Below are 57,671 nucleotides of genomic sequence, written 5' to 3' on the forward strand. Positions count from 1 at the left end.
ATTATTGAGGCATATGATAAAATGGAATGATCCTATTTGTCAGGGTCATTTCTTTTTGTATTAAGGTTGGCGAACGGCATATTTTTTACTATCATAAAAGATAAGAGAAATAAACTATAGGTACTGGTGTATAAAAATGTTACCTAAAAGTATCGTTAGCTAGAAGAAATGAAAGCTATAAATAGTTTCACTTTATTTCTGGAGAGGAGAAGGTATTGAAATCATGTTAAGATCTCAAGAAATTTCTAAGTGGTTTCGTAATTTACAACATTCGAAAAAACTAAGTTGGATTTCTTACGTTTTATTAGGAGCAGTGCTGTTTTTTGCACTTATGAATAATGTGAAACCAGAGCAATTAGATGTTGATATGTATTCTATTGCGAAAAAAACAATTCACTCTCCTATTAAAATTGAAGATAAGGTTATAACGGACAGAAAAAAACAAGAGGCCGCTCAAAAAGTCGGGGATCAATATACATATAGAAGTGAATATAAACAAAATAGAGTAGATATTGTAAATGATGTTTTTGCCAAGGTAAATGAAGTAATTCAGGAGATGAAAGCTGCTGGACCTGAAGAGCAAAAAAAGATGACCGATGCTAATAAATTAGAAAAGTTGAAGAAGAAGTTGCCATCTAATTTAACAAAGGAATTATCTGATGAGATTTTACTGTACTTTATTAATTCAGAACCGGATCAACTAGAATTAGCAAAGAACGCGGCTTTAACGTCTGTTAGTGTTATTATGGGTGGAAATATTAAAATGTCCGAAGAAATAGCAGCAAAAGAGCGATTTGTTAATGAAATGAAAAGCCTTAATGTGAATAGCGGATTGAAGGAAGCTGTTAATGCGCTAGGATCATATGCGATTACAGCAAATTATTTTTATGATCCGGTTGTAACGAAAGAGAAGAAGAAAGCGGAAGAGGATTTAGTCCCACCTGTTTATATTCTTCAAGGACAAGTTATTGTTAGAGAAGGCGAAACAATTTCAAGTGATATGTATAATCAGTTGAAATTAGTCGGTTTATTAGAGAAAGGTAATAGTTTTCAACCTTATGTTGGATTAGCGGTGCTCATTGGTGTGTTATTATACTTTATGCATAAGCAGTTTGAAGTATTTTTACAGCGGAAAAGAGAAGATAGACCGTATATTTTAGCGTATATTACAATTTTGTCTATCACGATTGTTTTAATGAAAATTATTAGTTTGTTTCAAAAGCTTGAATATGCAGGAATTGCGTATGTTGTCCCGGTTGCGATGGGAACAATACTTGTAAAACTAATGATTGGCGATCGATTTGTATTTTTAACAAGTATGATTTTTTCTGTGTGCGGAAGTATTATGTTTAATGAAGGGGTAACAAGTACACTGAATTATAGTGTAGGTATTTATGTGTTATTAAGTTCATTATCAGTGAGTATTTTCTTAAGAGAAAAAAATCGTCGTACGATGATTTTGCAAGCTGGTATACTTGTTTCTATCTTAAATGTAGTCGTCTTGGCGGCGTTATTATTATTACGTAATGGGAATTTTTCACCTCTTGAAATTGGTACGCAATTATTAATGGCTTCACTTTCAGGGATTATCTCTTCCGTTTTAGCCATGGGGATATTACCTTATTTAGAAAGTGGACTTGGAATTGTGTCAAGCATGAAGCTTATGGAACTATCAAGTCCGAATCATCCGCTTTTGCGTAGAATTTTGTTAGAAGCACCAGGAACATATCATCATAGTGTAATGGTAGCGAATCTTTCTGAAGCGGCTTGTGAAGCAGTTGGAGCAAATGGTGTATTAGCACGTGTAGGGGCATATTATCATGATGTAGGAAAAACAGTACAACCGCAATTCTTTATTGAAAACCAGATGGGAATTGAAAACCCACATGATAAATTAGATCCTGTGACGAGTAAAGAGATTATCATTGCTCATGTAACTGATGGAGTAAGGATGCTCGAAGAATACCATATTCCGCAAGAAATTATTGATATTGCTGGACAACATCACGGTACAACGCTCCTTAAATATTTTTATTATAAGGCGATTAAAGAAGATAAAGAAAAATATACAGAAGAGATGTTCCGTTATCCGGGATCAAAAGCAACTTCTAAAGAATCGGCAATCGTTGGTATCGCTGATAGTGTTGAGGCGGCGGTACGTTCTATGAATCACCCAACACCAGATCAAATTAATAATTTAGTACAAAGTATTATTAAAGATCGCCTGCAAGATGGGCAATTTAGTGAATGTGATTTGACATTTAAGGAACTACAAATCGTTGGAAGAACGTTATGTGAAACGTTAAATGGTATTTTCCATTCGCGTATTACATATCCGGAACCACCGGAAGAGAAGGAGAAAGAATGAGTTTATTAATTGATTTCATTGATGAAACAGAAGAAGTGAAAGAAGAATATGTGAATTTAATTCGTGAAATATTAGGAAAAGCAGCTCAAATGGAAAAAATAGAGGATGGTGCGGAGTTATCAGTGACATTTGTAGATAACGAACGCATTCGCGAGATTAATCGTGATTACCGAGATAAGGATCAGCCTACTGATGTCATTTCCTTTGCTATGGAAGAAATGGGAGAAGGGGAAATGGAAATTGTAGGTGTAGAGATGCCGCGTATGTTAGGTGACCTTATTATTTCTATTCCGAGAGCGAAAGAACAAGCTGAAGAGTATGGACATTCTTTTGATCGTGAACTTGGCTTTTTAGCGTTACATGGCTTTTTACATTTACTTGGTTATGACCACATGACAGAAGAGGATGAAAAAGAAATGTTTGGAAGACAGAAAGAAATTTTAGATGCATTTGGATTAGGGCGATGAAAAAAGGAAAACTTATAGATAGTTTTGGGTATGCTATAGCAGGTGTATTCTTTTGCCTTCGTCATGAACGAAATATGAAAATTCATTATTTAGCCGCAGTCATTGTTATATGCTGCGGCTTTTATTTCCATATTACGAAAGTAGAGTGGATGGTATTACTTATTGTAATAGGAATTGTAATGAGTTTAGAGATGGTAAATACAGCTGTGGAAAAAACCGTAGATTTAGCGACTACCGATATACATCCGTTTGCGAAAATTGCAAAGGATGTCGCAGCGGGAGCAGTTTTATTGTTTGCTATAATAGCTGTTATAATTGGTGCTATTATCTTTTTACCGTATGTGGTATAGTTGCATTCCAAAGTTTTTATTAAGCTTTGGAAGTGCCGTAAAGGCCTTTAATAAGAGAGTGTATCTATTCACAGCTGTGAACAGGAAGGATGCGGGAATATGAATAGTAAACAATTAATTCAAGAAGCAATCGAAGCGCGTAAACAAGCGTACGTACCATATTCTAAATTTCAAGTAGGTGCAGCATTATTAACACAGGATGGAAAAGTGTATCGTGGATGTAATGTTGAGAATGCATCATATGGCCTATGTAACTGTGCAGAAAGAACAGCTTTATTTAAGGCGGTTTCTGAAGGAGATAAAGAGTTTGTAGCTATCGCGATTGTGGCGGATACAAAGCGTCCAGTACCTCCTTGTGGAGCATGTCGACAAGTTATGGTAGAATTATGTAAACAGGATACGAAAGTATACCTGTCAAATTTACATGGTGACGTTCAAGAGACAACGGTCGGAGAATTGTTACCAGGAGCATTTTTAGCGGAGGATTTACATGAATAGAAAAGGTTATAAATCAGGTTTTGTCTCTATTATTGGCAGACCGAATGTTGGGAAATCTACATTTTTAAATCGTATTATCGGCCAAAAAATTGCTATTATGAGTGACAAGCCACAAACAACTCGTAATAAAATTCAAGGCGTATATACAGAAAATGATTCACAAGTAATTTTCATTGATACACCAGGAATACATAAACCTAAACATAAACTAGGTGACTTCATGGTGAAGATGGCTCAAACGACATTAAAAGAAGTTGATATCGTTCTGTTTATGGTCAATGCAGTCGAAGGATTTGGTCGTGGTGAGGAATTCATCATTGAGAAGTTAAAAGAAACGAAGCAACCAGTATTTTTAGTCATTAATAAAATTGACCAACTTCATCCAGAACAATTATTAGAGTTAATTGATCAATATCGCAAACTACATGAATTTGCAGAGATTGTACCGATTTCTGCATTAGATGGTAATAATGTGGACGCTTTAATTGGAACGATTAAAAAGTATTTACCAGAAGGACCACAATACTATCCAGATAATCAAGTAACGGACCATCCGGAGAGATTTATTATTGCAGAGCTTATTCGTGAGAAAGTACTACATTTAACACGTGAAGAAGTGCCGCATTCTGTGGCTGTTGTTATCGATGCAATTCAAAAACGCGAAGGCGGGGCAGTTTATATCAATGCAACGATTGTTGTTGAACGTCCATCGCAAAAAGGGATTATTATCGGTAAACAAGGGAAGATGTTAAAAGAAGTTGGTAAGAGAGCTCGTTTTGATATTGAAGCATTACTTGGTTCTAAAGTATTTTTAGAAGTATGGGTAAAAGTGCAAAAAGATTGGCGCAATAAAATGTCTCAGCTTCGTGACCTTGGTTTCCGCGAAGACGAGTACTAAAATAGAGTAAAGCTGTAATCAGCGGATGTTTTGTTCATCCGCTGATTATTGGTTTTATGAGTTTTGATAAATTAGGAAAAATTTTTCTCACATGAAAATGGACAAAATGGGTCAATTTAATAACAACAAAGGAAATTGGTTTATAGGCTACGCTTATTGAGAAAGGTGGATTCTTATGCTAGATTTTACCTGGAAGTTTTTCTCCAAAACAGGAAGCATTGAAACGTATTTGCTTTTGAAAGAAATGGAAAAAGACGTAAACGATGAGATGGATCAACATGAAGAGGAGCTAGCGCATCTAGACTCTCCAATTTCTTGACCCGTTTTGTTCAAACCTTGGATGGTGACGAACATGTTTCAAAAAGTTGAGGGCATCGTTATCCGTACGACAGATTACGGAGAAACGAACAAGATTGTTACAATATTCTCAAGAGAACTTGGTAAGGTAAGTGCAATGGCAAGAGGAGCGAAAAAACCGAAAAGCCGGTTAGCATCTGTTTCGCAACTTATGACACATGGTCATTTCCTTATACAAATGGGATCTGGACTTGGAACTTTGCAACAAGGCGAGATTATTTCAACTATGAAAGAAATTCGCGAGGATATATTTTTAACTGCTTATGCATCATTTATTGTTGAGTTAACTGATAAAGCAACAGAAGATAAAAAACATAATCCATATTTATTTGAAATGTTATATCAAACGTTGCATTACATGTGTGAGGGTGTTGATTCAGAAGTATTATCATTAATTTATCAAACGAAAATGCTTCCGGTATTAGGGATGCGCCCGTACTTTGATACATGTGCGATTTGTCATCAAGAAACAGATTTTGTCGCCTTCTCTGTCCGGGAAGGCGGTTTTCTGTGCTCGCGTCATGCTGAGCAAGATCAGTATCGTATACCAGTGGGGGAAGCCGTTCATAAATTATTACGTCTTTTCTACCACTTCGATTTACATAGACTTGGCAATGTATCAGTGAAGGATAGCACAAAAAAACAAATGCGTTTAGTGTTGAATACATATTATGATGAATATTGCGGGATTTATTTGAAATCAAGACGTTTCTTAGAACAACTTGATAAGTTTCAAATATAATTTGGGGCCGTATATGGTCCTTTTTACATCCTATCTTTTTCGAATAGCATATTTAGTATATAATATTTAAGAGATAGTATAACTTTTTTCGTTGTGCATTAAAGGTGGTGATTATCATAGAGCTGAATAAACGGCAGGAACATATCATTCAGATTGTAAAAGATCACGGTCCTATTACAGGGGAGTCAATTGCTGCGCAATTGGGATTAACACGTGCAACGCTAAGGCCAGACTTAGCAATTTTAACGATGGCTGGTTATTTAGAAGCGCGCCCACGCGTAGGTTATTTTTATACGGGAAAAACTGGGGGACAGCTATTATCTGAAGCTGTTAAGAAAATTAAAGTACAAGATTATCAATCTAGACCAGTTGTAATTGATAAAAATGTATCAGTATACGATGCAATTTGTACGATGTTTTTAGAGGATGTAGGTACATTATTCGTTGTAGATCAATCGACTCTATTAGTTGGTGTTGTATCTCGTAAAGATTTATTACGAGCTAGCTTAGGAAAGCAGGATTTAACCTCTCTTCCGGTTAATATTATCATGACAAGGATGCCAAACATTGCGATGTGTCGTAGAGAAGATTCTTTATATGATATTGCGATGGAATTAATAGAAAGACAGATTGATGCGATGCCAGTTGTAAAAGATACGAAACAAGGTTTAGAAGTGATTGGACGAATTACAAAAACAAATATTACACGTGCGTTTGTAAACTTAGTAAATAACGAATAAGTGTAATTTGTTTAAAGTGAGGTAATGTAATGGATAATAAAATCGTATATGTCGTATCTGACTCTGTCGGAGAAACGGCTGATTTGGTTGTTCGAGCAGCAATGGGGCAATTCCCATTTGCTCCTGATATTAGACGTGTGCCGTATGTAGAAGATACAGGGACATTAAAAGAAGTGATTTCGATTGCTAAGAGCAATCAAGCGCTTATTTGTTTTACGTTAGTAAAACCTGACATGCGTCAGTATTTAGTAACAGAGGCTGCAAAAGAAGGCGTAGAGGCATATGATATTATCGGGCCTCTAATCGATCAAATTGAAGAAATTACAGGGCAAGTACCGAGATATGAGCCGGGTGTTGTTCGTAGATTAGATGAAGAATATTTCAAAAAGATTGAAGCGATTGAGTTTGCTGTAAAGTATGATGATGGTAGAGATGCGCGCGGTATTTTAAAAGCGGATATCGTGTTGATTGGGATTTCGCGTACATCAAAAACACCACTTTCTCAATATTTAGCGCATAACAAACGTTTGAAAGTTGCCAATGTACCACTTGTACCAGAAGTGGATCCACCTGAGGAATTATATCAAGTGGCAAAAGAAAAATGTTTCGGTTTGAAAATTACGCCAGATAAGTTGAATCATATTCGAAAAGAGCGATTGAAATCACTTGGACTAAGTGACGGTGCAACATATGCCAATATTAATCGTATTAAAGAAGAAATTGATCACTTTGAGAATGTAGTTGGTAAAATAAATTGTCAAGTAATTGATGTATCGAATAAGGCGATTGAAGAAACAGCTAACATTATTGTGAATGCAGTGCAAAACCAAAAAATGTTTTAGCACATTTACCAAAGGTGAATGTGCTTTTTTCGCTCGTGAGAAACACAATGCTTGCTGATTTCGTAATAGATTATACCGGAGTGGTTATACTTATATTCTTCTGTCCTTTTATTATGTTAAAGGTAGGGTTTCGTTATCCTGAAATAGAGGATGAAAAAATAAAGGGATATGTAGCGTAGCTGAAGAAAATATATTATAATAAAAAATTGTGATAAAAACCTATATTTTACGTTTAGACTTTAATTTTTCAGAATAAACTAGGGATAGGATTTACGAAAAGACATGTAATTACGTTAAATCGACAAAATCTATACAAGAAAACGCACATTATGGAAGGATTCGCAGAAGGGATGTAGAATACAGAAATATGCAAAACATCAATATGGTATTAGTTGATGCAGATGCATATCCTGTGAAGGCTGAAAATTGTGCAAGTTGGAACGAAATTTCATGTCGAAATTTTGTTTGTCACATCGTATGCTCATCGTTTAAGGAAACAGCAAGGGAAATTGGATCTATGTAGATGCTGAATGAGCTAAAGTTGATTTCTTTATATGTATCAACATGCAAAAGAAACAGATCTCGTGATCACATAGGATATGATACTTGCTAGTCTTCTTGTAAAAAAGTGCATATGTATTGTCTCCAGGAGGTACATTTGTAACAGATGAGTAAATGGATACAATTTTATATAGTAGGTACGTGTCTGCGAAGTTACGCAGAAAAGGGTCTGCAAAATCGTTTGATAACGTAATCGACAACACTTTCTAATAAGTTTAGAAAAAATATTGTCGAATTATAAAGGAATTTTTTAATTTATATCGAATACAAAATACGACACGGAGATGGAGTTATGGGGAACAGAATTCCCGAAGAAGTTGTTGAACAGATTCGGGCGTCATCCGACATAGTAGAAGTGATTGGTGAATACGTTCAACTTAGAAAACAGGGGCGTAACTATTTCGGCCTTTGTCCATTTCATGGTGAGAATTCTCCTTCATTCTCTGTTTCATCTGATAAGCAAATTTTTCATTGCTTCGGATGTGGAGAAGGTGGAAATGTATTTTCCTTTCTAATGAAAATGGAAGGACTGGCTTTTACCGAGGCTGTTCAAAAGCTAGGTGAAAGAAATGGAATTGCGGTTGCAGAGTATACATCAGGGCAAGGACAACAAGAAGACATATCTGATGACACTGTCATCATGCAACAAGCTCATGAACTTTTGAAAAAGTATTATCATCATTTATTAGTAAATACAGAAGAAGGAAACGAAGCACTTTCGTATTTGTTAAAACGTGGTATTACAAAAGAGATGATTGAGAAGTTTGAAATTGGTTATGCGTCACCTGCTTGGGATGCAGCAACAAAAATTTTGCAAAAAAGAGGTTTATCGCTGTCTAGTATGGAACAAGCTGGTCTTCTCATAAGAAGCGAGAAGGATGGTAGTCATTATGATCGCTTCCGTGGAAGGGTCATGTTTCCAATCTATACGTTGCAAGGTAAAGTGATAGCATTTAGTGGAAGGGCATTAGGAGATGACACTCCGAAATATTTAAATAGCCCTGAAACACCGATTTTTCACAAAAGTAAATTGTTGTATAACTTCCACCAAGCGAGGCCGTTTATTAGAAAACGTGGGCAAGTGGTCCTTTTGGAAGGATATGCTGACGTACTAGCTGCGGTAAAAAGTGGTGTGGAAGAAGCTGTTGCGACAATGGGAACAGCTTTAACTGAAGAACAAGCAAAACTTCTGCGACGTAACGTTGAAACTGTTGTTCTTTGCTATGATGGTGATAAAGCAGGGCGAGAAGCGACGATGAAAGCAGGGCAATTATTGTTGCAAGTTGGTTGCCAAGTGAAAGTTACATCCTTGCCAGATAAGCTTGATCCTGATGAATATGTGCAACAATATGGGACAACTGCTTTTGAAAATCTTGTGAAATCAAGTATAAGTTTTGTTGGTTTTAAAATAAATTATTTGCGTTTAGGGAAAAATTTGCAAGATGAGTCTGGCAAAGAAGAGTATGTGAAAAGTGTTTTAAAAGAGTTATCGTTGTTACAGGATGCGATGCAGGCAGAATCATATTTGAAGTCATTATCGCAAGAATTTTCGTATTCAATGGAAACACTTTTGAATCAATTGCACCAATATCGCAAAGAACAAAAGGTACAGCAAAAACAAGTAAAGCAGGTTTCTAAGCCGTCTCAAATTGTTCAAACAAAACCGAAGTTAACAGGTTTTGAAAGGGCAGAAAGAGAAATTATTTACCATATGTTGCAAAGTCCAGAAGTGGCTGTTCGTATGGAATCCCACATAGAAGATTTTCATACAGAAGAACATAAAGGGATTTTATATGAACTATACGCATATTATGAAAAGGGAAATGAACCTTCAGTCGGAACATTTTTAAGTTGGCTCTCTGATGAAAAGTTGAAAAATATTATCACTGATATTTCGACGGATGAATTTATTAATCCAGAATACACAGAAGAAGTGCTAGAAGGCCATTTGGAGACGCTTAGACGTCATCAAGAAAAACTTGAAAAGATGGAAATCATCTTTAAGGTAAAACAGATGGAAAAAACGGATCCTGTAGAGGCTGCTAAATATTATGTAGCATATTTACAAAATCAAAAAGCGAGAAAATAGCTTTTTTGAGAAGTTTTTAGTATAATGAATGTTTGTATCTCGCGTAAGGAGGGGAACAGATGGCTGATAAACCAGCTCGTTCTAAACAAATTGAAACTGAAATGACCCTTGAGCAGGTGAAAGAACAACTCACTGAGCTCGGAAAAAAACGTGGCGTTCTTACATATGAAGAGATTGCAGAACGCATGAATGGATTTGAAATTGAATCCGATCAAATGGATGAATACTATGAATATTTAGGTGAACAAGGGATTGACTTAGTTGGCGACAATGACAACGACGAAGGCCCTAATAATCGCCAAATAGCAAAATCGGAAGAAGAATTCGACCTCAATGATTTAAGTGTACCACCTGGGGTTAAAATCAACGATCCTGTTCGTATGTATTTAAAAGAAATTGGTCGTGTAGATTTACTATCTGCAGAAGAAGAAATTCGACTTGCAACGCGTATTGAAGAAGGCGATGAAGAAGCGAAGCGTCGTCTTGCAGAAGCAAACTTACGTCTTGTAGTAAGTATTGCAAAGCGCTACGTGGGCCGTGGTATGCTTTTCTTAGACTTAATCCAAGAAGGGAATATGGGTCTAATTAAAGCGGTTGAAAAGTTCGATTATCGTAAAGGTTTCAAATTTAGTACGTATGCAACTTGGTGGATTCGCCAAGCAATTACACGTGCGATTGCAGACCAAGCAAGAACAATTCGTATCCCAGTTCATATGGTTGAAACAATTAATAAGTTAATTCGTGTACAACGTCAGTTATTACAAGATTTAGGACGTGAACCATCTCCTGAAGAGATTGGTGAAGAAATGGATCTTGCTCCAGAAAAAGTACGTGAAATCTTAAAAATTGCACAGGAGCCAGTTTCCCTTGAAACACCGATTGGTGAAGAAGATGACTCCCATTTAGGTGATTTTATTGAAGACCAAGAAGCAACATCGCCTGCGGACCATGCAGCGTATGAATTGCTAAAAGAACAATTAGAAGATGTGTTAGATACACTAACAGATCGTGAAGAAAATGTTCTACGTCTTCGTTTTGGTTTAGATGATGGACGAACTCGTACGCTTGAAGAAGTTGGGAAAGTATTCGGCGTAACAAGAGAACGTATCCGTCAAATTGAAGCAAAAGCACTTCGTAAACTAAGACATCCAAGCCGTAGTAAGCGTCTTAAGGATTTCTTAGAATAGGCTACCTTTAAGTTTACTTCACCTTTGTGAAGTAAACTTTTTTGTTTTGTTAATTTTTGTTAAACTTTATCTGTCGGCAACGATTACAATTTCTTGTAATTTATTTTACAGAATTGTCTTTTGATTTGCAAATGCTCATTTTTCGATTTTTCGATTAATTTTGTTTATTCTATACAAAAATATATGTAGAAAAGTGAAAAATATGATGAGAAACGTTAATAATTATCGAAATAATAAGTGATATAACAATAAAAAGCAATAAACTGAATTTATGGAATATTTTTAACAAGTAGTAGTTTACTCTTTTCTGATAGAGTGTTTTCAAGTACAATGGAAATGACTGAATCATCTAACTATTTAGGGGTATAGAGGGGGGAGAAGAGATATGAAACGTAATCCGCTGATTCCGTTCGCTCTTATTGCAGCATTAGGTATTATCGTTATGTTTGTATTTTCATTTCAGGGGCTAAATAAATCTAAAGAGTTAGCTGATGCAAAAAATGGCGGGAAGCCAGCACAAACAGCATCAAAGCCAGAGGATATTGTAAAGCAAAGCTGTACGAGCTGCCACGGCGATCAGTTACAAGGGGCAGTAGGACCTAATTTACAAAAAATTGGTGGGAAACTTTCGAAAGAAGAGATTCAAGAAGTTATTTCGAAAGGAAAAGGAAATATGCCGCCAAATTTAGTTCCAGCTGATCAAGCCGCTAAAGTAGCTGATTGGTTATCGAAGAAAAAATAAAGTTTTGTGTTACAAGCCTTTTGCTTATGCAAAGGGCTTGTTTTTCTATATTTTCTAAAATACGATGAGTTATAGAGAATGGAATTGTTGCTATGGGCTTGCAACAACTACTATAAATTCATTATCATGGAGACAGACTGACAAGAGAAGGAGTAATGGAAATACATGAATGAAGTAAAGCTTTCAAAACGATTAGAAGAAGTTGTGCGTGAGATACCAGTAGGATCTACAGTTGCTGATATTGGATCGGATCATGCGTATTTACCGTGTTATACAATTATAAATAATATTGCTACTAAAGCAGTTGCTGGAGAGGTTGTAGATGGGCCATTTCGTTCTGCACAAGCAACTGTAGCTGAAAGTGGCTTACAAGATAAAGTAGATGTGCGTAAAGGGAATGGATTAGCTGTTATCGCGCCAGGAGAAGTAGATGTAATTACAGTTGCCGGAATGGGCGGAGCGTTAATTCGTGACATTTTAGAAAGTGGTAAAGAAAAATTAGAAGGTGTATCGCGTTTAATTTTACAGCCGAATATTGCAGCGCATCACATTCGTGAATGGTTTATTGAGAATGGATGGGAGCTTATCCATGAAAAAATCGTAAAAGAAGATGGGAAAATTTACGAAATTCTAGTAGGGGAGCGAGGAAACACTGCGGTGCCTTATTCTGAGAATAAACAAGCTGAATTGTTTATGGGACCATTTTTAGTAAAAGAAAAAAGTGAAGCTTTCGTTGAAAAATGGGAAGGAGAATTGAAAAACTTCCAAAATATTTTAAAGCAGTTAGAACGTGCGGCTGATTCTGAAGAAACAAAGGTGAAGCGTGAGGAAGTAGAGGCGAAAATGAAAATGATAGGGGAGGTTTTATCATGAGTAAAATTCCAAACGGCCATGAAATTATTTCTGTATTTGAAAGTATGTATCCGAAGCATTTGGCGATGGAAGGAGATAAGATTGGTCTGCAGATTGGAGCGCTTAACAAACCTGTACAGCACGTATTGATTGCGTTAGATGTAACGGAGGAAGTTGTAGATGAAGCAATTCAATTAGGAGCGAATGTCATTATTGCACATCACCCTTTAATTTTTAACCCGCTAAAAGCGATTCATACAGATAAGGCGTATGGGAAAATTATTGAAAAGTGTATTAAAAATGATATTGCCATTTATGCAGCGCATACGAATGTGGATGTTGCTAAGGGCGGAGTAAATGATTTACTTGCTGAGGCGTTAGGATTGCAAAATACAGAAGTTTTGGCACCGACATACGCAGAAGAAATGAAAAAAATTGTTGTGTTTGTGCCAGTAACTCACGCGGAAGAAGTACGAAAAGCATTAGGAGACGCAGGTGCTGGTCATATCGGCAATTATAGCCACTGTACGTTTAATAGCGAGGGTACAGGTACGTTTGTACCTCAAGAGGGAACAAATCCTTATATCGGGGAAACTGGGCAGTTAGAACGCGTAGAAGAAGTGCGAATCGAAACGATTATTCCAGCTTCATTACAGCGAAAAGTGACTAAAGCAATGGTAACGGCACATCCATATGAAGAAGTAGCATATGATGTGTATCCACTTGATAATAAAGGTGAAACGTTAGGGCTTGGAAAAATAGGCTATTTACAAGAAGAAATGACACTCGGACAGTTTGCAGAACATGTAAAGCAATCATTAGACGTAAAGGGTGCACGAGTTGTTGGGAAATTAGATGATAAAGTGCGCAAAGTAGCTGTACTTGGTGGCGATGGTAACAAATACATCAATCAAGCTAAATTTAAAGGAGCGGATGTATATGTAACAGGTGACATGTATTATCATGTTGCTCATGATGCGATGATGCTCGGTTTAAACATAGTTGACCCAGGACATAACGTTGAAAAAGTAATGAAGCAAGGTGTGCAAAAGCAATTGCAAGAAAAAGTGGATGCAAAGAAACTCAACGTACACATTCATGCTTCGCAGTTACATACAGATCCATTTACATTTGTATAAGAAAAATAAAAACCGTTGCTCATATAGGCAACGGTTTTTATTATTGTTCTTTTTTCACTTTTACACGAGGTAATATTTTTTGTAACGGTACTTTTCGAACTCTTTCCCATGTAGCGGGATTCATTGGGTCATATTGATCTAAGAAAGCGATAACTTCTTTCGTAATTGGCGTTGGAGTAGAAGCACCTGCTGTAACAGCTACGTTTTCTACACCTTGTAGCCATTCTAATTTGATTTCACTTACGTCTGCAACGCGGTATGCTTTCGTACCAGCGATTTCTTGTGATACTTGTGCTAAACGGTTTGAATTGTTACTTTTCGGATCACCAACAACAATTGTTAAGTCTGCAACATCAGCTTGTTTAGCAACGGCTTCTTGGCGAACTTGAGTTGCTAAACAAATTTCCTTATGGAATTCTGCTGTTGGGAATTTCTTCTGAATGTCCTCCATTAAATGTTGAACATCCCATTGGCTCATCGTTGTTTGATTTGTAACTAAAATTTTATCCGTTGGAATTTCTAATGTTTTTAAATCATCAGCTCTTTCGATAAGATGAACGATGTCAGGTGCAATACCAACTGCGCCTTCTGGTTCTGGATGATTTTTTTTGCCGATATAAATGACATGGTAACCTTCAGCTTTCTTTGCTTCAATAAGGTCATGTGTTTTTGTAACATCTGGGCAAGTGGCATCGATTGTTGTTAAACCTTTTTCTTTTGCACGTTGTTTAACTTCTGGAGAAACACCGTGTGCAGTGAAAATAACAGTACCAGAATCGATTTTATCTAAAATTTCTAATCGACTTGGACCGTCTAATGTAATGATACCGTCGTCTTCGAATGCATCTGTTACATGTTTGTTGTGAACAATCATACCTAAAATATAAATAGGTCTTGGTAATGTTGTATCTAATGCGGCGTTACGTGCAATAACCATCGCATCCACAACACCGTAGCAATAACCACGAGGGGAAATTTTAACAATTTTCATATGAGTAATCCTCTCCTTCTAAACAAGGGATACTTTTGTGCATAGTCTTTTACATTATAAAGGAGGAGTGGATAGAAAACAAAGGATTGTTACACATACAGTTTTGGTTTTGTTGCTATTTTTTGAACGGGCTCCTCTCGTACTTCTTTTTCTATGGCTGGCTCAATCGCTATTTTTTTTCTTTTTCTTTTTTTTTGTGGAGGAGGTGGAGTTGCTACCTCAACCTTTTCTGTTAAATCTTCAGTTTGATCTTCGGCTGGATCTTCTTCCGTACTTTTTCCAGAGGTGAGGATTTTAACAATGCTTGGGAGGTTACGCATAATGGGACCGTACTGTTCGACGACAGGACTTACAGATTGAACGACTTGGGATACTTTTTCGATATTGTTTATCATATTAGTTGGATTCGAAATTAAATTTGCAAAAAAACTGCCGATACCGCTGCTTGATGCTGCTGTAGTTGCTGCACCGCCGCGCGTTTCATTTGATTCATACATTTGAGGGGGGATCATTTGCTCGGGATGCTGCTGCATGTATGGTTGATATTGCTGTTGATATTGCTGTTGGTATTGTTGTTGATATCGCTGTGGGTATTGTTGTTGATATTGCTGTGGGTATTGCTGTTGATATTGGGGTGGCGGTTGCTGGTGTTGGTGCATCATTGGTGTCTGCCCTTCTATTTGTCGATAAGGCGGAACCATTTGCATGAAAGGTTCGGTTGGATCGTGTTTTTTAAAGAGTTTAGCAAGGAACCCTTTCTTTTTTTGTGCCATCGGTGGTAGTTGTGGAATTGGATATGGTGTATAAAGTTGTTGGCCTGGATTCGGATACATTTGCCTTGCGGGAGATTTTGGAAACATGTGAGAAATCCTCCTTTCTTCAGTTAGGTATATACACATACAATATGCAATAAGAGGGAAGAAGGTTAGTTTTTGAAGTAAAAACCTAAACTAAAGATGGATTTTACTTGTAGATTTCGATATAATGTAGACTTGACTGATTTGTGCGCGCAGTAGAAATTTAGAAAGAAGGTGTAACTTATGACACAACAAACTTTTACACAGTATGATTTTAAACCATTTTTAATAGATGCAGTTCGTGAACTACGCTTTACAGAGCCGACAGGAATTCAACAGAAAATTTTCCCGGTCGTGAAAAAAGGTGTAAGTGTAATTGGACAATCCCAAACAGGTTCTGGGAAAACACATGCATACTTACTTCCTACATTAAACAGAATTAACCCAAGTCGTGAAGAAGTACAACTTGTTATTACAGCGCCTACTCGTGAGTTAGCACAACAAATTTACGAAGAAATCGTGAAATTAACAAAGTTCTGTGCGGAAGATCAAATAATTACAGCACGTTGTTTAATTGGTGGAACTGATAAACAACGATCAATTGAAAAGTTGAAAAAACAACCTCATATTGTAGTTGGAACACCAGGACGTATTAAAGACTTAGTAGAAGCACAAGCGCTATTTGTTCATAAAGCAAATACTATTATTGTCGATGAAGCAGACTTAATGCTTGATATGGGATTCATTCATGATGTAGACAAAATTGCAGCACGCATGCCTAAAAACTTGCAAATGCTAGTTTTCTCTGCAACAATTCCTCAAAAACTAAAACCGTTTCTGAAGAAATATATGGAGAATCCAGAGCATATTCATATCAATCCAAAACAAGTTGCAGCTGGAAATATTGAGCATTATTTAGTACCTTCTAAACATCGTAACAAAATCGATTTAGTGAATAAAATGTTGCTACAATTTAAACCGTATTTAGCAGTTGTTTTCACGAATACGAAGAAGATGGCGGATCAGGTTGCTGACGGATTAATGGAACGTGGTCTAAAAGTTGGACGAATTCACGGAGATTTATCACCGCGTGATCGTAAAAAAATGATGAAACAAATTCGTGATCTAGAATTCCAATATATCGTTGCAACTGATTTAGCAGCACGTGGTATTGATATTGAAGGAATTAGTCATGTTATTAACTACGAACTTCCATCAGATTTAGATTTCTTCGTTCACCGCGTTGGAAGAACAGCACGTGCAGGCCATTCAGGTATTGCAGTGACAATTTATGATCCGGCAAACGAAGAAGCGTTAGATAGTTTAGAAAAGCAACGTAATATTGAGTTTAAGCATGTAGATTTACGCGGAGATGAGTGGGCGGATTTAGGTGAGCGTCGTCGTCGTAAGAGCCGTAAAAAACCAAATGATGAACTTGACGTTATGGCAACAAAAGTTATTAAAAAGCCGAAAAAAGTAAAACCAAACTATAAACGTAAACTTGCAACGGAACGTGACAAAGTGAAGAAAAAATATAGCAATAAAAAAAGATAAGGGATTTCCCTTATCTTTTTTTTACCCAGCTATTTGCGAGAGTCGTAATCAATATGGATAGAAAATATTGATTACAGTTTCACTTAATCCAGCTAATTTAAATGAAGAGTATAGTCTGTTTAAATAGTCATATGGATTTGTGTAGTGCATTTTTTGTGAACAAACAATTCACTACATATTTCTACAAATTATGCTATCATTATATCTATTGTATATTGAAGAGGTGATTGTATGTTAAAGATTGGATCTCATGTTTCTATGAGTGGTAAGAAAATGTTATTAGCAGCAAGTGAAGAGGCTGTTTCATACGGTGCAACGACGTTTATGATTTATACAGGTGCACCGCAAAATACAAGAAGAAAACCAATTGAAGAATTGAATATAGAAGCAGGAAGAAAACATATGGAACTAAACGGCATTGAGGAAATTATCGTACATGCGCCATATATTATTAATGTCGGGAATACGACGAAGCCAGAAACCTTCCAATTAGGTGTGGACTTCCTTCGCATGGAAATTGAAAGAACATCGGCATTAGGTGTGGCGAAACAAATCGTGCTTCACCCAGGTGCGCACGTTGGTGCAGGAGCGGATGCTGGTATTCAACAAATTATTAAAGGGCTTAATGAAGTATTAACGCCAGAGCAGACGGTTAATATTGCGTTAGAAACGATGGCAGGAAAAGGAACAGAATGCGGTCGTAGCTTTGAAGAAATTGCAAAGATTATTGATGGTGTGAAATATAATGAGAAGCTATCTGTATGCTTTGATACGTGTCATACGCACGATGCAGGATATGACATTGTAAATGACTTTGACGGTGTATTAAACGAATTTGATAAGATTGTCGGTATTGATCGTTTGCAAGTACTGCATATTAATGATAGTAAAAATGTACGCGGCGCAGGAAAGGACCGTCATGAAAATATCGGTTTTGGTCATATCGGTTATAAAGCGTTGCATCATATTGTGCATCATCCGCAGTTAATGCACGTACCGAAAATTCTTGAAACGCCATATGTAGGTGAGGATAAAAAAGATAAGAAGCCGCCATATAAATTAGAAATCGAAATGCTGAAAAATGGTACTTTTGATGAAGGGCTTCTTGAGAAAATTAAAGCGCAATAAGCAATAAGGAGGGGATTTTCCCCTCCTTATTTTAGTAGTTGCTGAAATAAAGTATTTACTTGTTGGGCAGTAGCAGGGGAGGTTACTTTTGCAATTTGTTTTAAGAGCTCTAGTCGTTCGTCATTATCGTAAATATTAATATTCTTTCCTTTCATAAGTACAACAATTTGATCAGCTTGTGCAGTCGTAATGGAAACTTCATATTCTTTACTATATTTCAATAACTCTTTTGTAGAAATATGATTTAATTTTTTATTTACAAGTTGTTTAATGAGGTTCATTGAGTTATCCTCCTTCACACGTTCTTCTATCGAAATATATGAGTACGTAGCTTGTACATATTCGTATAGAGTTTCTTTTTTCATGAGAAAAAGAAGCGTATGTTATAATAAAAGGACAAAACTATAGAAAAAGATTATAGGGAGGACTTATGGAGCAAAAGCAACATCGAAAAGAAAGTGTTATCCATCTTATGTATCGTTTAGTTATGATTATTTTCGGGGCAGCATGCGCGGCGGTAGCAATTGAACTATTTTTAATGCCAAATAAAATTATTGATGGTGGAATTATTGGTATTTCTCTTATATTAGATTATCTTACTCCTAATATTTGGTGGTTAAGTTTTTCTACTTTAGTCGTTATTCTCAATATCCCCTTTATGTATTCAGGTTATAAGCAAATCGGAAAAACGTTCATGCTATCTTCGGCGTTCGGTATTGTAGCTTTAGCGTTTATTGAATCAACTTTACATGCTGTTCCGCCATTTACAACAGAGCCAATTTTAGCGACAGTGTTTGGTGGTCTTATTTTAGGTCTTGGTGTAGGGCTCGTTATTCGTCACGGTGGATCAATGGACGGAACAGAAATTATGGGTATTTTATTAACGAAGAAATTACCTTTCTCCGTTGGCGAATTTGTAATGTTTGTGAACTTATTCATTTTTGCGTGGGCAGCATTTGTATTTGGTGTTGAACAAGCTATGTATTCTGTTATGACGTACTATATCGCATTCAAAACAATTGATACAGTCATTCAAGGTTTAGATGAAACGAAAGCAGTTTTAATTGTATCAGATCAATATGAGGAAGTATCAAATGCGATTTTACATCGTCTTGGCCGTGGAACTACAAAGCTTGTAGCGAAAGGTGGTTACACGGATAAAGAAAAAGAAGTTATATATGCCGTTGTAACGCGTCTGGAAGTGACAAAGTTAAAATCGATTGTGTATGAAATTGATGCGAATGCATTTGTTACGATTATGAGTACACAAGAGACAAATGGTGGTAAGTTTAAATCGGCTATTCACTAAAAGATTAATTGTAATATTTTTCGAAAGCAGAGAATTTTTCTCTGCTTTTTGTTATAATAGTAAGGTTTCTTGAAAAAATAGATATATTTTATGCAGATTGGTTTACAACTATAATAAGCTGTACTATAATTCAAATAGATATAAATCGGAATCATTCTGAATTAAAATAGGTGAGATGCTATGAATAATGTATTAGAAATAGAAGGATTGTCATTTCGATATGAAGATCGAAATGTGTTAGAAGATATTAATTTGCAAGTTCCGAAGGGAGCTTTTTTAGGTTTAGTTGGGCCAAATGGTTCTGGGAAATCAACCTTGTTAAAATGTTTATTAGGCGTTTTAAAGCCGAAACAGGGAAGTATTCGTTTGTTTGGTGTTGATAGTAAGAAGTTTAAAGAATGGAACAAAGTTGGTTATGTATCCCAAAAGGCAAATAGCTTTAATTCTGGTTTTCCGGCAACTGTTTTTGAAGTTGTGTCAATGGGACTCGTTTCCAAAAAAGGGCTGTTTCGCTTTTTCACGAAAAGCGATAAGGAAAAGGTAGAAAAAGCGATTGCTGATGTAGGGATGAGTGAGTTTCAGGGGCGTAATATCGGAGAACTTTCTGGTGGACAACAACAGCGTGTATTTATTGCTCGTGCGCTCGTTAGTAATCCTGAATTACTTATTTTGGACGAGCCTACTGTTGGTATCGATGTGAAGAATGTAGAAAGTTTTTATGAGATATTAGAGGATTTAAACAAAAGGTTAGGAATCACATTAATTCTCGTTACGCATGATATGGGAGCTGTTACCGAGAAAGTAACGCATGTTGCATGCTTAAACCAACATCTACATTTCCATGGAAATGTAGAAAAGTTCCGAGAGTTAGAAGATGCAGAAATGTCCGTTTTATATGGACATCATGTTCATCGTTTAGAACACGAGCATGAGCATCACGGGAGGATATAATGATACAAGATTTTTTACAATATGACTTTTTACGTAACTCTTTATATGCAGGGATTTTAATAGGACTTGTTGCACCGCTTATCGGTGTATTTGTTGTCATTCGCCGTATGTCACTTATTGCAGATGCATTAAGTCACGTGACATTATCGGGTATTGCTGCAAGTTTACTACTAGAAAAAACAATTTTCACAGGGGGATTTTTAAATCCGTTATATATGGGGATGATTTTTTCTATTGGTGGGGCGTTACTTATTGAAAAATTACGTACTGTATATAAACATTATCAAGAATTAGCAATTCCGATTATTCTTTCAGCAGGAATGGGGATTGGTGTTATTTTTATTTCACTTGCAAATGGATTTAACACAGATTTATTTAGTTATTTATTTGGTAGTGTAAGTGCTGTAACAAGTACGGATTTAATAATCATCGGCATTGTAGCAATTGTTGTTATTGTAACGATTACTCTATTATACAAAGAGTTATTTTTACTATCGTTTGATGAGGAATACGCTGTATCAACCGGTTTGAGTGCAAAGTGGATTCACTTTATTTTCATTATATTGGTTGCGCTTGTTATTGCAGTATCAATGCGTGTAGTAGGGGTTCTTCTCGTATCATCATTAATGACGTTACCAGTTGCAGCGAGTATTCGTATTGCTAATGGATTTAAACAAACAATTTTCTTTTCCATTTTATTTGGTGAAATTGCAGTAATTGGTGGAATGTTTGCTTCGTATCAACTTGATCTAGCACCAGGTGGTACAATTGTTATGATAGCAGTTCTTATTTTAATTGGTGCGATTTTATGGAAGAAGAAAAAAACTGCATAAAGTAGGGATAGATATGAATCTAACAGAAGCTTTACGCCTAATGAAAGATAAAGGATACAAACATACTGGAAAAAGGGAAGAAATGCTCAGGTTATTTGCAGCTCACAATCGTTATTTAACGGCGAAAGACGTTTTAGAGCATATGAAGGATGATTATCCGGGTCTTAGCTTTGATACAATTTATCGTAACTTAACGGTGTTTGCTGAAATTGGTGTTTTAGAACAAACAGAATTAAATGGTGAGAAACATTTTCGTTTTACATGCTCTATTATGGAACATCATCATCATTTTATTTGTTTAGATTGCGGGGGAACGAAAGAAATCACTTCCTGCCCGATGGATTTTATGAATAAAGATTTTAACGGTTATGAAGTAACAGGTCATAAGTTTGAAATATACGGCCGTTGTCCAAAATGTGCAAAGTAAAAGCTCGTCAGTTATATAACTGACGAGCTTTTTTACGTAGAAAAAAGGTTGCTCACCAATATTGTGAGCAACCTTCTTTTTATTGTTCTTGTGCTTCTTTTTCTTTTTCTCGTTCAGCAGCCATTTCAGCAGCAATTACGTCGATTTCTTTTTTCAGTTCTTCTACCATTATTTCTTCTGGTACTTTACGAACAACTTGCCCTTTGCGGAATAATAGACCTTCTCCGCGTGCACCAGCAATACCGATATCAGCTTCACGAGCTTCACCAGGACCATTTACAGCGCAGCCAAGTACTGCAACTTTAATTGGTACTTGCAGTGTAGAGATGTATTCTTCCACCTCGTTGGCAATGCTAATTAAATCAATTTCAATACGACCACAAGTTGGACAAGAAATAAGTGTTGCTGCATTAGATGCAAGGCCGAATGACTTTAATAGTTCACGCGCAACTTTTACTTCTTCAACTGGGTCAGCACTTAATGAAATACGTAATGTATTTCCGATACCCTTATTTAAGATTGCTCCAAGACCAGCGGCACTTTTTACAGTTCCAGCAAATAAAGTTCCAGATTCTGTAATACCTAAATGTAATGGATAATCAAAAGCACGTGCAGCTTTTTCGTATGCTTCAATTGCTAAGTTAACATCAGAGGCTTTCATAGATACGATAATATCGTGGAAATCTAAGTCCTCTAAAATTTTAATATGATGTAAGGCGCTCTCAACCATACCATCTGCAGTTGGGTATCCGTATTTTTCTAAAATGTGACGCTCTAATGAACCTGCGTTTACACCGATACGGATTGGAATACCGCGTTCTTTTGCTGCATTTACAACAGCTTCTACTTTATGGCGACGACCAATGTTACCTGGATTGATACGTACTTTATCAATGCCGCCTTCAATTGCTTTTAAAGCAAGGCGATAATCAAAATGAATATCAGCAACAAGTGGAATGTTGATTTGTTTTTTAATATCAGCAATAGCATTTGCTGCGCGTTCGTCTGGAACAGCAACACGCACGACTTGACAGCCAGCTTCTTCTAAACGTTTAATTTCAGCAACTGTTGCTTCAACATCATGTGTTTTTGTTGTTGTCATACTTTGTATAATTAATTCATTATTACCGCCAATTGTTAAATTACCGACTTTAACTGGACGTGTTTTTGTACGATGAGTCATTTCATTCACGAATAGATCGCTCTCCTTATAAAAGAAGTTTCTTATTTAGTCCCTTATATCAATGATAGTATACGTGATACAGGGCTACAGAAACCGAAGTGCTCGGTTTCACTTTTACTATTGTATCAGCGCCTTTATGTAATTGACAAGGATTAAGTGATTGCTTATTGATATAAAGGGAATTTATAAGACTTTCCAATTTGTATTTTTGTAGCAGATGTACTTTTGTTTAGTTCTTTAAAGTCATCAATTACCTTTTCAATAGAAGGGATTTTTTTCTTGTTAATTTGTTCGGTTATAGAAAGAACTGTTTCACCTGTTTTGACTTCAATTGTTTTATAAGTTACATTTGTTTCTTTTTCTGCTTTGTTCTCTTTATTTTGTTTTGTATCTGTATTTTCTTGTTTTATCGTTTGGGCTGCATTTGTTTTTTTATATGAACTTAACATCGGTAAAGTGCCGATTTTTATATCGTAATAAAATATATAACCAAGAACAAGCACGAATAAGAATATACCTAATCTCTTCATATTCTTCACTCCTTTGCTAGGAATATATGCTTGTCCAAAAAAAAAATGCCTATTTAGGCATTTTTTCGGTCTTATTTTTCTTTCGGTTTTGGAACTTCTTTAATCGTTAAGTATAGAACAATTAAAACAACTGCGATATAAATGAATGTTGAACCAGGTACAACGATTTTGAATAAATCCATAATCATAAAGAAGATTGTTGGAATTGTGTAGCTGTAAGCAGTTAACGTCCATACTTGCTTATAAGATAATTTACGTTGACCACTCATAGCAGAACCTATAAACGCAAGTAAAGTAATTCCTAAGAAAGTAATAAACAATTGGAATAGGTATACTAACACGCCGATAACGGCTAGTAAAATTGGATAAATACTATCGAATACAGAAATGAAATCTTGCAAATCCTTTTTCTCAAGAGATGTCCCTAATAAATCATTATAGGAGTATGTTTGTGTTTGACCATTTCCTATAGAAACTACTTTATCTTTTAAAATAAATAAACCAGTTTTATTTTGATATTTTTCGATATCTGTTGTATTTGGATCAAATACGAAAAGAGCATCTCCCTCTTCTTTTTGAATAGGTTGTTCAATATCAGCTTTTAGTTCACCATTTTCGATTTTAAAATCAGGTAAATCTTTTTCAATTGCTTGATTTACCATGGTCACACTATCTTGGATAAAGCTACCGTAAAAGAATGTTCTTGGGATAGTAGTGATTAGACAAAGTAGCATAATATACAAAATGGTTTTTCCGATTTTTTGAAAACGGAATAGCGCCATATCTTTAGGCGAATATACGCTTTTGGCTAATTGGGTAAATATGGACATAGATTCACTTCCTTTATGTATGTATAAAATCATTGTAACGTAGGAATCTAGGGAATCTCAAGATATATTATATTTACATATAGTGGAGATAACTAAATTTCTTTTATTAATTTTCTTCTTTTAAATGAGAAAAATACAATTGACACTTTTCTTTTCTATATGGTAAATTTATCTTACATTTCTTAAAGGATATATCCGATAGGAATTCCTTTATTTGAAGTATTGTTACATACATAATTGTGGACCCTTAGCTCAGCTGGTTAGAGCAGACGGCTCATAACCGTCCGGTCGTAGGTTCGAGTCCTACAGGGTCCATATCCATTTCACATGTTTATTATGTCAGCAGGAAGCTTCCTTGTAGAAGGGAGCTTTTTTTATGAAATATATGAGCATTTTAATTGAAAAGAAGTGGGAATTTTGCTACTTTAATGATAGCAAGACAATGTGATTTATTTGTTTGCACCCTATGGCAATTAGGGTAGAATGAAGTTGTATGTCACTTAAGTGGCAATACATAAACTGGGAGGAATATAACAATGGCAAAACACGAATTACCAAATTTACCTTATGCGTATGATGCTTTAGAGCCTCACTTTGACAAAGAAACAATGAACATCCATCATACTAAACACCATAACACGTACATCACAAACTTAAACGCTGCTTTAGAAGGTCATGCAGAATTAGCTGACAAAAGCGTAGAAGAATTAGTTGCAAACTTAAACGAAGTACCAGAAGCAATCCGTACAGCAGTACGTAACAATGGTGGTGGACATGCTAACCACACATTCTTCTGGACAATCTTATCTCCAAACGGCGGCGGACAACCAGTAGGTGAACTTGCAACTGCAATTGAAGCGAAATTCGGTAGCTTCGATGCATTCAAAGAAGAATTCGCAAAAGCTGGCGCAACTCGCTTCGGTTCTGGTTGGGCTTGGTTAGTAGTAAATAATGGTGAGTTAGAAGTAACAAGCACGCCAAACCAAGATTCTCCTCTAACTGAAGGTAAAACTCCAGTTATCGGTTTAGATGTTTGGGAACATGCTTACTACTTAAATTACCAAAACCGTCGTCCAGACTACATCGGTGCATTCTGGAACGTTGTAGATTGGAACGCTGCTGAAAAACGTTACCAAGAAGCAAAATAATTGTAATAATGATAGAAAAAGCTAGGAGAGTGCTCCTAGCTTTTTTCTATGCTTTCCTTTTACATAATTGGGCTTGTCTTTGGAAGACTAGAACATGAAGTAAAGGAGAGTTGTGTATGAAGTGGAAACATATAATTGGTGACGTTGAAGTGAATCGGGATTTAGTGTTATTGCTCCTTATTGGAGGTTTATACACGCTCGCAATTTCTTTATCGAATACGTTTGTTAACATTTATTTATGGAAACAAACACAAAATTATGTGAATCTTGGCTTGTATAATTTGGCCAGCGTTGTATTACAGCCTCTCACATTTCTTATAGGTGGGAAATTAGCGAAGCGTATTGATCGCTCAATCTTGTTAAGAATAGGCGTAGGAACGTTAGCGATTTTTTTTATCGTTGTTTTAGTAGCCGGAAAAAGCGCTTCTCACTATATTTTATTAATGGGGGCTCTTTTAGGAGTTGGATATGGTTTTTACTGGCTCGCGTTTAACTTATTAACATTTGAGATTACAGAACCAGAAACAAGAGATTTCTTTAACGGGTTTCTTGGACTTCTTACATCCTTCTCTGGCATGATTGGACCGATAGCAGCTGGATACACAATTTCGCGTATGGAAAAATGGAGTGGCTATACGGTCATATTCTTTCTTTCATTAGTGCTATTTGCAATCGCTGTTGTTTTAAGCTTTTTTTTATCTAAGAGAGAATGTGAAGGTAGCTATGAGATCACGCAAGTTTTGAAAGAGCGACGAATTGATAAAAATTGGGGAAGAATTACACGTGCTCATTTTTTCCAAGGATTGAGAGAGGGAACATTTATTTTTGTTATTTCAGTATACGTGTACTTAGCGACCGATAGTGAGCTCGCATTAGGAAAATATAGCTTAGTAAATTCTGCTGTATCATTTGTATGTTATTACTTAGTCGCTCGTATGTTAAAGAAAGAGTGGCGAAAAAAAGCAATTTTACTTGGAGGCATTATTTTATATGCGGTTGTATTTTTAGTTATATTTAATGTTACATACACAAAATTACTTATTTATGCAGCATGCATTGCGATTGCATACCCTATTTTACTCGTTCCGTATGGATCGATGACATATGATGTAATTGGTAGAGCGAAAAATGCGAGAGAGTGGCGTGTAGAGTATGTAGTTGTCCGAGAATTATGGTTAAATGCTGGAAGAATTTGTTCAGTATTAAGTTTTTTATGTGCTGTATTATTCTTTCCGCCTGAAAAGAGTTTACCTTTTTTACTATGTATTTTAGGTGCTGGACATTTTCTTATTTATTTTGCAGTTAAAAATGTCAAATATGATGAGGGAAATGCGGGGAAAACAAGTGTTGTAGCGCAAGGAACCACGCAGAACCAAACTGAACCAGAAGGTTAACTTCTGGTTTGTTTTATGCTAGAATAGAAAAAGATGTAAGACAGCAGTGAGGACACCTGTACGAGGGTGTCCCTTTCACATTACATAGCTGTTGGTAGAGGGGGTTTGTATGAGCAAGAAGCAGAAACAACAAAAGAAAAAGACTCACGTTCCTTTTCGGTTAAACGTGCTGTTTTTCTGCGTGTTTTTAATGTTCTCCGCGGTTATTGTAAGGCTTGGATATGTACAAATTGTTCGCGGTGAAGAATACAAGAATGAAGTGGAGAGGAAAGAGAACTCGACGATAAGTAATCCTGTACCACGTGGAAAAATATTTGACCGTTATGGGCGAGCTGTAGTAGATAATGCAGCTGTTCGTACGATTACATTTACAAAAATGAAAGGATCAACTGCAGAGGCTCGGTTAGAAACAGCGAAGAAGCTAGCAGATTTGATTGAAGTACCGACAGATAAATTAACAGATCGCGATAAAAAAGATTATTGGCTTGCTATTCATAAAGAGGAAGCCAAAGAAAAAATTACGAATAAAGATCGTCAAGAGTTGAAAGATAAGAAAATTGACGATAAAGAATTAGATGAGCGTCAACGAAATCGCGTGACAGAAGAAGAAGTGAATCAATTATCCGCAAAAGATTTAGAAATATTAGCGATTAAAAGCAAAATGGACGGCGGATATGCAATGACACCACAAGTCATTAAGAAGGATGCAACAGATAAAGAATATGCGATTATTAGTGAAAAGTTAGCGGAATTGCCAGGAGTAGATACAAGTGTCGATTGGGAACGAAAATATGCATATGATGGTGATTTGTTCCGAAGTGTACTTGGTGGTGTAACAACTTCTGATGAAGGCTTACCGAAAGAGCGTTTAGATTACTATCTTGTTCGTGATTATAATCGAAATGACCGCGTAGGGAAAAGTTATCTTGAGCAGCAATATGAAGATAGCCTGCACGGTACGAAAGCAGAAGTGAAAAATATTACAGATAAAAACGGTAATATTTTAGAAACGATTAATGTATCAAAAGGGCAAAGTGGTAATGACTTGAGCTTAACAATCGATATGGAATTACAAAAGCGTGTAGAAGAAATTATCACGAAAAATTTATTGAGATATAAAGGCGGACAACCTCTTTTAGATCGTGCATTCGTTGTAATGATGAATCCGAAAAATGGTGAAGTTTTATCTATGGCTGGGAAACAGTTAGTGAATGAAAATGGCGAAACGAAAGTACAAGATTTCGCATTAGGAACGATGACAAGTTCATATCCGATGGGATCGACTGTAAAAGGTGCGACAGTACTTACGGGGTATCAAACAGGTGCGATTAAACCAGGTTCCTCTCAACTCGATGAACCAATCGTATTGAAAGGAACACCGAAGAAATCTTCTTGGAAGACGATGGGATATATTAATGATCTGACAGCATTAAAAATGTCTTCTAACGTATATATGTTTAAAACAGCGATGAATATCGCAGGTGTTCAATATGTGAGAGGTGGTACGTTAGATATACCACAAAAAGCATTTGATACGATGCGTTATTATTTCGGACAGTTTGGACTTGGTGTGAAAACAGGTATTGATTTACCGAATGAATCAGCCGGCCAAACAGGTAGAGGAAATCAGCCAGGTTTCCTATTAGATTTATCAATTGGACAGTATGATACGTATACACCGCTTCAATTAGCACAATATGTTTCAACAATTGCAAATGGTGGTTACCGTATGCAGCCGCAAGTTGTGAAAGAAATTCGTCAACCTTCAGTGAAACCAGACGAAGTTGGAAAAGTTGTTCATTCAATGGAACCGAAAGTACTAAACCGTATTGATATGCCTGAATCACAAATTAAACGTGTTCAGGAAGGATTTAGACAAGTATTTAACGAATCTGGTGGTACAGCTGCGAAATACTTTACAGGTGCACCATATAAAGCTGCTGGTAAAACAGGTACAGCTCAAACTGTGTATGGCGGAGATCAAGAGATTGGTAGAAAGGCAAACGGTGAGCGTAAAGAGACATATAACTTAACTTTAGTAGGTTATGCGCCACTTGAAGATCCTGAAGTAGCATTTTCTGTTGTTGTACCTTGGGTAGATGATAAATCAGGTATTAACGGTTATATTAGTCGTGACATTATGGACGCGTACTTTGATTTGAAAAAGGAAGAAAATGGTGAAGCTTCAACAGATGAAAAAGACAATAAAAATAAAAATGTAGATCAAGACGATGAATAAAAAGATTGTAAAAAAAGCACACTAACTGAAAAGTTAGTGTGCTTTTTTTTATGGTTCATGCATACGTTTTAATAAAGTGGACAAGCATATAATAATATCGAAAAATTAAGAGGCTTCACAAATGATACGTATGCATCTCCTCTAGAGGATAACTGTTTTATAGACCAATCATCAATGAAGATGCACAGTGGCTACGGATTAAAATTTTACTTAATGTTGATTCTTGTGGAACTTTACAAAACTTTTACAAACAATTAAAACCGAATTAATAGTTTAGCAGTATTCTTATATCTGTAATCCTGTTATTTCCGGTTACTTCTAGGAGGAAGAACACGTGAAATGGATAAGTGCATCGATTAAAGTTTTCATGCTGTCGACATGTTTCCTTTATGTTGGCACGGCTACTGCATTTGCTGTGAATGAAATGGGAGAAGTGAGAGTTGATGGATCCTCAACAGTTTTTCCTATTATAGAAGCAGTAGCGGAGGAATATACAAAGGTGCATCCGAACGTGAAAATTTCCATCAGTGTTTCTGGAACAGGAGGAGGATTTAATCGTTTCAGTAAAGGAGAAGTGGATATAAATAATGCTTCGAGAGTAATGAAACAAGTGGAAGAAAATGAAATGAAGAAAAACTCCATTCAGTTTACACCGTTCGAAGTCGCTTACGATGGTCTTACGATCGTTGTGAACCGCCAAAATACTTGGGTAGACAATATGACGGTAGACGAGTTACGTCTATTGTGGAGTGAAGATGAAAGCGAAAAGCGATGGTCACAAATTCATTCATCATGGCCACGTGAACAGGTGAAGTTTTATGCGCCAGGTGTAGACTCTGGTACGTATGATTATTTTCAAAATGTCATCTTACAAAAAAGTCGCATTGTAAAAAAAGTCTCTTTGTCTGAAGATGATCAAGTTATTATGCAAGGGGTAATGAATGATAAAAATGCCATTGCTTTTGTAGGATATGCTTATTATATGGCCAATCGAGATAAGGTGAGAGCAATCAAGGTGAATGGTGTACTTCCGACGAAAGATACCATTCAATCAGGTAAGTATCAGCCATTATCTAGGTCGCTATTTGCTTATGTGAATGATGCATCTATCCGAAATAAAATGAATGTAGCAAATTATATTGAGTTTATGATTCAGCATGTTGGTAATCTCGCCGAAGAGGTTGGATATGTAAAATTACCAAAAGAAAAATACAATGAACAGCTGCGGATGTTAACAGAAATAAAAAGGTAATGTCAGGGTGGAAAGGGGTTTTCATCTTTGGCTTATAATGACAAAAGTCAAATTACATTTTCTGTACAACATTTGATTGAAAGAAATACAAAACAAAGAAAAAAAACGCAGCGAATCAATCGAATAGTTCCGTTATTACTAAAAATAATTGCTAGCGTGTCTATTGTGACGACACTTGGAATTATTTTTACGTTAGCAAATGAAACAATGATGTTTTTTCAAAAAATACCATTACACTCCTTTTTGACGGAGAAAGAATGGTTACCTTTTTTTGAAGATCCTAAATTCGGTATATTACCACTTATATGTGGAACGGTCCTTGTAACCGCAATCGCCATGTTCGTAGCAATTCCTATCGGTTTAGCGTGTGCTGTATTTTTAAGTGAATATGCTTCAAACAGTGCAAGGAAATTATTAAAACCGATGTTAGAACTATTAGCAGGTATCCCGACAATTGTATATGGTTTTTTTGCATTAACAGTTGTCACACCGCTTTTACAACGGATTATACCAGATTTACAGTTTTTTAATGCGATTAGTCCAGGTATTGTTATTGGGTTTATGATGATACCTACAATTGCATCTCTGTCTGAAGACGCAATGAGAGCTGTAGCGAAAGGAACGAAAGAAGCTTCGTTAGCACTTGGAGCAACTCGGTTTGAGATGGTAAAACAAGTCGTGTTTCCTTCGGCTTTTACAGGGATTATGTCAGCGATTATATTAGCCGCTTCCAGGGCAATCGGTGAAACAATGATCGTTGTAATTGCAGCGGGATCCACACCGAATGTATCGCTCGATCCGACACACTCTATTCAAACGCTAACAGCCTATATTGTGCAAGTGAGTTTAGGTGATGCTCCACATGGAACAATTACTTATTACAGCATGTATGCTGTAGGCGCAACGTTATTCTTTTTTACTTTTATAATGAACATCATTTCGCAGTCTATTATGCGCCACTTTAGGAGGCTGACATAATATGCGAATGTTGAATCATAAAAAAATACAAGAAAATATGGCATCACGTTTTTTAAAAGATCGAGTTTACAAATTGTTATTTTATATAGCAATTTTGTTTTCAATAGTAATACTACTTATTTTGCTTTTTCAAATTTTTGAAAAAGGTATAAGTTACCTTTCGTTAGATTTCTTTACAAACTTCGCTTCGCGTAATCCGAAAGAAGCTGGGATTGCTGCAGCTTTGTCAGGAACAATATTATTTATGAGTATTGTTATACCGGTCTCCTTTATATTTGGAGTCGGAACTGCTCTTTATTTAGAGCAATATGCGAAGGAATCTATATTTAAAAAGGTAATAGAAATTAATAATCAAACGTTAGCAGGAGTACCTTCCGTTGTATTTGGATTACTCGGCTTAACTATTTTTGTATATGCTCTTCATTTAGGTGAGAGTATCATTGCGGCGGCACTGACGATGAGTTTACTCGTCTTACCGACAGTTGTTGTAGCGAGTCAAGAAGCGATACGATCTGTACCAAGTTCATTATTAGAAGCTTCTTACGGATTAGGTGCTACGAAGTGGCAAACGATGTATCAAATTGTATTGCCATATGCTTTCCCAGGAATTATAACGGGTTGTACGTTAGCGATATCGAGGGCGATTGGAGAAGCGGCACCGTTATTAGTTATCGGGGCACTTGCATTTGCAAATTATGTTCCATTTAGTATGTTTGATAGATTTACAGTTTTACCAATTCAAATTTTTAATTGGATGAGTAGACCGCAAGAAGAATTTCAGTATGTAGCAGCTGCTGGGATGATTGTTTTGTTAGGTTTGTTGCTCTTTATCAATATATTTGTCCTATGGTTACGAAATCGAAAATAAGTTGGAAATGGATGAAAGGGGAATTCAAATGGTAGCAACAGTAGTAAATGTACAGGTGAAAAACGAGGAGAAAATCGAGACTGCGCCAAAGAAAGTAGTATTTGATACGAAAAACTTAAATTTATGGTACGGAGAAGACCATGCTCTAAAAGATATTAACTTAAGCATTCATGAGAATGAAGTTACAGCAATTATCGGGCCAAGTGGTTGTGGTAAATCAACGTACTTAAAAACATTAAATCGTATGGTAGAGTTAGTACCGATCGTGCGAACTACAGGTGTAATTGAATATAGAGAGCGCAATATATTTGATAAAGCGTATCCAGTTGAAGAATTACGAACACATGTAGGAATGGTGTTCCAAAAGCCAAATCCATTTCCGAAATCTATTTATGAAAATGTAGCATATGGCCCGAAAATCCATGGTGTTCGTGACAAGAAAACGTTGGATGAAATTGTTGAAAAAAGTTTACGTGGAGCAGCGATTTGGGATGAGTTAAAAGATCGTTTGCATGATAATGCATACGGTTTATCCGGTGGACAGCAACAACGTCTATGTATTGCACGTTGTTTAGCGATTGAACCAGACGTTATTTTAATGGATGAGCCAACATCGGCACTAGATCCAATTTCAACATTAAAAGTAGAAGAATTAATTCAAGAGTTAAAGAAAGATTTTAGTATTGTTATCGTAACGCATAACATGCAACAAGCAGCACGTATTTCAGACAAAACTGCCTTCTTCTTAAGTGGAGAAGTTGTGGAGTATACAGATACAAACAAATTATTTACGACACCTTCAGATAAGCGTACAGAAGATTATATTACAGGCCGATTTGGTTGATATCACTAGCAAGGCTAAGAGCCAATGCCCTCTTAACGGAGGGCGTTTCTTATTTTACCTCATTTTGATAGAGAAGTAATACTTCTCCTATCTTAAGGCTTATTACATGTAGGCTAGGTAGGAGATCTATATATAATGGCACATAAATACTGAGGGGGAAGAAACAATGGTAAGAGAACAGTTTCAATGTGATTTAAAAACATTACAGCAAAAGGTGATTGAGCTTGGCGAACTAGCGAGAGAAGCTTTATTACTTGCTATGGAAGGTCTTCATAAAAAGGATGTAGAGAAAGCGTTAGAGGTAATAGATGGTGATTATCGTATGGATACTTTAGAAGAGGAAATAAATGATCTTGCGCTTATGCTTATTACGAAGCAGCAACCTGTAGCAAGTGATTTAAGAAGGATTTTCATTTCAATTAAAACAGCGACAGATTTAGAGCGTATTGCAGATCATGCTGTTAATATTGCGAAATCAACAATTCGCCTAGGGGAAAAAGAAGTGGCTGTTAGTTTGCACAATCTTGATGAGATGTTTGCAATTGCAAATGAGATGTTACAGTTAGCGTTAGAAGCATATGAGCAAGAAAATTTAACTTTTGCGAAACAAATTGCCGAAATGGATGATTCTGTTGATGAAATATACGGGAAAGCAATTCGTGAATTTATATCTTCAGTTCCAGAACAACCAGAAGCAATTACACAAATTACACAATTATCCTTTGTAGCGAGATATATTGAGCGTGTAGCAGACCATATTACAAATATTGCTGAAAATGTTTTTTATTTAGTAAAAGGAAAGCATTACTTATTAAATGAATAAAGAAAAAAAGCAGGTGAAACATCACCTGCTTTTTTTAGTCAAAACATGACAAAAAAAGCTCGTTGTTTCCTTTAGTTTATGATGATAAGATGTATCATAATATAATGGAAAAAATAGGACATATATGTTGTTCGCTTATTAAGTAATATTTTACTAAGTCAATGGTAAGCGCTTTCTTTTGGCGTTTAAAAGGTACATGTATATAGGGAGTTTTACCGCCTGTCAAAGCACGAGTGGTCAGGGCTCATAATCAGTGCGAAAGGAACAAACCCCATACTGATTAAAGTTTTATTTTATACTGCTAGTTAATGCGGGGTAGATAATATACATATCGTATATGAAGTTACTGAACATTATATAAGTGGAGGCTGAAGTATATGAAGGGGGTTATTTTAGCTGGAGGAAAAGGACGACGCCTTAGACCATTAACATGTAATACTCCAAAGCCGATGTTGCCATTATTAGAAAAGCCAGTTTTGGAATACAATATTGAATTATTACGTCAGCATGGTATTCGTGACATTGCAATTACTGTTCAATATATGAGTACAGCTATTAAGCAATATTTTGGTGACGGTAGCAAATGGGGCGTTAACTTGTACTACTTTGAAGACTCTCCTCCGCTTGGAACTGCAGGGAGTATTAAACAAGCGGAAAAATTTTTAGATGAAACGTTTGTTGTCATAAGTGGAGATGCGTTAACTGATTTTCAATTATCAGAAGGAATTACGTTTCATGAACAAAAGAAAAGAATGGTAACTATGTTTGTAAAAGAAGTAGAAAACCCACTCTCATTCGGTTTAGTTGTAATGAACAAAGAACAAGAGGTTACACGATATATAGAAAAACCGAGCTGGAATGAAGTTGTCTCTAATATTGTGAATACAGGTATATATATTATGGAGCCAGAAATTTTTTCTTACATACCGCCCCGGAAATTTTTTGATTTCAGTCAAGATGTGTTTCCGTTATTGGCAAATAAGAACGCATTATTTGCATATTTGTCAGAAGGTTATTGGTTAGATATCGGGACATTTGATCAATATCGCCAAGCACAATTTGATTTGTTAACGAAAAAATTGCAAGTACCTATTCCTTACACGGAAGTATTGCCGATGGTATGGATGGGAGAAGGCGTGACGATTGGAAAAGGAACGAAAATTCACGGCCCTTCTTTTATTGGAGAAGGAGCAAAAATTGGTGCAGGAGCTATAATTGAACCGTACTCTATTATAGGGAAAAATAGTATTGTTTCAAGTTATTCTCATCTTCAAAAAAGTATTGTCTTTGCAAATGCGAAAATTGGGCAGTATTGCGAGTTATTAGAGACGACAATAGGAGAGCATACAATGGTTGAAGATGACGTTACACTGTTTCAAAAAAGCATTGTAGCGGATCATTGTCATATAGGGAAAAGTACAGTAATTAAGCAAAAGGGAAAACTATGGCCATATAAGGCGATTGACAGCTATTCGGTAGTAGGATCGGCTGGTGTTCAAGAAAGTGAAAAGAGTGCAGGATGGTTGCAAAAAAGCCGCATTGTAGGAAGAGGTAATGTTGAGATTACGCCTCAATTTATTGTAAAGGTTGCGATGGCGTACGGATCCCTTTTTGCTAAAGGACAAAGTATATTAATTGGGAGTCAAGAGCATATAGAAACGACTTCTTATAAAAATCTCTTTCTTCATGCGATTCATGGTATCGGAGTTCATACGATGGAATGCAAAGAAATGAATGAATCACTTTTTCGGTATAGCATTCAGGATTTACAATGTGCAGGTGGGGTTTTCATTCAAGTGGAAAATGAAAAAGAGGTTGTTATAAAGTTGTATGGTAAGGAGGGGGTACAATTAACGTATAAGCAGCAAAAAGCGATAGAACAAGTATATATGTCTGAGGCGTTTTATTACACATGTGAGAAAGAAATGGGACGGAATAAGCTAGTCCACGTTTCTTTACATGATTATATAGAGGCTGTATTAGAGCGTATTGATATTGAAAAAATAAAAAAACAGAAGTTCCATCTTCTTATTAATAAGAGAAATGATATGTTACAACATTTACTTATGCTCTTTTTGCAAAGGCTCGGATGCACAGTTACGTGGATTTATGCGGGCGAGCAAAAGGATCATGTGAAAGCCTTGATGAAATCAAGTAAAGCAAATATGGCACTTATGTTTTCCGAGCAAGGAAATTATTTTGAGTTATATGATAACCATAGTAATATTTACCAGGGGACAGATTTTGAAGAGGTAGATATTCCAGATTTATTACTTGAATCGGCAGGAAGTATTTACCCAATGTCTTTGAAATTAGGAGAATGTTACCTTCTATTTTATACGCAGGATGAAAAAAAGTCGTTTCAAGCGAGATGGAAACGAGATATTTTATATCGAATTGGAAAATTATTCGAGTTAATAGCATTGCAGGGAAAAACATTTCTCAGCATAGTAGAGCAATCACCGCCGCTCTATTTACTTTGTGATGAAGTTGTATGTTCATGGAATGAAAAAGGGAAAGTAATGAGGAAATTATTGGCTGATATGGAAAGAAAGGAAGAAGGTATATTTGAAGGAGTACAGTTCAAATATACCGAAAAAGAGTGGTCTTATATCGTTTCTGACACAAAACAACCGAAATTTTTAGTGTATTCACATGCTAGAAACCCAGTAATAGCAAGGGAAAACATGAAAAATCTTATAGAAAAAATTAGACAATATCAAAAGGTGTAGAATTTTTATTTTAAAAGTGGTATTATAGTATAGTCTGATTTAAGTTATTAGTACTGGAGGGAAATAAGAATGCGTGTGAATATTACTCTAGCATGTACAGAATGCGGAGATCGTAACTATATCTCAAAGAAAAACAAACGTAACAACGCTGAGCGTATCGAGCTTAAAAAGTATTGCAAGCGTGACAAGAAGTCTACGTTACACCGTGAAACAAAGTAAGCAGTAGGAATATTTTCCTACTGTTTCTTTTTTTATTCGATTCCTTTGTTAAAAGTGATACACTATCATCATAGAGTAAAGTGTCACTGTAAGGGGGAAGATGTGTGAAAGAAGAGAAAATACGTTTGCGTAAACAAATAATAGAACACATGAATTCTTTATCAGAAGAACAGTATGCAACTTTATCAGAGCAAATTGCATTTTCGTTGTATGCGCAAAAAGAGTGGGCTGAGGCTAAAATAATTGGAATTACTCTTTCAATGGAAAATGAAGTGAATACATATCCTATCATCGAAAAAGCTTGGGAAGAAGGAAAGAAAGTTGTTGTTCCAAAGTGTAACAAAGGAACGCGAACGATGTCCTTCCGACAAATTAGTAATTTTGATCAATTAGAAACAGTGTATATGAATTTACGTGAGCCGATTCCGGCGCTTACGGAAGAAGTGAATGCGGATGAAATTGATCTTCAAATCGTACCAGGCGTAGCCTATACAGAGCGAGGAGAGCGAATTGGATATGGCGGTGGCTATTATGATCGTTATCTCGTACATTATAAAGGGAAAACGCTATCATTAGCTTATGATTTTCAAATGGTAAAACATATTCCAGTAGAGCCATTTGATAAAAATGTCGAAAAAATTATTACAGAAAAAGGAACAATGGTTATAAATGGGCTTGTATAGACAAATAAAAATTGACGAGACTTTTTCTTCTTGATTATAATAAAATATGTGAACGTTTTCTTATTATAATTTTTTATAGTAAGTGAGCATAGAGGGTGATGAAATGATATCTATTTATGATATTCAGCAATTGCTAAAGAAATTTGGTACGATTATTTATACGGGTGATCGAATTGCAGATTTACAATTAATGCAAGATGAATTGCGTGAATTAAATCAATCACAGCTAATCGATCCACAAGACTATCAAACAGCTTTATTTTTATTGAAGCAAGAAATTCAAAAAGAGCTAAATAAGAATTAGATAAAGGTAGGTAAGCAACATGGAAGAGAAATGGTTAGTTGGTGTTGACCTTGGTGGTACAACGATTAAATTAGCATTTATTAATGTGTACGGTGAAATTTTACATAAGTGGGAAATCCCTACGAATACAAATGAGCAAGGAAAACATATTACGCTTGATGTAGCGAAAGCTATTGATAAAAAGTTAGAAGAGTTAGGTGAATTAAAAAGTAAGTTAATCGGTATTGGTATGGGAGCTCCTGGTCCTGTACACGTGGCGTCTGGAATGATTTATGAAGCGGTTAATTTAGGATGGAAAAACTATCCGTTAAAAGATTTATTAGAAGTAGAAACAGGATTACCTGTTGTTATTGATAATGATGCAAACTTAGCAGCGCTTGGTGAAATGTGGAAAGGTGCTGGTGAAGGAGCAAAAGATTTAATTTGTATGACACTTGGTACTGGTGTTGGCGGCGGTGTAATTGCTAATGGTGAGATTGTACACGGTGTAAGTGGTGCTGCTGGTGAGATTGGACACATTACAGTAGTTACAGAGAATGCTTTCCCATGTAATTGCGGGAAGTCTGGTTGCTTAGAAACTGTAGCATCTGCAACGGGTATTGTACGTGTTGCTATGCAAAAAATACAAGAGACTGATAAAGAGAGTATTCTTCGTTCTATGTTAGCAGAAGAAGGGCGTATTACATCAAAAGACGTATTTGAAGCACATGGACAAGGTGATGAACTAGCTGGTGAAGTAGTAGAAAAAGTAGCTTCTTATTTAGGCTTAGCTGTAGCGAACCTTTCTAGCACGTTGAACCCAGAGAAAATTGTTATTGGTGGAGGCGTTTCTAAAGCTGGAGATGCACTATTAGAACCAATTCAACGTTATTTCGAGCAATATGCTTTCTCACGTGCTGTAAAGAGCACGAAGCTAGCTATTGCAACACTTGGTAATGATGCAGGTGTTATCGGAGGAGCGTGGCTTGTAAAAAAGCACAAATACGAAGCGAAGATGATATAAGTTGTGAACTATGAAAAGAGGAAGGGGAAACCCCTCCTCTTTTTGTGCGAAATCTTGATGAAGAATAACATGTAAATGAATTAAGCTGCTGGTGGGTACCCGTTATATAGAACAGTCATGATTGTAAACCATCCGAAAACGAGTACAGTTGCAATTGCAAAGCCGCCCGCGAGAAAATTCTTTTCGCGAAGTGTTCTAAGCGTAGCAAATACAGCTAACAGAGTGACAAGCGTAAAAATAATAACAAGGCCCATACAATATCCTCCTCTGTCTACCCATTCCTTAATATGAGTTTTTGGAATATTTACTCTTTTATATTGTACATGTTTTAAAAATGATTGTCGAGATAGCATCCTTTCTTTTCCTAAGAGAAAAAAATGTTGTATCATTGAAAGTAAGTTTAATAATTGGAGGAGATTTTCATATGAAATGGATACAAATGCCGTTAGGCCCATTACAAACGAATGCTTATATTTTAACGAATGATCAAAATGAGTGTATTATCTTTGATCCTGGTCATGAAGGAGAGAAGCTCGTTACATATTTACAAGAAGAACAATTAAAGCCACTGGCTGTTTTATTAACACATGCTCACTTTGATCATATTGGTGCTGTTGATGCGGTGAGAGACGCTTTTCATATTCCTGTGTACGTACATAAAGAAGAAGCAGATTGGTTAAGCGATGCAACTGTAAATGGCTCTCAAATTTTTATGATGAATCGCAGCATTACAGCAAAACCAGCAGATCATATTATTGATACAGAAGGTGTATTAGCAATTGGTTCATTTAATTTTGAAATTTTTGAGACGCCAGGACATTCTCCAGGCAGTATTTCTTATTATTGTAAAGAGGCGAATGCTGTATTTTCTGGAGATGTATTGTTCCAAATGAGCATCGGAAGAACAGATTTACCTGGTGGGAGTTTTGCTGAATTGATTGGAAGTATTGAAGAAAAATTATTTGTGTTACCAGATGAAACAGCGGTGTTATGTGGACATGGTCCAGAAACAAGCATTGGTTTTGAAAAAGAAAATAATCCATTTTTACAGTAAGGGGTCATTATGGGAATGGAGCTCATTTTTAGAAAATGGATGGAAAAAGAAAAGGATTATTCGATTTCATATAGTACATATATGAACCTTGCGTTATACGCAGAGGAACATGGCTATTATATGAAAGAGCGTGAAAAAATTGGAAGACAAGGGGATTTTTTCACAAGTAGCAACGTATCCTCTGTTTTTGCAAAGACCTTTGCTAAGTTTTTAATTCGTCTTGTTGAAAATGGTGAAGTTAATCCGAATATTTGTGAGATTGGTGGGGGAACAGGAAGGTTTGCCTATGATGTTTTACAAGAATGGAAGCAATTATCTCCGGAAACCTTTATTGATTTAAACTATTCAATGATTGAAATGAGTCCTTTTCATAGAAAACTACAGCAGAAAAATCTTTGTTCGTTTTCTAACGTGTCATATTATACGTCGCATAGTGAAATGGGAGAATCGTTCGAAGGGATTCTTTTTTCGAATGAGTTATTTGATGCATTCCCTGTTGAAGTAATTGAGAAGAGAAATGGAATATTGAATGAAGTACGTGTTACGTATACAGAGGAAGGGAAACTTGCAGAAGTATATAGACCGTTACATAAAAGAATTGGTCGATACTTATTGAAATATAATATTCATCTTGCAGAAGGTCAGCGTTTTGAAGTGCCGATTGTGATGGAAGAGTATATAAAAGAAATTGCGAAATGGTTTCAACGAGGTGTATGTATTACAGTTGATTATGGATATACAAAAGAAGAATGGATGCATCCTGCACATCAAGAAGGAAGTTTACGAGGGTATTATGAGCATAAGTTAATCCGTAATCCTTTAGCACATCCAGGTGAAATGGATCTTACTACTCATATTCATTGGGATGAGCTGAAAGAGATATTTAGCCTGCAAGGTATGAATACAGTATGGCATAAGAAGCAATCTGAGTTTTTGTTAGCAGCAGGAATATTAGACCAGCTTACAAATCACCAAGATAAGAATCCTTTTTCTGAAATTCAAAAACAAAATCGAGCAGTTCGTTCTATGATTTTGAGCGGAGGATTAGGGAGTGCATTTGATGTTGTTATACATACGAAACATATGCAACAGTTACACTTGGATCGGTATTTAAAAATATAAAAAACAAGACACAGCATATTTCTGTGTCTTGTTTTTTAATACGACTTATGTAGTATCATATATTTCCTCTCATGATATATATTTATATTAAAGATATGAGATGAAAAATATAAAATACGTCCTTTTTCTCTGTTTATTAGTCCCTAACCTAATAATACGCGAACGAGTTGAATAATTGTCTCGTTTTCCACTTTGTAATAAATTTCCAACCCTTTTCTTTCACTTGAAACGATTTTAGCACTCTTTAACTTTGCTAAATGCTGTGAAATTGTAGATTGTGGCATGTTTAAGCCAGTGTACATTGTAGAAACGTTGCTTGGACCACGTTCAATTAATCCTTTTACAATACATAAGCGAACAGGATGAGCAAGCACTTTCAATAATTCTGCATTGCTTTCATATAGTTCTATTTCTTTTTGAAAGGTTTCTAACATGTTCTTTTCCACCTCCGTGTGAGCTGTTATACCATACTATACATACCAAAAAATTAAAGAAAAGAAAACAGTTGTTGCAGAAAAAAAGTCCTAAAGTAAAGAAATTGTAAGAAAAGAGACCCTGATGTAAATAAAGTAGATGATTTAGCACGGTTTTGTAAAATGACATTTTTGGGTGAAAATTTCGATGCGTTTTAAAAATTGAAAGATATAGATATATTTGTAACACAATCTTACCATGATTTTCTTATTCTTTCAAATGAATATACAAAATTTTTAAAATAATAAGATAAAGGAATTATAATGTAATATCTAGAATATAAAACAGGTTAAAAAGAAAAGAAGCTGAATGTAATCAGCTTCTTTATAGTGATAATAAAATGTTTGAGTATAGCTGATAAATCTTAGAATTACCAAGACATTAGTTATGTATTCTTGATTTCTTCTTTCATCAATTTTAAAAATCTGTGGTTCCATATATTTTCATAAAAATCAATTGTCTCTTTTGCGGACATAAATGGATTATTTAGCGTAGAGGTGGCTTTCTGTACCATGAAGTTTTCGTATCCAAGTCCATGAGCAAATTTAATTGTAGCATCCATGCAGTACTCTGTTTGGGCGCCACAAAATTCAATATGCTGTACAGATAATTGGTCTAAAATTTCTTTTAAGTTAGTTTTATAAAATGAATTTGCATGTGTTTTTCTCACAAAAAAATCTTGTTCTTGAACATCTAGATCAGCATGAATAGCCCAAAGTTCTCTTTCAGGTACTAAATCATCATCACAATGTTGAACGAAAATGATTGGTTTGTTTGATTTTCTGTATGAAGAAATTCTTTTATTTACTTTTGTAAGTAAATTTTGTAGATCGAATAAATGTTCTTCGCTATAACATACTCCATTTTGTAAATCGATAACGATTAAAACATCTGCACAAGTATCCATTATTTTTGCCCCTTTTATTTCTTAATATATCAATTAATTTATTACTTGGAAATAGATGGTGCCCTATCGTTTTTTATGAACTATACGAAAAGTAAAAAGTATACTCGAAAACATAAAAAGAAGATATGAAAATTTAATTTCATATCTTCTTTTCTCTCTATGCATTTACAGGCTCTTCTACATAAGAAAGGGCATTTTCAAAATCGGATATTAAATCATCAACATTTTCAAGGCCAACAGATAAACGAAGTAATGAATTAGAAATCCCTCTTTCATCACGAGCTTCTTGCGACAATGCTGCATGTGACATTTTAGCTGGGTAGGAAAGAATTGATTCGACAGCCCCTAAACTAACTGCAAAGACAGGTAATTTTACTTTTGATAAAAATTGGCGGAGTGCATCTTCTGATTGTAAAGTGAAAGATAGGACAGCTCCGGCTGATGTAGCTTGAGATTGTTGAATATCAAATCCAAGATGTGTTTGTAAGCCAGGATAATAGACGTTTTGAACTTTAGCGTGTTCTTGTAAATAATGTGCAATTTTATTGGCGTTTGCAGCTGAATGCTCAAGGCGTACATGCAATGTTTTTAGACCGCGAAGTACGAGAGAACAATCTTGAGGTCCTAAAATAGCGCCGAATGCATTTTGTAAAAATCCAAGTTTTTGAGCAAGTTCGGCATCTTTTACGACCGCTAATCCGGCAGTAACATCACTATGACCAGCAATGAATTTTGTAGCACTATGAAGAACGACATCTGCTCCAAGTTCAAGCGGTTTCTGGAATAGTGGTGTCAAAAATGTATTATCAACAAAGGTAAGAGCGCCAATAAATTTTGCAAGCTTAGAAACAGCGCGAATATCTGTCACCTTTAAAAGCGGGTTAGAAGGTGTTTCTACATAAAAGAGCTTTGTATTTTGTTTAATGTTGTGCTTTATTTCTTCTAAATTAGTCATATCAACAAATGTATGTGAGACACCGTAACGGGAGAGTACTTCAGTTATCATTCGGTGAGTGCCTCCATATACGTCTTCTGAAATGAGTACGTGATCACCTTGTGAAAGAAGGAGGAATGCAGTAGAAATTGCTGCAATGCCTGATGCAAATGCGAATCCTTTTGTTCCGCCCTCTAATAATGCAATGATGTCTTCAAGAGCTTCACGAGTTGGATTACCAGACCTGCTATAGTCATATTTCCCGAACGTATCTACATCAAACTGATGGAATGTTGATGTGTTATAGATGGGAACGTTAACAGATCCTGTTTGTGGGTCATGTTTATATTGGTTGTGTAGTAAAAGTGTATCTATAGAATAACTCATATTCTTACACCTTCTTTTACAAGTTTAATGGCATGCTGTAAGTCTTGAATTAAATCGTTACTATTTTCAATGCCAACGGAAAATCGAAGAAGACGATTACATACACCGTTTGCTGTTCTGATTTCTTCAGGAATATCAGCGTGTGTTTGTGTTGCTGGATATGTCATCAAACTTTCAACACCACCGAGACTTTCAGCAAATGTAATTAAGGATAAGGATTGTAAGAATGGATTAATCCATGTTTCATTTTTAAGACGAAATGAAATCATGCCGCCTCTTCCAGGATAAAATACATCTGTCACCCCGTCCTCATCATTTAAATAAGCAACAACTGCTTTTGCATTTTCTTCATGTTGTCTCATGCGAAGAGCTAACGTTTTCATACCACGAATTAATAGCCATGAGTCAAATGGGCTTAAGACCGCACCAGAGGCATTATGATAATGAGCGATTTCCTCACAAAGTTCCTTTCCTTTTGCAACGACAAGTCCGCTTAGTACATCGTTATGTCCTCCTAAATATTTCGTTGCACTATGAAGTACAATGTCGGCACCTTCTGTTAATGGCTGCTGTATATAAGGCGTGTAGAATGTGTTATCTACAATAAGAAGTAGTCCGTGTCTTTTCGCTACAGTTGCGACAGCGGCAATATCAGTAACTTGCATTAATGGATTTGTCGGAGTTTCTATGAAAATAGCTTTCGTTTCAGTGGTGATAGCTTGCTCAATTTGTTTAATAGATTGTGTATTTACGTATCTACATCGAACGTTCCACTTTTTTTCGTGCTCAGAAAATAATCGATAAGTGCCCCCGTATAAATCTTCAGATACAATAAGTTCGTCTCCGGAGCGGAATAGGGAGAGGACGAGGAGAACAGCTGCCATCCCTGAACTACAGGCATAACCTTGTTCGCCGTATTCTAAATCTGCAATTGCCTGTTCTAAAAGGCCGCGAGTTGGATTACCAGTTCGTGAATAGTCAAAACCAGTAGATTTACCAATTCCTTCATGACGATAAGCGGTTGAGAAATAAACAGGTGGGTTAACCGTTCCTGTTGTAGTTTCGCTACGATTTCCGATTTGTGCTAGTTTTGTTTCAATTGTTGACATGTGAAAATTCCTCCTTTTTAAATTAACAATTAAGTGAATGTAAAATAAAAAAAGCCTTCTAAGAAGAAGGCTTTCGGTTTGAATAGAGTCTTCTTCTCATCTGTCAAATCTTTCACAATTTGCTGGAATTAGCACCTTATTAACAAATGTTAATGGTTGCTGAGGCGTCATAGGGCCAGTCCCTCTACCTCTCTAGATAAGAATGTTCGTATGAAATTTTATTATGTTTTTAACTTTACAACAAAAGATAATTGAATTGCAACTTTATTTTAAATAATTTTTATTTTTCCGCAACTGTCATTGACTTTTGCATTTGTGCGTGCTAAATTTATTGAAAAATTAACAAACATTGTTAAAAGGGGAACGCATTTCCTTTTAGCTACATAAATAAAATAATAAAGACAAACTCTTATTAAGAGCGGTGGAGGGAAAGGCCCTGTGAAACCCGGCAACCTTCAAACGAAATGTTTGAAACGGTGCTAATACCTGCAAAACGAATGTTTTGCATAATAAGAGGAGGAACAATTATGTCCCCCTCTTCAAAGTGAAGAGGGGGTTTTTATATTGATAGAAATGAGGGAGATTTGTGAAATTACTAGATTTATTATCAAAAGGAATTGTAATAGGTGATGGTGCGGTTGGGACGTTATTACATTCACATGGTTTGCAAAGTAGTTTTGAAGAATTAAATATATCCGATCCAGATTTAATTATATCGATTCATAAGCAATATGTAGCTGCTGGGGCAGATGTGATTCAAACAAATACGTACGGAGCAAATGAAGCGAAATTACGTATGTATGGTTTAGAAAATCAAGTTACTGAAATTAATAGAGCGGCAGTAAAACTGGCGAAAGCATCTGTGACAGATAGAAATGCAATTTTAGGAACAATTGGCGGTATGAAACATATTGGAGCCGTTACAACTACTGATATGGAAAGAGAATTTATGCTACTTGAGCAGGCAAGTGCTTTACTAGAAGAACAGGTTGATGGACTACTATTAGAGACTTTTTATGATGAGTTTGAATTACTTCATGCTGTTCAGGTGCTACGAAAACAAACGAATATCCCAATTGTAGCTCAATTAGCGTTACATGAGGCAGGTACGACTCAAAATGGAAATGATGTAAATGAAATCTTAAAACAGCTTTTAGATTACGGTGCAAATGTCGTTGGATTGAACTGCCAACTAGGGCCACTTCATATGACGGAAGCTTTTAAAATGATATCGATTCCGCAAAATGGTTACTTGTCAGCATATCCAAATGCAGGTCTTCCAAATTATGTGGAGGGACGTTACGTATATGAGGGAAGTCCGGCTTATTTCGAAGCGATGACACCGAAATTTATTGAGCAAGGTATTCGGTTATTGGGCGGTTGTTGTGGTACGACTCCAGAACATATTGAAAGTATGAAACGGGCTACTCTAAATGTTACGCCTGTAATAGAAAAGGATACGATTCAAAGACCGAAAGTAGTTCATACACACGAGAAACGTTCGAAAGCTCATGTCACTTTAGCGGAGAAAGCAAAAAAACAAACGACAGTAGTAGTGGAATTAGATCCACCGAAAACGTTAGATACACAGCGGTTTTTTGAAGGGGCGAGAGCATTGAAAAGAGCTGGGGCGGACGCTATTACTCTAGCAGATAATTCATTAGCATCGCCTCGCGTTTCGAATATGGCAATGGGAGCATTATTAACGAAGCATGATATTCCCGTATTGACGCATTTAACGTGTAGAGACCATAACGTCATCGGGCTACAATCTCATTTACTAGGCTTATCAGCATTAGGTATGGAAGAAGTGTTAGCTTTAACAGGTGATCCAGCACGCGTCGGTGATTTTCCAGGTGCCACTTCTGTATATGATTTGTCCTCTATTGAGCTCATTAAAATGATTAAAGAAATGAATGATGGGCGCTCTATTTTAGGGAAATCAATAGGCCCAGCAACAAGGTTTTCAGTGGGAGGTGCGTTTAATCCGCATGTAAGACATTTAAAAGCAGCGGTTAAGCGAATGGAACGGAAAATAGATGCTGGAGCGGAATACTTCTTAACTCAGCCGATTTATGATATCGCGTTAATTGAAGAAGTGTATGAAGCAACAAAGCATTTGGAACAACCTATTTTTATTGGGATTATGCCATTAATAAGTAAACGGAATGCAGATTTTCTTCATTTTGAGGTGCCGGGTATTACACTTCCTGAAGAAATAAGAGAGAGAATGGATGGGCATGAAACGAAAGAGGCAGCAATTGAGGAAGGGATTCATATTTCACAAGAATTGATCGATGCGGCGATGAAATATTTTAACGGCATTTATCTTATTACACCATTTCTCAAATATGAAATTACAGAACACCTTGTTAAATATGTGAGAGAAAAGCAAGAAGTGAAAGAAGGTATTAATTGATGAAATGTATAGAAGAGAAATTACAAAATAACATTTTAATATTAGATGGTGCAATGGGAACAATGATTCAGCAAGAGGACTTAACAGCGGAAGATTTCGGAGGTGAAGAGTACGAAGGCTGTAATGAATATTTAGTAGAAACAAGACCAGATGTTATTTTAAAGATTCATAAAGCTTATATTGAAGCCGGAGCGGATATTATTGAAACAAATACATTTGGGGCGACAAATATTGTATTAAGTGATTATGCGTTGTCTCATTTAGACGAGGAATTAAATGAGAAGGCAGCGAGTTTAGCAAAGCAAGCTGTTATAGAAAGCGGGAAGGAAGTATATGTTGCGGGAGCAATGGGACCGACAACGAAAGCGATTAGTGTTACTGGTGGTGTGACGTTTGAAGAATTAATTGAAGCTTATACAAGGCAGGCAAGAGGATTACTGAAGGGAGAAGTTGATGTATTACTCGTTGAGACGAGTCAAGATATGCGTAACGTGAAGGCTGCTTATATTGGAATTCAAGCAGCTTTTGACGAACTAAATAAAATTGTACCTATCATGATTTCAGGAACAATTGAACCAATGGGAACGACTCTGGCTGGGCAAACAATTGAGGCTTTTTACTTATCGGTAGAACATATGAAGCCATTATCTGTTGGATTAAACTGTGCGACTGGTCCGGAGTTTATGAGAGATCATATTCGTTCACTATCTGATTTGTCGGAGTGTTACATTTCTTGTTATCCAAATGCAGGTCTTCCTGATGAAGATGGACATTATCATGAATCTCCATCTTCTCTCGCTGAAAAAGTGAAGCGATTTGCTGAAGAAGGATGGGTTAATATTATCGGTGGTTGTTGTGGCACAACACCAGAACATATAAAAGCAATGAAATCTGCGTTAGATTCGCTTAAGCCGCGTGAACATCATGAACGAGAAGGGCATGGGGTTAGTGGATTAGAGGCACTGCAATATGATGATTCTATGAGACCGTTATTTGTAGGTGAAAGAACGAATGTTATTGGGTCACGTAAATTTAAAAGATTAGTAGCAGAAGGTAAATTTGAAGAAGCTGCTGAAGTCGCAAGAGCACAAGTGAAGAAAAATGCTCATATTATTGATATTTGTATGGCAGACCCGGACCGGGATGAAATAGAAGATATGGAAAACTTCTTGGCAGAAGTTACGAAAGTGTTAAAAGTACCGATTATGATTGACTCAACAGATGAAAATGTGATGGAGCGAGCTCTTACTTATATTCAAGGAAAAGCTGTTATTAATTCAATTAATTTAGAAGATGGAGAAGAACGATTTAAAAAAGTGACACCGCTTCTTCAGAAATATGGTGCAGCTATTGTTGTAGGAACAATTGATGAAGACGGTATGGCAGTAAGTGCGGAACGAAAACTTGAAATTGCGAAAAGAAGTTATGAGTTATTGACGAAGAAATATGGTATACGTCCGTCAGATATTATTTTTGATGCACTTGTATTTCCAGTAGGTACAGGTGATGAAGAATATATTGGCTCAGCGGCAGCAACGATAGAAGGGATTCGCCTTATTAAAGAAGCATTACCAGAGTGTTTAACGATTTTAGGTGTAAGTAACATATCATTTGGTTTACCACCAGCTGGACGCGAAGTATTAAATTCCGTCTTTTTATATCATGCAACGAAAGCAGGATTAGATTACGCGATTGTGAATACGGAAAAATTAGAACGCTATGCGTCAATTCCTGAGGAAGAAAAACGTCTTGCAGATGCATTACTTTTTGAAACAACGCAAGAGACGTTAGAAAAATTTACAAATTTTTATCGCGCGGCAAAAAAGAAAGATGTCGTTATCCAAGAAACATTAACTCTTGATGAGCGACTAGCAAATTATATTGTAGAAGGTACGAAACAAGGGTTACACGAAGATTTAAGCCTCGCACTTACAGAAGGAAGAAAACCTTTGGATATTATTAATGGCCCACTTATGACAGGAATGGATGAGGTGGGACGATTATTTAATAATAATGAGCTTATCGTTGCTGAAGTATTGCAAAGTGCTGAAAGTATGAAAGCTGCTGTAAGCTATTTAGAGCCACATATGGAATCTAGCGATAGTGCAAAAAAAGGGAAAGTATTATTAGCGACTGTTAAAGGTGATGTGCATGATATTGGGAAAAATCTCGTTGAAATTATTTTAGCGAATAACGGATATGAGATTATTAATTTAGGAATCAATGTACGTTCGGATCGAATTGTTCAAGAAGTACAAGAAAAGAAGCCTGATATTATAGGTCTTTCTGGTTTGTTAGTAAAATCGGCTCAACAAATGGTAACGACTGCAGAAGATTTAAAAGCGGCGGATATTGATATTCCGATTGTTGTAGGCGGGGCAGCGTTAACGAGAAAGTTTACAGATAATCGTATTTCGCCATCCTATAAAGGGCTCGTATGTTATGCAAGTGATGCGATGACGGGGCTTGATATTATTAATAAGCTTCAAAAAGAAGAAGAGCGTGAGAAGATGAAGCAGGATAAAAAGGAACGTCATCTTCATATTGTAACAAAAGAAGAGAAGAAAGTAGAAATTCCAGCAGTAATTGAGCCATTACCAAAATCAGAGGTTATGGTGCCTGATTCAACAAAACGAATTGTATTACGAGATGTTCCTGTTTCACATCTTGCACCATTTCTGAATAGACAAATGCTACTTGGACATCACCTTGGATTAAAAGGAAGTGTGAAGAAGCTTTTGCGAGAGGGAGATAAAAGAGCGCACGAATTAAATGATTTAATAGACGAATTATTGCAGGAAGGACAATCTTGGTTAAAACCAAAAGCAGTGTATCAATTTTTCCCAGCGCAAAGCGACGGACAAAATATTGTAATATATGATCCAGAAGATCATACACGTGTCATAGAGCGTTTCACATTCCCGAGACAAGGAAAAGAACCATATCGTACTTTAGGTGACTATTTAAGACCAATTGGAGATGAAATGGACTATGTTGCTTTCCTATCCGTTACTGTTGGGGAAGGCGTTCGGGACATTGCTGAAGAGTGGAAGGCGAAAGGTGATTATTTACGCAGTCATGCCATTCAATCGTTAGCGCTTGAACTAGCAGAAGGACTTGCTGAAAAAACACATATGCTCATTCGCGATCGCTGGGGTATTCCAGATTCTCCAGAATTGACGATGGAAGAACGCTTCCGTACGAAATATAGAGGGATACGCGTGTCCTTCGGTTATCCAGCATGTCCAGAACTTGCAGATCAAGAAAAGCTATTTCGCTTAATTCATCCAGAGGAAATAGGTATTTCATTAACGGAAGGATTTATGATGGAGCCAGAAGCGTCTGTAACGGCTATGGTATTTTCTCACCCCGAGGCAAGATATTTTAGTGTATTATAGTCTAGAAGGGGGAGACGTATGAAAAAAATAGTCTTTACAGGTGGCGGTTCGGCAGGGCATGTAACACCTAATTTAGCCATTATTCCATATTTAAAGGAAGACAACTGGGATATTTCTTATATTGGTTCTCATCAAGGAATTGAGAAAACGATTATAGAAAAGGAAGGCATTCCGTACTATAGTATTGCGAGTGGAAAGCTACGCCGTTATTTTGATTTGAAAAATATAAAAGATCCTTTTCTTGTAATGAAGGGTGTTATGGACGCGTATGTAAGGATTCGAAAACTCAAACCAGATGTGATTTTTTCAAAAGGTGGTTTCGTATCTGTACCAGTCGTAATTGGAGGATGGCTAAATAGAGTACCAGTCTTATTACATGAATCTGATATGACGCCAGGACTAGCAAATAAAATTGCGCTCCGTTTTGCTTCGAAAATATTTGTTACATTTGAAGAAGCTGCGAAACATTTACCGAAAGAAAAAGTAATCTATACAGGATCACCTGTACGTGAAGAAGTATTAAAGGGAAATCGTGAAAAAGGTTTAGCATTTTTAGGTTTTTCACGTAAAAAGCCAGTTATTACAATCATGGGAGGAAGTTTGGGCGCAAAGAAAATTAATGAAACGGTTCGAGAAGCGTTACCAGAACTTCTGAAAAAGTATCAAATTGTGCATCTTTGCGGAAAAGGTAATCTTGATGAAAGTTTACAAAATAAAGAAGGATATAGACAATTTGAATATGTACATGGAGAGCTGCCAGACATATTAGCGATAACAGATTTTGTTATTTCGCGTGCGGGGTCCAATGCCATTTTTGAGTTTTTAACATTGCAAAAGCCAATGCTGCTAATTCCGTTATCGAAATTTGCAAGCCGTGGAGATCAAATATTAAATGCAGAGTCTTTTGAAAGACAAGGATATGCCTCTGTACTGTATGAAGAAGATGTGACTGTGAATTCTCTTATAAAGCATGTTGAAGAGCTATCTCATAATAATGAGGCGTATAAAACCGCATTAAAAAAATATAATGGAAAAGAAGCGACTAAAACAATCATTCACCATATTTCAGAGGCATGATGAAAAAATCATGTCTCTTTTAGTAGGTTGAAAGATTCCAAGAAACGGTGTTTTTATGTTACAATAACAAATGGTTAGTAGGGAAATTCCAATTAATGAAGCGTGAAAATACGAATGGATTAGGAGTGACTGTGTTGGAGCTAAGTCTCTATGAAAATACTGCACTTATTATATGCTTTGTGTTGTACGTTGGTAGTGTTATTGTTTATATTTCAAGGAAATTTTCGCAAGAAAGAGAGCTTGAAAAATCAGAGATAACAGCTGAACTAGAAATGTTAGCTGATGAAAGTTATAAAAAGCAAAAAATAAAAGAAGATCATGAAGCATCCCATCATTTAAACGCAAATAAGTTTTAAAGATGGGTATTTTTTTTGAAATCGTTTTTTATTATATATAGCAAGTAACGCTAAAAAGGAGTTTCCCGTATATAAAGAAGGGGTGTATATAAATGGATTTTTATATCGCTTCAGGATTCAAAAATAAACATCTTGTACGTTCTATAGCAAATGAACTGAAACATGCAGGATGGCATCATACATATGATTGGACAAGAAACGAAAGAGCAGTAAATCAAGAACAATTAAGAGAAATTGGCCAGGCAGAAAAGAATGCTATCAAAGAAGCGGATGTCTTTTTACTTATATTAGATGGCGGAAATGGGAGTCATACAGAGTTTGGAATGGCGATTGCGCTAGAGAAAAAGATATATGTATATCATGAAGGAAACCCGCTTCAAACAACGTTCTATCATTTGCCAGAAATAAATATTTTTGAAGGCGATGCAGCTGAATTTGCATCTCACGTTATGAATCATGTGAAATAATAGTAATTATCTAAAAGGTTATAAAAGCGATCTTTTGGGTACAGTGATGATAAGAAAAAGTATATAAAGGAGTTACATTATATGAAATTAGAAAATGGATGGGAAACGAGCTTTTTAGAAGTTGTACAAGGTAGTGAATTTAAGAAAGATGCACTTCTTAGTCAATTGCTTTGTGAGGATAGTGAAGAAGTTGAGGAGCTTGTTGATGATTACGGGTATGAAGAGATTATTGAACGTGAACATGATGATGAGTTAGCAGAAGTTTTAGGCGAAGAACTGTTTAGTGAGATGGAGCGATACGTATTCTTATCTTCACAGCCAGCAGAAAAACTTATTTCATTCGTAAATGGATTAGGTTTTCATGTGTTAGATTGGATCGTTCTTCTTGAAACAGAATTTGGCATTGATAGTGCACACTTTACGTCGGACGCCGTGAAAATGTTAGAAAAGCGTTTTAGACAATTTCCATACATAGAAGATAAGACAATTTTTGATATGACATTTGGAGAAGCAATGGATGTATTACAATCCATTACAGGATTACAACTGAAGGAAAAGATGAACTTATAATGTAAAAAAAGAACGTGAGGATATCACGTTCTTTTTTTACATTATAATAATTTTGTCATCTAGTTTTGTTTGTCCGCTAAGAAGTGCGTTTAAATATTCCACTTTTCTTATACAGGCTTGTATATGTCTTTCAACCTCTTGTAACTCTCCTTGGTGATGTGTTTCAATTGGATGAATTTGTACGTTGAATTTTTCGAATTGACTACTATATGTTATTTCTGCATAGCCGCTCATAATATCCGTTTCGTTATGAAATAAAAATTGCTTCGTTTTGTCACAGAATGATACATCCTGAAACCCATATACTTTTAATGCTTCAATTACTTTTTTTATCATTTTTGTATTCATTTTTTAACCCTCTTTACGAAGTTCTACTTATATATTATAACATAAAAAATTACATAGAAAGCGCTTCCAAGTGTATTTTATTATAAACTTTACGTTTCAATCACAAAAATGAAACAAAGAAAAAATAATTGTAAAGAAGGAAGGACTCTTTTATTGTTTCGTCATATATATAGAGAAATAGTGCAATGAAAGGAAATTTTCCGAGGTGGAGATCGTATTTCCAATTTGAGCGCAGTAAAAGAGGTGAAAATCTTGAACTTTGATATTGTAGGACAAAAAGCATATATAAAAGATGGAGCGCATCGGAACCGAATTGGAATTGTAAAGAAAAACGAGACAAAATTAGAATCGCAGTTTGCTATTGTAATTGGAGAACAAAGCATTGATGTAGAGCTCAAGGATATCGTGTTAGTTGGAGTAGACGTAGGACAATTTCATAAATGGTGCGAACAAAATGGTTATTTGTGAAAAGGACGGGCTGTGAGATAATGAAATATATTCTCTTTTTCTATGTGTAGGGAGATAAAGAGGAAGATGGAAAGAACTAAAAAAAGACGCTAACATTTTTGTTAGCGTCCTTTTTTGATTATGAAGCAATTTCACCAGTTTTTGTATCATCTTGATTGTACGTATCTTGATCTAATTCACCAAGCCATTTACTTGAAATAAGACCTGCTGTCATAGAACCACTTACGTTAAGAGCTGTACGGCCCATATCGATTAATGGTTCAACCGAGATAACAAGAGCGACAATACCGATTGGTAAGTTCATTGTAGATAGTACGATTAATGCTGCGAATGTTGCACCACCACCAACTCCGGCAACACCGAATGAGCTAATCGCAACGACAGCGATTAAAGTTAAAATAAATTGTGGTTGTAATGGATCAATTCCTACAGTTGGAGCGACCATCATTGCAAGCATTGCTGGATAAATACCTGCGCAACCGTTTTGTCCGATAGATACTCCAAATGATGCTGCGAAGTTTGCAATTCCTTCAGAAATACCAAGTTTTTCTTTTTGAGCTTCAATATTTAATGGCATTGCGCCAGCACTAGAGCGAGATGTGAATGCAAATGTTAATACAGGGAACACCTTTTTCAAATATTGAATTGGATTTAAACCAGATAGAGCAATTAATAATAAGTGGATAACGAACATTACGATAAGTGCTACGTAAGACGCTAACACGAAGTTACCAAGTTTTAAAATAGCATTTATATCGCTACCAGCAACTGTTTTTGCCATAAGAGCTAATACGCCGTATGGAGTAAGGCGTAAAATTAATGTTACCATACGCATTACGATTGCATATACAGCATCAAGCATCTTCTTAAATAGCTCTGCTTGTTCTGGATATTTTCGTTTTACACCTATAAAGGCTATACCGATAAATGCTGCAAATATTACAACAGAAATTGTTGATGTTGGACGAGCACCTGTTAAATCAAGAAACGGATTTGTAGGTAACAGCTCTAATAATTTATCTGGAATTGTTGTTTTCTCAATAGAAGTAAATCTTTCTTCAACTAACTTCAGACGAGCAGATTCTGCATCACCTTGTTGTAGGCCTGTTGCTGATACATCAAATCCTGCACTTGCAGCGATACCGACAGCTGCAGCGATTCCTGTAGTAAGAATTAAAATTCCGATAATAAGACCACTAATTTTACCAAGATTTTTCGTTAATTGTAATTTTGTAAATGCTGAAATAATAGATACTAAAATAAGTGGCATAACGATCATTTGAAGCAATTTCACATAACCGCTACCGATTAAGCCAAACCAAGTATTTGATTCAATGATGACTTTAGAAGTAGGCTCATAAATAAATTGTAATATAAGACCGAAGATAATTCCGACTCCTAAAGCAGTAAATACACGTTTATTAAAAGATACATGCTTACGTTGCATATAGTATAATACGCCAACTAAAATGAGCATGACTGCAACGTTAATTCCGACAAGCAGTGTATTCATGTTGATTCCCCCTAATTCCAATCTGTTATATAGAATATAAGGTAATAAAACCTATAAGTCAACTAGGGAATTGCGGAATTAAAAAAAAGATGGCAAAATGCCATCTTTTAATGTCCAGCCCCAGGGACAAGTAAGAACGTCGTGTAGTATGTAAATCCTATGAAGAAAACAGTTAAATATGCCCCGAATACGTATATATACATACGCTCTGTTAATTTTAAATAGCTTAAAAGTACGAAGAATCCTGTTTGTCCTAAAAATAGTAGTGCGGTCGAGTGCATATCCCCTACGTAAAACATAACCGAGAAAATTCCAGTCCAAAAGCCGAGAACGCGAAACATGCGCTCCATGCCATCTCCCTCCTTTTCTAAAAAAAGTAAACCTCACTTCATTATAGTTTATTTTTCTTACTATTGTAAATATTCGTTCATATAAAAAGAAGCCAATTATAATTGGCTTCTTTTTATACGGAAAATTAAATTGTTAGTTTATAATTACAAGATTTACATCCATCCAGTAAACTATCATTTCGTGTTAATTCCGTGTTAGGGAATAGGATTTCAAAAATCCCTTTCATCATATCTCCGTGCATATTACAAATTTCAGTTGGATGATGAACAGCAACTTCTTTAAATGGACAATTGTGTACATCATAGAAAATTTTCGTTCCATCTGCACTTAATTCAAATGCCGGTGATAAGCCAGCTGTTGAGAAAGCTTCTTTTGCAATTTGAACTTTTTGTTCCACTGTTAAAGCATCTTCACTCACATTTAAGCGCTGCATATGTTGTTGCATTAATTCGGCCCCGAATTGTTTTCCTGTTTCGTATAGCGCTTTTTCACCAGCAGCACCAAGGCTAAGTAAAGAATTGAATGCTATTCTTGCTAACAATTGATAGTCACGGAAGGGGAATTGTAATTGGATAACATCATCAGATAATACATATAATCTGCTTGGTCTTCCGCCTTTTCCTGTTTTCTTTGTTTCCGATTTAAGCATATGAACATCTTCTAATTTAGATAAATGTAAACGGGCTACGTTTGGATGAATGTCAAACTCATCTGCAATTTCTTGTACAGTTACGTAACTATGTTTTTGAGAAATATATTTATAAATGTAATAACGAGTTGGGTCAGATAATACACCTGTAATTTTTAAAGCTTGTTCCATGAGGATCTCCACCTTTATCACTTTATCCAAGATAATAACATTATAATACAGATAAACATGAGTATAGGTAATTTCAGACAATAATTCAGGAATTGTTCACAATTTCACAAACATATTTTTCCTTTTTTACCTAGTGAAAACACAAAAATGCCGATTTTTCTTATGAATTTTTTCATGCTATATACATAGTGGGGAGGGAAAAATGATGAATGGAATTGAAAGTTTTGCGAATACGATTTTGAAAGAGGCGTGTAGGGTACAAGCGTCGGACTTACATATCGTGCCGAGGCAGAAGGACGTGGCAATTCAACTACGTATAGGAAAAGATTTAATGATGAAACATTGTATTGAAAAGGAATTTGGAGAAAAACTTGTTTCACACTTTAAATTTTTAGCATCCATGGATATAGGAGAGAGGCGGAAGCCACAAAATGGTTCACTGTATTTACAAATGGATGGACAAGAAGTGTACTTACGCCTTTCCACGCTTCCAACCGTATACCAAGAAAGTCTCGTTATTCGTCTCCATTTACAAGCATCTATTCAGCCGTTATCTCATCTTTCGTTATTTCCAAGTACAGCAAAAAAATTACTCTCTTTTTTAAGTTATTCACATGGGTTACTTGTATTTACTGGACCGACTGGTTCTGGGAAGACAACAACAATGTATGCATTATTAGAGGTAATTAGAAAAAAGAAAACGCGCCGCATCGTTACACTGGAAGATCCAGTTGAAAAAAGAAATGACGATTTATTACAAATTCAAATAAATGAAAAAGCAGGTATCACATATGAGGCGGGACTAAAGGCTATTTTACGTCATGATCCAGATATTATTTTAGTTGGTGAAATCCGTGATGAAGAAACAGCGAAAATCGCAATAAGAGCAAGTTTGACTGGACATTTAGTAATGACGACACTGCATACGAATGATGCGAAAGGGGCGATACTCAGGTTCATGGATTTTGGCGTAACGAGGCAAGAGATTGAACAGTCTTTATTGGCTATAGCTGCACAGCGACTTGTCGAATTAAAGTGTCCGTTT

At 36.0% G+C, this 57,671-nt stretch carries 59 protein-coding genes, 1 tRNA gene and 2 riboswitches (2 of these 62 cut by a window edge); of the genes, 45 read left to right on the forward strand and 15 right to left on the reverse strand.

The features are described from left to right. From ACYVEC_RS25965 to ACYVEC_RS26035, 15 genes are all read left to right on the forward strand, one after another. A protein-coding gene (locus ACYVEC_RS25965; RefSeq protein WP_063222927.1) for a PhoH family protein crosses the window boundary here: on the forward strand, positions 1 to 30 show its final stretch. 930 nt of this gene lie to the left of the window's left edge; only the last 30 of its 960 coding nucleotides appear in the window; the start codon falls outside the window, past its left edge; it ends in the stop codon at positions 28 to 30. A 193-nt stretch (positions 31 to 223) separates the two neighbouring features. Further along, the gene (locus ACYVEC_RS25970) at positions 224 to 2,368 is read left to right on the forward strand and encodes an HD family phosphohydrolase (protein WP_063222928.1); all 2,145 of its coding nucleotides are present in this window, start codon (positions 224 to 226) and stop codon (positions 2,366 to 2,368) included. Further along, on the forward strand, positions 2,365 to 2,835 hold the full coding sequence (gene ybeY, locus ACYVEC_RS25975) for an rRNA maturation RNase YbeY (protein ID WP_063222929.1): 471 nt from the start codon (positions 2,365 to 2,367) through the stop codon (positions 2,833 to 2,835). The genes ACYVEC_RS25970 and ybeY overlap by 4 nt, the downstream gene beginning before the upstream one ends. Next, positions 2,832 to 3,185 carry a diacylglycerol kinase family protein gene (locus ACYVEC_RS25980; protein WP_060632302.1) on the forward strand — a complete coding sequence of 118 codons (354 nt, stop codon included), beginning with the start codon at positions 2,832 to 2,834 and terminating at the stop codon, positions 3,183 to 3,185. Before ybeY ends, ACYVEC_RS25980 begins: the two co-directional genes overlap by 4 nt. Positions 3,186 to 3,284: 99 nt before the next feature. Continuing rightward, positions 3,285 to 3,683, forward strand: a complete 399-nt coding sequence (locus tag ACYVEC_RS25985) for a cytidine deaminase (RefSeq protein WP_001086294.1) — start codon at positions 3,285 to 3,287, stop codon at positions 3,681 to 3,683. Beyond that, entirely contained in the window at positions 3,676 to 4,581 is a 906-nt protein-coding gene (era, locus tag ACYVEC_RS25990; protein ID WP_048531222.1) for a GTPase Era, read from the forward strand. Before ACYVEC_RS25985 ends, era begins: the two co-directional genes overlap by 8 nt. A 175-nt stretch (positions 4,582 to 4,756) precedes the next feature. Next, positions 4,757 to 4,900, forward strand: a complete 144-nt coding sequence (locus ACYVEC_RS25995) for a YqzL family protein (protein WP_000883924.1) — start codon at positions 4,757 to 4,759, stop codon at positions 4,898 to 4,900. A 33-nt stretch (positions 4,901 to 4,933) separates the two neighbouring features. Next, positions 4,934 to 5,680, forward strand: coding sequence for a DNA repair protein RecO (recO, locus tag ACYVEC_RS26000; protein WP_063222930.1), 747 nt, complete (start codon positions 4,934 to 4,936; stop codon positions 5,678 to 5,680). A gap of 107 nt (positions 5,681 to 5,787) precedes the next feature. Beyond that, positions 5,788 to 6,420 carry a helix-turn-helix transcriptional regulator gene (locus tag ACYVEC_RS26005; protein ID WP_000583758.1) on the forward strand — a complete coding sequence of 211 codons (633 nt, stop codon included), beginning with the start codon at positions 5,788 to 5,790 and terminating at the stop codon, positions 6,418 to 6,420. Positions 6,421 to 6,449: 29 nt separating this feature from the next. Then, a complete protein-coding gene (locus ACYVEC_RS26010) occupies positions 6,450 to 7,262 on the forward strand; it encodes a pyruvate, water dikinase regulatory protein (RefSeq protein WP_060632300.1) in 813 nt (270 codons plus the stop codon). An 853-nt stretch (positions 7,263 to 8,115) separates the two neighbouring features. After that, positions 8,116 to 9,912 carry a DNA primase gene (gene dnaG, locus ACYVEC_RS26015; RefSeq protein ID WP_063222931.1) on the forward strand — a complete coding sequence of 599 codons (1,797 nt, stop codon included), beginning with the start codon at positions 8,116 to 8,118 and terminating at the stop codon, positions 9,910 to 9,912. Positions 9,913 to 9,971: 59 nt separating this feature from the next. Next, complete coding sequence (gene rpoD, locus ACYVEC_RS26020; RefSeq protein ID WP_000764060.1) at positions 9,972 to 11,099, forward strand: RNA polymerase sigma factor RpoD; 1,128 nt, start codon at positions 9,972 to 9,974, stop codon at positions 11,097 to 11,099. Between the two features lie 385 nt (positions 11,100 to 11,484). Beyond that, positions 11,485 to 11,841 (forward strand): cytochrome c550, encoded by a 357-nt coding sequence (cccA, locus tag ACYVEC_RS26025; protein ID WP_000828148.1) that lies wholly within the window; start codon positions 11,485 to 11,487, stop codon positions 11,839 to 11,841. A gap of 165 nt (positions 11,842 to 12,006) precedes the next feature. Next, entirely contained in the window at positions 12,007 to 12,714 is a 708-nt protein-coding gene (locus ACYVEC_RS26030; protein WP_063222932.1) for a tRNA (adenine(22)-N(1))-methyltransferase, read from the forward strand. Beyond that, positions 12,711 to 13,832, forward strand: a complete 1,122-nt coding sequence (locus ACYVEC_RS26035) for a Nif3-like dinuclear metal center hexameric protein (protein ID WP_063222933.1) — start codon at positions 12,711 to 12,713, stop codon at positions 13,830 to 13,832. The genes ACYVEC_RS26030 and ACYVEC_RS26035 overlap by 4 nt, the downstream gene beginning before the upstream one ends. A 40-nt stretch (positions 13,833 to 13,872) precedes the next feature. Here ACYVEC_RS26035 and ACYVEC_RS26040 read toward each other — a convergent pair whose 3' ends face one another. Beyond that, positions 13,873 to 14,823 carry a 4-hydroxy-3-methylbut-2-enyl diphosphate reductase gene (locus tag ACYVEC_RS26040; RefSeq protein WP_063222934.1) on the reverse strand — a complete coding sequence of 317 codons (951 nt, stop codon included), beginning with the start codon at positions 14,821 to 14,823 and terminating at the stop codon, positions 13,873 to 13,875. Positions 14,824 to 14,912: 89 nt separating this feature from the next. Next, entirely contained in the window at positions 14,913 to 15,683 is a 771-nt protein-coding gene (gene vrrA / locus ACYVEC_RS26045; RefSeq protein WP_063222935.1) for a VrrA/YqfQ family protein, read from the reverse strand. A 180-nt stretch (positions 15,684 to 15,863) separates the two neighbouring features. On the opposite strand from vrrA, the gene ACYVEC_RS26050 reads away from it, so the two are divergent. Further along, positions 15,864 to 17,174, forward strand: coding sequence for a DEAD/DEAH box helicase (locus ACYVEC_RS26050; RefSeq protein WP_060632293.1), 1,311 nt, complete (start codon positions 15,864 to 15,866; stop codon positions 17,172 to 17,174). 231 nt (positions 17,175 to 17,405) lie between these two features. Continuing rightward, positions 17,406 to 18,302, forward strand: a complete 897-nt coding sequence (locus ACYVEC_RS26055) for a deoxyribonuclease IV (protein ID WP_000912460.1) — start codon at positions 17,406 to 17,408, stop codon at positions 18,300 to 18,302. A 26-nt stretch (positions 18,303 to 18,328) separates the two neighbouring features. On the opposite strand, the gene ACYVEC_RS26060 is transcribed toward ACYVEC_RS26055, so the two are convergent. After that, positions 18,329 to 18,583, reverse strand: a complete 255-nt coding sequence (locus ACYVEC_RS26060) for a DUF2624 domain-containing protein (protein WP_063222936.1) — start codon at positions 18,581 to 18,583, stop codon at positions 18,329 to 18,331. A gap of 149 nt (positions 18,584 to 18,732) precedes the next feature. On the opposite strand from ACYVEC_RS26060, the gene ACYVEC_RS26065 reads away from it, so the two are divergent. From ACYVEC_RS26065 to ACYVEC_RS26080, 4 genes are all read left to right on the forward strand, one after another. Continuing rightward, entirely contained in the window at positions 18,733 to 19,611 is an 879-nt protein-coding gene (locus ACYVEC_RS26065) for a YitT family protein (protein WP_000435966.1), read from the forward strand. Between the two features lie 180 nt (positions 19,612 to 19,791). Next, positions 19,792 to 20,562 (forward strand): metal ABC transporter ATP-binding protein, encoded by a 771-nt coding sequence (locus ACYVEC_RS26070; protein WP_063222937.1) that lies wholly within the window; start codon positions 19,792 to 19,794, stop codon positions 20,560 to 20,562. Further along, a complete protein-coding gene (locus ACYVEC_RS26075) occupies positions 20,562 to 21,395 on the forward strand; it encodes a metal ABC transporter permease (RefSeq protein ID WP_000613823.1) in 834 nt (277 codons plus the stop codon). Before ACYVEC_RS26070 ends, ACYVEC_RS26075 begins: the two co-directional genes overlap by 1 nt. A gap of 13 nt (positions 21,396 to 21,408) precedes the next feature. Next, positions 21,409 to 21,822 (forward strand): Fur family transcriptional regulator, encoded by a 414-nt coding sequence (locus ACYVEC_RS26080; protein ID WP_001054512.1) that lies wholly within the window; start codon positions 21,409 to 21,411, stop codon positions 21,820 to 21,822. Positions 21,823 to 21,901: 79 nt separating this feature from the next. On the opposite strand, the gene ispG is transcribed toward ACYVEC_RS26080, so the two are convergent. The 3 genes from ispG to ACYVEC_RS26095 form a co-directional block, all read right to left on the reverse strand. Beyond that, positions 21,902 to 23,005: a flavodoxin-dependent (E)-4-hydroxy-3-methylbut-2-enyl-diphosphate synthase gene (ispG, locus tag ACYVEC_RS26085; RefSeq protein ID WP_140350543.1), complete on the reverse strand. Its 1,104-nt coding sequence runs from the start codon at positions 23,003 to 23,005 to the stop codon at positions 21,902 to 21,904. Between the two features lie 164 nt (positions 23,006 to 23,169). After that, positions 23,170 to 23,535 (reverse strand): hypothetical protein, encoded by a 366-nt coding sequence (locus ACYVEC_RS26090; protein ID WP_063222938.1) that lies wholly within the window; start codon positions 23,533 to 23,535, stop codon positions 23,170 to 23,172. Positions 23,536 to 23,606: 71 nt separating this feature from the next. After that, the gene (locus ACYVEC_RS26095; RefSeq protein WP_016086261.1) at positions 23,607 to 24,365 is read right to left on the reverse strand and encodes a DUF1189 domain-containing protein; all 759 of its coding nucleotides are present in this window, start codon (positions 24,363 to 24,365) and stop codon (positions 23,607 to 23,609) included. Between the two features lie 241 nt (positions 24,366 to 24,606). Here ACYVEC_RS26095 and ACYVEC_RS26100 point away from each other — a divergent pair. The 14 genes from ACYVEC_RS26100 (at position 24,607) to glcK (ending at position 38,852) form a co-directional block, all read left to right on the forward strand. Further along, positions 24,607 to 24,680, forward strand: a tRNA-Ile gene (locus ACYVEC_RS26100). A 221-nt stretch (positions 24,681 to 24,901) separates the two neighbouring features. Continuing rightward, a complete protein-coding gene (sodA, locus tag ACYVEC_RS26105; protein WP_001052031.1) occupies positions 24,902 to 25,513 on the forward strand; it encodes a superoxide dismutase [Mn] in 612 nt (203 codons plus the stop codon). Positions 25,514 to 25,629: 116 nt separating this feature from the next. Next, the gene (locus ACYVEC_RS26110; protein WP_060632288.1) at positions 25,630 to 26,907 is read left to right on the forward strand and encodes an MFS transporter; all 1,278 of its coding nucleotides are present in this window, start codon (positions 25,630 to 25,632) and stop codon (positions 26,905 to 26,907) included. Positions 26,908 to 27,016: 109 nt separating this feature from the next. Next, on the forward strand, positions 27,017 to 29,146 hold the full coding sequence (locus tag ACYVEC_RS26115; RefSeq protein ID WP_063222939.1) for a peptidoglycan D,D-transpeptidase FtsI family protein: 2,130 nt from the start codon (positions 27,017 to 27,019) through the stop codon (positions 29,144 to 29,146). 334 nt (positions 29,147 to 29,480) lie between these two features. Further along, positions 29,481 to 30,398 (forward strand): phosphate ABC transporter substrate-binding protein PhoX, encoded by a 918-nt coding sequence (gene phoX / locus ACYVEC_RS26120; protein ID WP_063222940.1) that lies wholly within the window; start codon positions 29,481 to 29,483, stop codon positions 30,396 to 30,398. A gap of 27 nt (positions 30,399 to 30,425) precedes the next feature. Further along, positions 30,426 to 31,376, forward strand: coding sequence for a phosphate ABC transporter permease subunit PstC (gene pstC, locus ACYVEC_RS26125; protein ID WP_063222941.1), 951 nt, complete (start codon positions 30,426 to 30,428; stop codon positions 31,374 to 31,376). Between the two features lies 1 nt (position 31,377). Further along, on the forward strand, positions 31,378 to 32,244 hold the full coding sequence (gene pstA, locus ACYVEC_RS26130; protein ID WP_060632284.1) for a phosphate ABC transporter permease PstA: 867 nt from the start codon (positions 31,378 to 31,380) through the stop codon (positions 32,242 to 32,244). Between the two features lie 28 nt (positions 32,245 to 32,272). Beyond that, positions 32,273 to 33,088 (forward strand): phosphate ABC transporter ATP-binding protein, encoded by an 816-nt coding sequence (pstB, locus tag ACYVEC_RS26135; RefSeq protein WP_060632283.1) that lies wholly within the window; start codon positions 32,273 to 32,275, stop codon positions 33,086 to 33,088. Between the two features lie 166 nt (positions 33,089 to 33,254). Continuing rightward, a complete protein-coding gene (phoU, locus tag ACYVEC_RS26140; protein WP_063222942.1) occupies positions 33,255 to 33,911 on the forward strand; it encodes a phosphate signaling complex protein PhoU in 657 nt (218 codons plus the stop codon). A gap of 377 nt (positions 33,912 to 34,288) precedes the next feature. Further along, complete coding sequence (locus tag ACYVEC_RS26145) at positions 34,289 to 36,643, forward strand: sugar phosphate nucleotidyltransferase (RefSeq protein ID WP_063222943.1); 2,355 nt, start codon at positions 34,289 to 34,291, stop codon at positions 36,641 to 36,643. A gap of 69 nt (positions 36,644 to 36,712) precedes the next feature. Beyond that, on the forward strand, positions 36,713 to 36,862 hold the full coding sequence (gene rpmG, locus ACYVEC_RS26150) for a 50S ribosomal protein L33 (RefSeq protein ID WP_001265616.1): 150 nt from the start codon (positions 36,713 to 36,715) through the stop codon (positions 36,860 to 36,862). Between the two features lie 104 nt (positions 36,863 to 36,966). Then, positions 36,967 to 37,545: a 5-formyltetrahydrofolate cyclo-ligase gene (locus tag ACYVEC_RS26155; RefSeq protein WP_063222944.1), complete on the forward strand. Its 579-nt coding sequence runs from the start codon at positions 36,967 to 36,969 to the stop codon at positions 37,543 to 37,545. A gap of 103 nt (positions 37,546 to 37,648) precedes the next feature. Next, positions 37,649 to 37,849 carry a YqgQ family protein gene (locus ACYVEC_RS26160; RefSeq protein ID WP_000623706.1) on the forward strand — a complete coding sequence of 67 codons (201 nt, stop codon included), beginning with the start codon at positions 37,649 to 37,651 and terminating at the stop codon, positions 37,847 to 37,849. 19 nt (positions 37,850 to 37,868) lie between these two features. Continuing rightward, positions 37,869 to 38,852, forward strand: coding sequence for a glucokinase (gene glcK / locus ACYVEC_RS26165; protein WP_000391706.1), 984 nt, complete (start codon positions 37,869 to 37,871; stop codon positions 38,850 to 38,852). 80 nt (positions 38,853 to 38,932) lie between these two features. On the opposite strand, the gene ACYVEC_RS26170 is transcribed toward glcK, so the two are convergent. Continuing rightward, on the reverse strand, positions 38,933 to 39,106 hold the full coding sequence (locus ACYVEC_RS26170; RefSeq protein WP_000524853.1) for a DUF2759 domain-containing protein: 174 nt from the start codon (positions 39,104 to 39,106) through the stop codon (positions 38,933 to 38,935). 170 nt (positions 39,107 to 39,276) lie between these two features. Here ACYVEC_RS26170 and ACYVEC_RS26175 point away from each other — a divergent pair, with 170 nt between their 5' ends. Beyond that, entirely contained in the window at positions 39,277 to 39,906 is a 630-nt protein-coding gene (locus ACYVEC_RS26175) for an MBL fold metallo-hydrolase (RefSeq protein WP_063222946.1), read from the forward strand. A gap of 9 nt (positions 39,907 to 39,915) precedes the next feature. Further along, positions 39,916 to 41,028 (forward strand): class I SAM-dependent methyltransferase, encoded by a 1,113-nt coding sequence (locus ACYVEC_RS26180; protein WP_063222947.1) that lies wholly within the window; start codon positions 39,916 to 39,918, stop codon positions 41,026 to 41,028. 143 nt (positions 41,029 to 41,171) lie between these two features. Here the strand turns inward: ACYVEC_RS26180 and ACYVEC_RS26185 are convergent, their stop codons facing one another. From ACYVEC_RS26185 to metI, 4 genes are all read right to left on the reverse strand, one after another. Then, a complete protein-coding gene (locus ACYVEC_RS26185) occupies positions 41,172 to 41,462 on the reverse strand; it encodes an ArsR/SmtB family transcription factor (RefSeq protein WP_000894375.1) in 291 nt (96 codons plus the stop codon). 425 nt (positions 41,463 to 41,887) lie between these two features. Next, positions 41,888 to 42,409, reverse strand: a complete 522-nt coding sequence (locus ACYVEC_RS26190; protein WP_063222948.1) for a cysteine hydrolase family protein — start codon at positions 42,407 to 42,409, stop codon at positions 41,888 to 41,890. A gap of 157 nt (positions 42,410 to 42,566) precedes the next feature. Beyond that, the gene (gene metC, locus ACYVEC_RS26195) at positions 42,567 to 43,730 is read right to left on the reverse strand and encodes a cystathionine beta-lyase (protein WP_063222949.1); all 1,164 of its coding nucleotides are present in this window, start codon (positions 43,728 to 43,730) and stop codon (positions 42,567 to 42,569) included. Then, positions 43,727 to 44,839, reverse strand: a complete 1,113-nt coding sequence (gene metI / locus ACYVEC_RS26200) for a cystathionine gamma-synthase/O-acetylhomoserine thiolyase (RefSeq protein ID WP_063222950.1) — start codon at positions 44,837 to 44,839, stop codon at positions 43,727 to 43,729. Before metI ends, metC begins: the two co-directional genes overlap by 4 nt. 93 nt (positions 44,840 to 44,932) lie before the next feature. Then, positions 44,933 to 45,042, reverse strand: a riboswitch (SAM riboswitch). A gap of 203 nt (positions 45,043 to 45,245) precedes the next feature. Beyond that, positions 45,246 to 45,355: riboswitch (SAM riboswitch) on the forward strand. A 70-nt stretch (positions 45,356 to 45,425) separates the two neighbouring features. On the opposite strand from metI, the gene ACYVEC_RS26205 reads away from it, so the two are divergent. The 6 genes from ACYVEC_RS26205 to ACYVEC_RS26230 all read left to right on the forward strand — a co-directional run bounded on the left by ACYVEC_RS26205 (position 45,426) and on the right by ACYVEC_RS26230 (position 53,126). Then, positions 45,426 to 47,258 carry a bifunctional homocysteine S-methyltransferase/methylenetetrahydrofolate reductase gene (locus tag ACYVEC_RS26205; RefSeq protein WP_063222951.1) on the forward strand — a complete coding sequence of 611 codons (1,833 nt, stop codon included), beginning with the start codon at positions 45,426 to 45,428 and terminating at the stop codon, positions 47,256 to 47,258. Next, positions 47,258 to 50,656: a methionine synthase gene (metH, locus tag ACYVEC_RS26210; protein WP_063222952.1), complete on the forward strand. Its 3,399-nt coding sequence runs from the start codon at positions 47,258 to 47,260 to the stop codon at positions 50,654 to 50,656. The genes ACYVEC_RS26205 and metH overlap by 1 nt, the downstream gene beginning before the upstream one ends. Before the next feature lie 18 nt (positions 50,657 to 50,674). Beyond that, positions 50,675 to 51,733: an undecaprenyldiphospho-muramoylpentapeptide beta-N-acetylglucosaminyltransferase gene (gene murG, locus ACYVEC_RS26215; protein ID WP_063222953.1), complete on the forward strand. Its 1,059-nt coding sequence runs from the start codon at positions 50,675 to 50,677 to the stop codon at positions 51,731 to 51,733. Between the two features lie 95 nt (positions 51,734 to 51,828). Beyond that, positions 51,829 to 52,089 carry a DUF3966 domain-containing protein gene (locus ACYVEC_RS26220; protein ID WP_000817964.1) on the forward strand — a complete coding sequence of 87 codons (261 nt, stop codon included), beginning with the start codon at positions 51,829 to 51,831 and terminating at the stop codon, positions 52,087 to 52,089. Positions 52,090 to 52,181: 92 nt separating this feature from the next. Next, the gene (locus ACYVEC_RS26225; protein ID WP_063222954.1) at positions 52,182 to 52,556 is read left to right on the forward strand and encodes a nucleoside 2-deoxyribosyltransferase; all 375 of its coding nucleotides are present in this window, start codon (positions 52,182 to 52,184) and stop codon (positions 52,554 to 52,556) included. Between the two features lie 81 nt (positions 52,557 to 52,637). Next, on the forward strand, positions 52,638 to 53,126 hold the full coding sequence (locus ACYVEC_RS26230) for a hypothetical protein (protein ID WP_063222955.1): 489 nt from the start codon (positions 52,638 to 52,640) through the stop codon (positions 53,124 to 53,126). Between the two features lie 36 nt (positions 53,127 to 53,162). Here ACYVEC_RS26230 and ACYVEC_RS26235 read toward each other — a convergent pair whose 3' ends face one another. Further along, positions 53,163 to 53,474, reverse strand: coding sequence for a hypothetical protein (locus ACYVEC_RS26235; RefSeq protein ID WP_063222956.1), 312 nt, complete (start codon positions 53,472 to 53,474; stop codon positions 53,163 to 53,165). Positions 53,475 to 53,726: 252 nt separating this feature from the next. Between ACYVEC_RS26235 and ACYVEC_RS26240 the strand changes: the two genes are divergently transcribed. Beyond that, positions 53,727 to 53,942 (forward strand): DUF3912 family protein, encoded by a 216-nt coding sequence (locus tag ACYVEC_RS26240; RefSeq protein ID WP_001008320.1) that lies wholly within the window; start codon positions 53,727 to 53,729, stop codon positions 53,940 to 53,942. Positions 53,943 to 54,060: 118 nt separating this feature from the next. Here ACYVEC_RS26240 and ACYVEC_RS26245 read toward each other — a convergent pair whose 3' ends face one another. The 3 genes from ACYVEC_RS26245 to ACYVEC_RS26255 form a co-directional block, all read right to left on the reverse strand. Next, positions 54,061 to 55,455 carry an L-cystine transporter gene (locus tag ACYVEC_RS26245; protein ID WP_001094341.1) on the reverse strand — a complete coding sequence of 465 codons (1,395 nt, stop codon included), beginning with the start codon at positions 55,453 to 55,455 and terminating at the stop codon, positions 54,061 to 54,063. A 107-nt stretch (positions 55,456 to 55,562) separates the two neighbouring features. Beyond that, positions 55,563 to 55,805, reverse strand: coding sequence for a DUF2626 domain-containing protein (locus ACYVEC_RS26250; protein ID WP_000440713.1), 243 nt, complete (start codon positions 55,803 to 55,805; stop codon positions 55,563 to 55,565). 125 nt (positions 55,806 to 55,930) lie between these two features. After that, positions 55,931 to 56,626 carry a helix-turn-helix transcriptional regulator gene (locus tag ACYVEC_RS26255; protein ID WP_000434117.1) on the reverse strand — a complete coding sequence of 232 codons (696 nt, stop codon included), beginning with the start codon at positions 56,624 to 56,626 and terminating at the stop codon, positions 55,931 to 55,933. Between the two features lie 205 nt (positions 56,627 to 56,831). Between ACYVEC_RS26255 and comGA the strand changes: the two genes are divergently transcribed. Then, on the forward strand, positions 56,832 to 57,671 hold the 5' portion of the coding sequence (gene comGA, locus ACYVEC_RS26260; protein WP_063222957.1) for a competence protein ComGA. 204 nt of this gene lie beyond the right edge of the window; only the first 840 of its 1,044 coding nucleotides appear in the window; the start codon lies at positions 56,832 to 56,834; the stop codon falls past the right edge of the window.

It is taken from the genome of Bacillus sp. MN7755 (assembly GCF_054771475.1).

What these genes read in the sequence shown, in the direction of transcription:
- ACYVEC_RS25970 (WP_063222928.1), top strand. Translation starts at nt 224, where the DNA reads ATGTTAAGATCTCAAGAAATTTCTAAGTGGTTTCGTAATTTACAACAT.
- ybeY (WP_063222929.1), top strand. Translation starts at nt 2,365, where the DNA reads ATGAGTTTATTAATTGATTTCATTGATGAAACAGAAGAAGTGAAAGAA.
- ACYVEC_RS25980 (WP_060632302.1), top strand. Translation starts at nt 2,832, where the DNA reads ATGAAAAAAGGAAAACTTATAGATAGTTTTGGGTATGCTATAGCAGGT.
- ACYVEC_RS25985 (WP_001086294.1), top strand. Translation starts at nt 3,285, where the DNA reads ATGAATAGTAAACAATTAATTCAAGAAGCAATCGAAGCGCGTAAACAA.
- era (WP_048531222.1), top strand. Translation starts at nt 3,676, where the DNA reads ATGAATAGAAAAGGTTATAAATCAGGTTTTGTCTCTATTATTGGCAGA.
- ACYVEC_RS25995 (WP_000883924.1), top strand. Translation starts at nt 4,757, where the DNA reads ATGCTAGATTTTACCTGGAAGTTTTTCTCCAAAACAGGAAGCATTGAA.
- recO (WP_063222930.1), top strand. Translation starts at nt 4,934, where the DNA reads ATGTTTCAAAAAGTTGAGGGCATCGTTATCCGTACGACAGATTACGGA.
- ACYVEC_RS26010 (WP_060632300.1), top strand. Translation starts at nt 6,450, where the DNA reads ATGGATAATAAAATCGTATATGTCGTATCTGACTCTGTCGGAGAAACG.
- dnaG (WP_063222931.1), top strand. Translation starts at nt 8,116, where the DNA reads ATGGGGAACAGAATTCCCGAAGAAGTTGTTGAACAGATTCGGGCGTCA.
- rpoD (WP_000764060.1), top strand. Translation starts at nt 9,972, where the DNA reads ATGGCTGATAAACCAGCTCGTTCTAAACAAATTGAAACTGAAATGACC.
- cccA (WP_000828148.1), top strand. Translation starts at nt 11,485, where the DNA reads ATGAAACGTAATCCGCTGATTCCGTTCGCTCTTATTGCAGCATTAGGT.
- ACYVEC_RS26030 (WP_063222932.1), top strand. Translation starts at nt 12,007, where the DNA reads ATGAATGAAGTAAAGCTTTCAAAACGATTAGAAGAAGTTGTGCGTGAG.
- ACYVEC_RS26035 (WP_063222933.1), top strand. Translation starts at nt 12,711, where the DNA reads ATGAGTAAAATTCCAAACGGCCATGAAATTATTTCTGTATTTGAAAGT.
- ACYVEC_RS26040 (WP_063222934.1), bottom strand. Translation starts at nt 14,823, where the DNA reads ATGAAAATTGTTAAAATTTCCCCTCGTGGTTATTGCTACGGTGTTGTG.
- vrrA (WP_063222935.1), bottom strand. Translation starts at nt 15,683, where the DNA reads ATGTTTCCAAAATCTCCCGCAAGGCAAATGTATCCGAATCCAGGCCAA.
- ACYVEC_RS26050 (WP_060632293.1), top strand. Translation starts at nt 15,864, where the DNA reads ATGACACAACAAACTTTTACACAGTATGATTTTAAACCATTTTTAATA.
- ACYVEC_RS26055 (WP_000912460.1), top strand. Translation starts at nt 17,406, where the DNA reads ATGTTAAAGATTGGATCTCATGTTTCTATGAGTGGTAAGAAAATGTTA.
- ACYVEC_RS26060 (WP_063222936.1), bottom strand. Translation starts at nt 18,583, where the DNA reads ATGAACCTCATTAAACAACTTGTAAATAAAAAATTAAATCATATTTCT.
- ACYVEC_RS26065 (WP_000435966.1), top strand. Translation starts at nt 18,733, where the DNA reads ATGGAGCAAAAGCAACATCGAAAAGAAAGTGTTATCCATCTTATGTAT.
- ACYVEC_RS26070 (WP_063222937.1), top strand. Translation starts at nt 19,792, where the DNA reads ATGAATAATGTATTAGAAATAGAAGGATTGTCATTTCGATATGAAGAT.
- ACYVEC_RS26075 (WP_000613823.1), top strand. Translation starts at nt 20,562, where the DNA reads ATGATACAAGATTTTTTACAATATGACTTTTTACGTAACTCTTTATAT.
- ACYVEC_RS26080 (WP_001054512.1), top strand. Translation starts at nt 21,409, where the DNA reads ATGAATCTAACAGAAGCTTTACGCCTAATGAAAGATAAAGGATACAAA.
- ispG (WP_140350543.1), bottom strand. Translation starts at nt 23,005, where the DNA reads ATGACTCATCGTACAAAAACACGTCCAGTTAAAGTCGGTAATTTAACA.
- ACYVEC_RS26090 (WP_063222938.1), bottom strand. Translation starts at nt 23,535, where the DNA reads ATGAAGAGATTAGGTATATTCTTATTCGTGCTTGTTCTTGGTTATATA.
- ACYVEC_RS26095 (WP_016086261.1), bottom strand. Translation starts at nt 24,365, where the DNA reads ATGTCCATATTTACCCAATTAGCCAAAAGCGTATATTCGCCTAAAGAT.
- sodA (WP_001052031.1), top strand. Translation starts at nt 24,902, where the DNA reads ATGGCAAAACACGAATTACCAAATTTACCTTATGCGTATGATGCTTTA.
- ACYVEC_RS26110 (WP_060632288.1), top strand. Translation starts at nt 25,630, where the DNA reads ATGAAGTGGAAACATATAATTGGTGACGTTGAAGTGAATCGGGATTTA.
- ACYVEC_RS26115 (WP_063222939.1), top strand. Translation starts at nt 27,017, where the DNA reads ATGAGCAAGAAGCAGAAACAACAAAAGAAAAAGACTCACGTTCCTTTT.
- pstA (WP_060632284.1), top strand. Translation starts at nt 31,378, where the DNA reads ATGCGAATGTTGAATCATAAAAAAATACAAGAAAATATGGCATCACGT.
- pstB (WP_060632283.1), top strand. Translation starts at nt 32,273, where the DNA reads ATGGTAGCAACAGTAGTAAATGTACAGGTGAAAAACGAGGAGAAAATC.
- phoU (WP_063222942.1), top strand. Translation starts at nt 33,255, where the DNA reads ATGGTAAGAGAACAGTTTCAATGTGATTTAAAAACATTACAGCAAAAG.
- ACYVEC_RS26145 (WP_063222943.1), top strand. Translation starts at nt 34,289, where the DNA reads ATGAAGGGGGTTATTTTAGCTGGAGGAAAAGGACGACGCCTTAGACCA.
- rpmG (WP_001265616.1), top strand. Translation starts at nt 36,713, where the DNA reads ATGCGTGTGAATATTACTCTAGCATGTACAGAATGCGGAGATCGTAAC.
- ACYVEC_RS26160 (WP_000623706.1), top strand. Translation starts at nt 37,649, where the DNA reads ATGATATCTATTTATGATATTCAGCAATTGCTAAAGAAATTTGGTACG.
- glcK (WP_000391706.1), top strand. Translation starts at nt 37,869, where the DNA reads ATGGAAGAGAAATGGTTAGTTGGTGTTGACCTTGGTGGTACAACGATT.
- ACYVEC_RS26170 (WP_000524853.1), bottom strand. Translation starts at nt 39,106, where the DNA reads ATGGGCCTTGTTATTATTTTTACGCTTGTCACTCTGTTAGCTGTATTT.
- ACYVEC_RS26175 (WP_063222946.1), top strand. Translation starts at nt 39,277, where the DNA reads ATGAAATGGATACAAATGCCGTTAGGCCCATTACAAACGAATGCTTAT.
- ACYVEC_RS26180 (WP_063222947.1), top strand. Translation starts at nt 39,916, where the DNA reads ATGGGAATGGAGCTCATTTTTAGAAAATGGATGGAAAAAGAAAAGGAT.
- ACYVEC_RS26185 (WP_000894375.1), bottom strand. Translation starts at nt 41,462, where the DNA reads ATGTTAGAAACCTTTCAAAAAGAAATAGAACTATATGAAAGCAATGCA.
- ACYVEC_RS26190 (WP_063222948.1), bottom strand. Translation starts at nt 42,409, where the DNA reads ATGGATACTTGTGCAGATGTTTTAATCGTTATCGATTTACAAAATGGA.
- metC (WP_063222949.1), bottom strand. Translation starts at nt 43,730, where the DNA reads ATGAGTTATTCTATAGATACACTTTTACTACACAACCAATATAAACAT.
- metI (WP_063222950.1), bottom strand. Translation starts at nt 44,839, where the DNA reads ATGTCAACAATTGAAACAAAACTAGCACAAATCGGAAATCGTAGCGAA.
- metH (WP_063222952.1), top strand. Translation starts at nt 47,258, where the DNA reads ATGAAATGTATAGAAGAGAAATTACAAAATAACATTTTAATATTAGAT.
- murG (WP_063222953.1), top strand. Translation starts at nt 50,675, where the DNA reads ATGAAAAAAATAGTCTTTACAGGTGGCGGTTCGGCAGGGCATGTAACA.
- ACYVEC_RS26220 (WP_000817964.1), top strand. Translation starts at nt 51,829, where the DNA reads ATGAAGCGTGAAAATACGAATGGATTAGGAGTGACTGTGTTGGAGCTA.
- ACYVEC_RS26225 (WP_063222954.1), top strand. Translation starts at nt 52,182, where the DNA reads ATGGATTTTTATATCGCTTCAGGATTCAAAAATAAACATCTTGTACGT.
- ACYVEC_RS26230 (WP_063222955.1), top strand. Translation starts at nt 52,638, where the DNA reads ATGAAATTAGAAAATGGATGGGAAACGAGCTTTTTAGAAGTTGTACAA.
- ACYVEC_RS26235 (WP_063222956.1), bottom strand. Translation starts at nt 53,474, where the DNA reads ATGAATACAAAAATGATAAAAAAAGTAATTGAAGCATTAAAAGTATAT.
- ACYVEC_RS26245 (WP_001094341.1), bottom strand. Translation starts at nt 55,455, where the DNA reads ATGAATACACTGCTTGTCGGAATTAACGTTGCAGTCATGCTCATTTTA.
- ACYVEC_RS26250 (WP_000440713.1), bottom strand. Translation starts at nt 55,805, where the DNA reads ATGGAGCGCATGTTTCGCGTTCTCGGCTTTTGGACTGGAATTTTCTCG.
- ACYVEC_RS26255 (WP_000434117.1), bottom strand. Translation starts at nt 56,626, where the DNA reads ATGGAACAAGCTTTAAAAATTACAGGTGTATTATCTGACCCAACTCGT.